At 59.1% G+C, this 56,527-nt stretch carries 51 protein-coding genes and 1 tRNA gene (1 of these 52 cut by a window edge); 25 read left to right on the top strand and 27 right to left on the bottom strand.

The window, feature by feature from the left end; genetic code table 11:
- The 3 genes from ACVWY8_RS12285 to ACVWY8_RS12275 all read right to left on the bottom strand — a co-directional run.
- Positions 1-940, bottom strand: partial view of a CocE/NonD family hydrolase gene (locus ACVWY8_RS12285; protein ID WP_457387378.1) — the 5' portion only. It extends 683 nt beyond the left edge of the window; only the first 940 of its 1,623 coding nucleotides appear in the window; the start codon lies at positions 938-940; the stop codon falls past the left edge of the window.
- Positions 941-1,828: 888 nt separating this feature from the next.
- Positions 1,829-2,293, bottom strand: a complete 465-nt coding sequence (locus ACVWY8_RS12280; protein WP_414331516.1) for a cupin domain-containing protein — start codon at positions 2,291-2,293, stop codon at positions 1,829-1,831.
- Between the two features lie 45 nt (positions 2,294-2,338).
- Complete coding sequence (locus ACVWY8_RS12275; RefSeq protein WP_414331517.1) at positions 2,339-3,118, bottom strand: cysteine hydrolase family protein; 780 nt, start codon at positions 3,116-3,118, stop codon at positions 2,339-2,341.
- A 269-nt stretch (positions 3,119-3,387) separates the two neighbouring features.
- On the opposite strand from ACVWY8_RS12275, the gene ACVWY8_RS12270 reads away from it, so the two are divergent.
- From ACVWY8_RS12270 to ACVWY8_RS12230, 9 genes are all read left to right on the top strand, one after another.
- Positions 3,388-3,546, top strand: a complete 159-nt coding sequence (locus ACVWY8_RS12270; RefSeq protein ID WP_414342473.1) for a hypothetical protein — start codon at positions 3,388-3,390, stop codon at positions 3,544-3,546.
- 2 nt (positions 3,547-3,548) lie between these two features.
- On the top strand, positions 3,549-4,067 hold the full coding sequence (locus tag ACVWY8_RS12265; protein ID WP_457383990.1) for a GNAT family N-acetyltransferase: 519 nt from the start codon (positions 3,549-3,551) through the stop codon (positions 4,065-4,067).
- A 67-nt stretch (positions 4,068-4,134) separates the two neighbouring features.
- Positions 4,135-4,425, top strand: coding sequence for a 4a-hydroxytetrahydrobiopterin dehydratase (locus ACVWY8_RS12260; protein ID WP_457395221.1), 291 nt, complete (start codon positions 4,135-4,137; stop codon positions 4,423-4,425).
- A 140-nt stretch (positions 4,426-4,565) separates the two neighbouring features.
- Positions 4,566-5,522 (top strand): NAD(P)H-binding protein, encoded by a 957-nt coding sequence (locus ACVWY8_RS12255; protein ID WP_011434413.1) that lies wholly within the window; start codon positions 4,566-4,568, stop codon positions 5,520-5,522.
- Positions 5,523-5,927: 405 nt separating this feature from the next.
- The gene (locus ACVWY8_RS12250; protein ID WP_457395224.1) at positions 5,928-7,763 is read left to right on the top strand and encodes an NAD(P)H-quinone oxidoreductase subunit F; all 1,836 of its coding nucleotides are present in this window, start codon (positions 5,928-5,930) and stop codon (positions 7,761-7,763) included.
- 50 nt (positions 7,764-7,813) lie between these two features.
- Complete coding sequence (locus ACVWY8_RS12245; protein WP_457395226.1) at positions 7,814-9,307, top strand: NADH-quinone oxidoreductase subunit M; 1,494 nt, start codon at positions 7,814-7,816, stop codon at positions 9,305-9,307.
- 116 nt (positions 9,308-9,423) lie between these two features.
- On the top strand, positions 9,424-10,734 hold the full coding sequence (locus ACVWY8_RS12240) for a CO2 hydration protein (RefSeq protein ID WP_414351925.1): 1,311 nt from the start codon (positions 9,424-9,426) through the stop codon (positions 10,732-10,734).
- A gap of 81 nt (positions 10,735-10,815) precedes the next feature.
- Positions 10,816-11,274, top strand: a complete 459-nt coding sequence (locus ACVWY8_RS12235; RefSeq protein WP_414351926.1) for a fasciclin domain-containing protein — start codon at positions 10,816-10,818, stop codon at positions 11,272-11,274.
- A gap of 251 nt (positions 11,275-11,525) precedes the next feature.
- On the top strand, positions 11,526-12,092 hold the full coding sequence (locus ACVWY8_RS12230) for a CHRD domain-containing protein (protein ID WP_457395228.1): 567 nt from the start codon (positions 11,526-11,528) through the stop codon (positions 12,090-12,092).
- A gap of 234 nt (positions 12,093-12,326) precedes the next feature.
- Here the strand turns inward: ACVWY8_RS12230 and ACVWY8_RS12225 are convergent, their stop codons facing one another.
- The 3 genes from ACVWY8_RS12225 to ACVWY8_RS12215 form a co-directional block, all read right to left on the bottom strand.
- Positions 12,327-13,718 (bottom strand): TldD/PmbA family protein, encoded by a 1,392-nt coding sequence (locus ACVWY8_RS12225; protein ID WP_457393959.1) that lies wholly within the window; start codon positions 13,716-13,718, stop codon positions 12,327-12,329.
- Positions 13,719-13,850: 132 nt separating this feature from the next.
- Positions 13,851-16,499, bottom strand: a complete 2,649-nt coding sequence (gene leuS / locus ACVWY8_RS12220) for a leucine--tRNA ligase (RefSeq protein ID WP_457395230.1) — start codon at positions 16,497-16,499, stop codon at positions 13,851-13,853.
- 284 nt (positions 16,500-16,783) lie between these two features.
- On the bottom strand, positions 16,784-17,674 hold the full coding sequence (locus ACVWY8_RS12215) for a ferredoxin--NADP(+) reductase (RefSeq protein WP_414357239.1): 891 nt from the start codon (positions 17,672-17,674) through the stop codon (positions 16,784-16,786).
- Positions 17,675-18,025: 351 nt separating this feature from the next.
- On the opposite strand from ACVWY8_RS12215, the gene ACVWY8_RS12210 reads away from it, so the two are divergent.
- Both ACVWY8_RS12210 and pgl read left to right on the top strand, forming a co-directional pair.
- Positions 18,026-19,033: a phosphoribulokinase gene (locus ACVWY8_RS12210; RefSeq protein ID WP_457395234.1), complete on the top strand. Its 1,008-nt coding sequence runs from the start codon at positions 18,026-18,028 to the stop codon at positions 19,031-19,033.
- Between the two features lie 86 nt (positions 19,034-19,119).
- Entirely contained in the window at positions 19,120-19,851 is a 732-nt protein-coding gene (pgl, locus tag ACVWY8_RS12205; protein WP_457395237.1) for a 6-phosphogluconolactonase, read from the top strand.
- Between the two features lie 151 nt (positions 19,852-20,002).
- Here pgl and ACVWY8_RS12200 read toward each other — a convergent pair whose 3' ends face one another.
- The 4 genes from ACVWY8_RS12200 to rplS all read right to left on the bottom strand — a co-directional run bounded on the left by ACVWY8_RS12200 (position 20,003) and on the right by rplS (position 22,238).
- Positions 20,003-20,425, bottom strand: a complete 423-nt coding sequence (locus tag ACVWY8_RS12200; RefSeq protein ID WP_148202781.1) for a hypothetical protein — start codon at positions 20,423-20,425, stop codon at positions 20,003-20,005.
- A gap of 402 nt (positions 20,426-20,827) precedes the next feature.
- On the bottom strand, positions 20,828-21,652 hold the full coding sequence (locus tag ACVWY8_RS12195; RefSeq protein WP_457395240.1) for a tetratricopeptide repeat protein: 825 nt from the start codon (positions 21,650-21,652) through the stop codon (positions 20,828-20,830).
- 69 nt (positions 21,653-21,721) lie between these two features.
- Positions 21,722-21,794 (bottom strand) — tRNA-Trp (locus tag ACVWY8_RS12190).
- A 51-nt stretch (positions 21,795-21,845) separates the two neighbouring features.
- A complete protein-coding gene (gene rplS / locus ACVWY8_RS12185) occupies positions 21,846-22,238 on the bottom strand; it encodes a 50S ribosomal protein L19 (protein ID WP_457384001.1) in 393 nt (130 codons plus the stop codon).
- A gap of 165 nt (positions 22,239-22,403) precedes the next feature.
- Between rplS and ACVWY8_RS12180 the strand changes: the two genes are divergently transcribed.
- Together ACVWY8_RS12180 and ACVWY8_RS12175 are read left to right on the top strand one after the other, a co-directional pair.
- Entirely contained in the window at positions 22,404-23,777 is a 1,374-nt protein-coding gene (locus ACVWY8_RS12180; RefSeq protein WP_457395243.1) for an efflux RND transporter periplasmic adaptor subunit, read from the top strand.
- The gene (locus tag ACVWY8_RS12175; RefSeq protein WP_457395246.1) at positions 23,774-24,985 is read left to right on the top strand and encodes an ABC transporter permease; all 1,212 of its coding nucleotides are present in this window, start codon (positions 23,774-23,776) and stop codon (positions 24,983-24,985) included. The genes ACVWY8_RS12180 and ACVWY8_RS12175 overlap by 4 nt, the downstream gene beginning before the upstream one ends.
- On the opposite strand, the gene ACVWY8_RS12170 is transcribed toward ACVWY8_RS12175, so the two are convergent.
- Positions 24,982-26,490 (bottom strand): UbiD family decarboxylase, encoded by a 1,509-nt coding sequence (locus ACVWY8_RS12170; RefSeq protein ID WP_457395249.1) that lies wholly within the window; start codon positions 26,488-26,490, stop codon positions 24,982-24,984. The genes ACVWY8_RS12175 and ACVWY8_RS12170 overlap by 4 nt on opposite strands.
- 18 nt (positions 26,491-26,508) lie before the next feature.
- On the bottom strand, positions 26,509-27,405 hold the full coding sequence (locus tag ACVWY8_RS12165) for a carbohydrate ABC transporter permease (RefSeq protein ID WP_414351824.1): 897 nt from the start codon (positions 27,403-27,405) through the stop codon (positions 26,509-26,511).
- Positions 27,406-27,627: 222 nt separating this feature from the next.
- Between ACVWY8_RS12165 and ACVWY8_RS12160 the strand changes: the two genes are divergently transcribed.
- Both ACVWY8_RS12160 and recR read left to right on the top strand, forming a co-directional pair.
- Positions 27,628-27,963 carry a YbaB/EbfC family nucleoid-associated protein gene (locus ACVWY8_RS12160; RefSeq protein WP_414344527.1) on the top strand — a complete coding sequence of 112 codons (336 nt, stop codon included), beginning with the start codon at positions 27,628-27,630 and terminating at the stop codon, positions 27,961-27,963.
- Between the two features lie 35 nt (positions 27,964-27,998).
- Complete coding sequence (gene recR, locus ACVWY8_RS12155; RefSeq protein ID WP_414344525.1) at positions 27,999-28,598, top strand: recombination mediator RecR; 600 nt, start codon at positions 27,999-28,001, stop codon at positions 28,596-28,598.
- 13 nt (positions 28,599-28,611) lie between these two features.
- On the opposite strand, the gene ACVWY8_RS12150 is transcribed toward recR, so the two are convergent.
- Positions 28,612-29,190, bottom strand: a complete 579-nt coding sequence (locus ACVWY8_RS12150; protein WP_414344523.1) for a hypothetical protein — start codon at positions 29,188-29,190, stop codon at positions 28,612-28,614.
- A 238-nt stretch (positions 29,191-29,428) separates the two neighbouring features.
- Here ACVWY8_RS12150 and frr point away from each other — a divergent pair, with 238 nt between their 5' ends.
- Both frr and ACVWY8_RS12140 read left to right on the top strand, forming a co-directional pair.
- A complete protein-coding gene (gene frr / locus ACVWY8_RS12145; RefSeq protein ID WP_011429597.1) occupies positions 29,429-29,977 on the top strand; it encodes a ribosome recycling factor in 549 nt (182 codons plus the stop codon).
- A 235-nt stretch (positions 29,978-30,212) separates the two neighbouring features.
- A complete protein-coding gene (locus tag ACVWY8_RS12140; protein WP_457395252.1) occupies positions 30,213-32,927 on the top strand; it encodes a CBS domain-containing protein in 2,715 nt (904 codons plus the stop codon).
- Positions 32,928-32,936: 9 nt separating this feature from the next.
- Here the strand turns inward: ACVWY8_RS12140 and ACVWY8_RS12135 are convergent, their stop codons facing one another.
- The 4 genes from ACVWY8_RS12135 to ACVWY8_RS12120 all read right to left on the bottom strand — a co-directional run bounded on the left by ACVWY8_RS12135 (position 32,937) and on the right by ACVWY8_RS12120 (position 36,189).
- Complete coding sequence (locus tag ACVWY8_RS12135) at positions 32,937-33,443, bottom strand: hypothetical protein (protein WP_011429595.1); 507 nt, start codon at positions 33,441-33,443, stop codon at positions 32,937-32,939.
- 92 nt (positions 33,444-33,535) lie between these two features.
- The gene (locus tag ACVWY8_RS12130; RefSeq protein WP_457395276.1) at positions 33,536-34,477 is read right to left on the bottom strand and encodes a transglutaminase family protein; all 942 of its coding nucleotides are present in this window, start codon (positions 34,475-34,477) and stop codon (positions 33,536-33,538) included.
- 427 nt (positions 34,478-34,904) lie between these two features.
- The gene (gene mazG / locus ACVWY8_RS12125) at positions 34,905-35,705 is read right to left on the bottom strand and encodes a nucleoside triphosphate pyrophosphohydrolase (protein WP_457395279.1); all 801 of its coding nucleotides are present in this window, start codon (positions 35,703-35,705) and stop codon (positions 34,905-34,907) included.
- A gap of 262 nt (positions 35,706-35,967) precedes the next feature.
- Positions 35,968-36,189, bottom strand: a complete 222-nt coding sequence (locus ACVWY8_RS12120; RefSeq protein WP_041438119.1) for a DUF2949 domain-containing protein — start codon at positions 36,187-36,189, stop codon at positions 35,968-35,970.
- 510 nt (positions 36,190-36,699) lie between these two features.
- Between ACVWY8_RS12120 and ACVWY8_RS12115 the strand changes: the two genes are divergently transcribed.
- The 3 genes from ACVWY8_RS12115 to lipA all read left to right on the top strand — a co-directional run bounded on the left by ACVWY8_RS12115 (position 36,700) and on the right by lipA (position 38,719).
- Positions 36,700-36,936, top strand: a complete 237-nt coding sequence (locus ACVWY8_RS12115) for a DUF3148 domain-containing protein (protein ID WP_011429589.1) — start codon at positions 36,700-36,702, stop codon at positions 36,934-36,936.
- A gap of 210 nt (positions 36,937-37,146) precedes the next feature.
- Positions 37,147-37,641 carry a DUF4079 domain-containing protein gene (locus ACVWY8_RS12110; RefSeq protein ID WP_011429588.1) on the top strand — a complete coding sequence of 165 codons (495 nt, stop codon included), beginning with the start codon at positions 37,147-37,149 and terminating at the stop codon, positions 37,639-37,641.
- A gap of 223 nt (positions 37,642-37,864) precedes the next feature.
- Entirely contained in the window at positions 37,865-38,719 is an 855-nt protein-coding gene (lipA, locus tag ACVWY8_RS12105; protein WP_414399863.1) for a lipoyl synthase, read from the top strand.
- Here the strand turns inward: lipA and ACVWY8_RS12100 are convergent.
- Entirely contained in the window at positions 38,716-39,939 is a 1,224-nt protein-coding gene (locus tag ACVWY8_RS12100; RefSeq protein ID WP_457395255.1) for an Era-like GTP-binding protein, read from the bottom strand. The genes lipA and ACVWY8_RS12100 overlap by 4 nt on opposite strands.
- Before the next feature lie 134 nt (positions 39,940-40,073).
- On the opposite strand from ACVWY8_RS12100, the gene ACVWY8_RS12095 reads away from it, so the two are divergent.
- The 4 genes from ACVWY8_RS12095 (at position 40,074) to aroQ (ending at position 43,342) form a co-directional block, all read left to right on the top strand.
- Positions 40,074-40,223, top strand: coding sequence for a hypothetical protein (locus ACVWY8_RS12095; protein WP_011429585.1), 150 nt, complete (start codon positions 40,074-40,076; stop codon positions 40,221-40,223).
- A gap of 376 nt (positions 40,224-40,599) precedes the next feature.
- Positions 40,600-42,549, top strand: a complete 1,950-nt coding sequence (locus ACVWY8_RS12090; RefSeq protein ID WP_457395258.1) for an acetate--CoA ligase family protein — start codon at positions 40,600-40,602, stop codon at positions 42,547-42,549.
- Between the two features lie 186 nt (positions 42,550-42,735).
- A complete protein-coding gene (locus ACVWY8_RS12085; RefSeq protein WP_011434447.1) occupies positions 42,736-42,867 on the top strand; it encodes a hypothetical protein in 132 nt (43 codons plus the stop codon).
- Positions 42,845-43,342, top strand: coding sequence for a type II 3-dehydroquinate dehydratase (gene aroQ, locus ACVWY8_RS12080; protein ID WP_457395261.1), 498 nt, complete (start codon positions 42,845-42,847; stop codon positions 43,340-43,342). Before ACVWY8_RS12085 ends, aroQ begins: the two co-directional genes overlap by 23 nt.
- A gap of 17 nt (positions 43,343-43,359) precedes the next feature.
- On the opposite strand, the gene ACVWY8_RS12075 is transcribed toward aroQ, so the two are convergent.
- From ACVWY8_RS12075 to ACVWY8_RS12065, 3 genes are all read right to left on the bottom strand, one after another.
- On the bottom strand, positions 43,360-44,370 hold the full coding sequence (locus tag ACVWY8_RS12075) for an alpha/beta fold hydrolase (protein WP_011434449.1): 1,011 nt from the start codon (positions 44,368-44,370) through the stop codon (positions 43,360-43,362).
- A complete protein-coding gene (locus ACVWY8_RS12070) occupies positions 44,367-45,293 on the bottom strand; it encodes a fatty acid desaturase family protein (RefSeq protein ID WP_414399867.1) in 927 nt (308 codons plus the stop codon). Before ACVWY8_RS12070 ends, ACVWY8_RS12075 begins: the two co-directional genes overlap by 4 nt.
- Positions 45,294-45,398: 105 nt before the next feature.
- Positions 45,399-45,935, bottom strand: coding sequence for a thioredoxin family protein (locus ACVWY8_RS12065; protein ID WP_414375330.1), 537 nt, complete (start codon positions 45,933-45,935; stop codon positions 45,399-45,401).
- A gap of 191 nt (positions 45,936-46,126) precedes the next feature.
- Between ACVWY8_RS12065 and pheT the strand changes: the two genes are divergently transcribed.
- On the top strand, positions 46,127-48,604 hold the full coding sequence (gene pheT, locus ACVWY8_RS12060) for a phenylalanine--tRNA ligase subunit beta (RefSeq protein WP_457395282.1): 2,478 nt from the start codon (positions 46,127-46,129) through the stop codon (positions 48,602-48,604).
- Positions 48,605-49,922: 1,318 nt separating this feature from the next.
- Here the strand turns inward: pheT and ACVWY8_RS12055 are convergent.
- The 6 genes from ACVWY8_RS12055 to ychF form a co-directional block, all read right to left on the bottom strand.
- On the bottom strand, positions 49,923-51,062 hold the full coding sequence (locus ACVWY8_RS12055; RefSeq protein WP_457395264.1) for a glucose-6-phosphate dehydrogenase assembly protein OpcA: 1,140 nt from the start codon (positions 51,060-51,062) through the stop codon (positions 49,923-49,925).
- Between the two features lie 130 nt (positions 51,063-51,192).
- Positions 51,193-52,791 carry a glucose-6-phosphate isomerase gene (locus ACVWY8_RS12050; RefSeq protein WP_414418660.1) on the bottom strand — a complete coding sequence of 533 codons (1,599 nt, stop codon included), beginning with the start codon at positions 52,789-52,791 and terminating at the stop codon, positions 51,193-51,195.
- A gap of 46 nt (positions 52,792-52,837) precedes the next feature.
- Positions 52,838-53,344, bottom strand: coding sequence for a 2-amino-4-hydroxy-6-hydroxymethyldihydropteridine diphosphokinase (gene folK / locus ACVWY8_RS12045; RefSeq protein WP_457395267.1), 507 nt, complete (start codon positions 53,342-53,344; stop codon positions 52,838-52,840).
- Positions 53,341-53,724, bottom strand: a complete 384-nt coding sequence (gene folB, locus ACVWY8_RS12040) for a dihydroneopterin aldolase (RefSeq protein ID WP_457395270.1) — start codon at positions 53,722-53,724, stop codon at positions 53,341-53,343. Before folB ends, folK begins: the two co-directional genes overlap by 4 nt.
- Positions 53,711-54,580 carry a dihydropteroate synthase gene (folP, locus tag ACVWY8_RS12035; protein ID WP_457395273.1) on the bottom strand — a complete coding sequence of 290 codons (870 nt, stop codon included), beginning with the start codon at positions 54,578-54,580 and terminating at the stop codon, positions 53,711-53,713. Before folP ends, folB begins: the two co-directional genes overlap by 14 nt.
- Positions 54,581-55,129: 549 nt before the next feature.
- A complete protein-coding gene (ychF, locus tag ACVWY8_RS12030; RefSeq protein WP_011434459.1) occupies positions 55,130-56,221 on the bottom strand; it encodes a redox-regulated ATPase YchF in 1,092 nt (363 codons plus the stop codon).
- Positions 56,222-56,527 lie beyond the last annotated feature (306 nt).

Here is a 56,527-nt window from a genome sequence, read left to right as displayed (position 1 = left end):
CTGTATCTTTGCCTTTGAGGAACTGGTCAAACCAGCGCACCTGCAGGCGATCGATGGGGCTGACAGCCTCTGGGCCAAAGTCCAACGCCCCCACTTTGCGCCCCCAAGGGAGATGGATCCAAGGGCCGATGATCAGGTATTGAGGGTTCTGGCTGCGGGCGCTCATTTCCTTGTAGAGGCGCAGGCTACCACTCAGGTAGCTGTCAAACCAGCCGGCAATGTGTAGCATCGGCAGATCCACCACCTCTAGACGGGGAGAGAGCTTGCGCCAGTATTCATCCGGCTCGCTGTGCTCCAGCCAGTCGAAGTAATAGGATTGGGGGGCATACTGCTGCAACACCCCCGGCTTGAGGGGGATAGGGTCGTAGAGGGGGAGATTGCGGGCAGCTTTCAAAAGCGCTTGGTAGGCATTGGCATCCCCCCTGAGACGCGCCCCTTCGGTCTCCAGTTGCAAGGCCCAACTGAGGTTGTTGTAGAAGGCAAAGGCCCCCCCTGGGTAAGCGGCATCGGCATAGAGATCGTAAGGCAGCATCGCCGGGCAGATGGCCTTCAAGGCGCTGGGACGGGTAGAAGCCGCATACAGCTGGGTCATGCCCTGATAAGAGAAGCCGTACATGCCCACTACGCCGTTGCTCCCCGGCAAGGCAGCCGCCCAATTGACGGCGTCAAACCCGTCTTCCACCTCATGGCGGAAAGGGTAGAAGGATCCCTTGGAAGTTCCCCGTCCGCGCACATCCTGGATGACCACAATGTACCCCTGGGCCGCATACCACCTGGGATGGGCATACACCACCGTCGAGGCAATGGCCCGCCCATAGGGCTGCCGCATCAGCAAAACCGGGTAGCTCCCCTCCCCTTGCGGGCGATAGACATCCGCGTCCAGTTGGATCCCGTCGCGGGTGAACATGGAAACAGTTTCGCGGGGACGAACGGGCAGCATGGTCTGGGTTGGGCTAGCAAGTCTTGCCAAAGGGATACCAACCAAGGACAACCTAAGGGATCCCTGGGTGGATTCTTCCTAAGAGTGGATTCTTCCTAAGATAAAACAGAAGCCCTTATGAGAGCATGACTCTAGTCAATAATAAGCTCAACTATACTGAAAATAATGTATAATATGTTCAGTACGGATTACTACCAGTTGATCTTTCTGTTTACTTTCGAGTCTGCCAACATGGTAGCCAAAGCAAAGCAGAAAATTGGTAGTAAGACGACACGGAAACTGCGCTTTGGGTATTCTACTCAAAGCTTTGCGGGATACCGCCATTCTGGTTGGAAACAAACAGAATGCTATCGCTGCATAGTTGAACAGTGATGTTCAGCAGTGTTCAGCGTAAATGTATCAGGGAGAAACTCCCACCAGAGTTTGAGCCCCTTCCCTGGTATTGCCCTTGATCTCCGGCCTGCTGGCGCAAACGCAGCCCCCTCCAGACCCCTCTTTTATGGCTTTTATGGATTTATGGAAACAGAGACCCTGGGAAAAGATTTGTCGGAGCATGCCTCTAACCCCCAAAACCCTGAACTTTGCTGAATTTACTGAGCTTTAGGCGGTTTGGCAAAAGTCATTGAGAGGGATATAGTAGACCAAGTTTCCCCCTGATCCTTGAGTCCACCGCAACGGTTGCCGGGAAGTGAAGGGGGAAAGCGCTCGGGGGGTATTCCTCAGGGCTTTGCGGGATACCGCCTTCCTGCTTGGACTCCGTCCCGCTGACGCGAACAGAGATAGGCAGGATGCGATCGCTTCTTTCCTGAACCATGTTCAGGAGAGTTCAGCGTGAATGTATCAGTACCCCTGACTTCCAACCTCTACAGCTCCCAGAGCCATTGAGGCCTAAGCCTCAGCAAATGCCCTTCTCCAGCCCCCCGACAGCACCTGCAAATCCTCCTCATCCAAGTCCGCAGGAGTGCCGGAGCGGATGAGCTCGGCAAAATCTTCGTTGGGCACCATGAAGCAGAGGGCGTAGAGGCGGCCTGGGCCGGTGTTGCGGATTTCATGCACGCCTGTTGGCGGAACCAAAATGCTATCTCCAGTTTTGATGGGGGCCGCTTTTCCATCGCAAATGGCCAGGCCTTCCCCCTTGAGAACAAAAAACATTTCCACAGCCATTTGATGGCGATTTGGAGGGGTTTTGCCTCCCTCATCGAAGATCTCCACACAAAAGGTTAGAGAAATCTGAGCATGAGAAGGATCGAACACGATGGCCAGGCGATTGGTATCGTGGGGGCTGATGCGAAAAGCCTGATAATCGGCAGGGGTTTTAACAATTGGAATCACGCAGCGGGAAAGCGTTTGCATCCGGATCCTCCGCTCAAGAGATGAGGGGTGAATAGTGGGCAAGTGCTAACAGGGGAGAGCCGCGAGCAAATCTGAGGAGGAGGCGACAAAGCCAAAGCACTGCTTGACGTTGTAGAGGGTAGCTAGCAAACAGTATTCAGGAGAGGTGGTGGCGGCGCAGTCTTCCAGCAAAATGCAGTCGTAGCCGAGGAAATTGGCATCTTGCAGCGTGGTCATGACGCACTGGTCGATGTTCACGCCGGCAAAAAAGAGGGTGGTGCGCCCCAGGTTTCTGAGAATGCTATCGAGAGGGGTATCCCAAAAGCCGCTCATGCGGAACTTGTCCACCCAGATATCCTCGGGTTTGACCTCCAGTTCCTCCACCACAGCAGCGCCCCAACTGCCCCGCGTGAGGACCAAAGACCCGTTCTTAGGCAAGGGATCCCCCAGCCCTACTCCCTCTCCGGTGGGGTTGTACACATGTCGCAAGCCGGCGCTGATGTTGAGCAAGTCAGGGCGATTGCCCCAGTTCACCCACACAATCGGCACTTGAGCTTGTCGCAGGCGGGGCAGCAGGGCTTTTAGAGGGCCGATGGGAGCCCGCGCCGGTGTGACATCGACGCCGATGCTGGCCAGCCAACCGTCGGGATGACAAAAGTCGTTTTGCATGTCGATCACCAACAACGCCGCCTTGGCCAGATCCAAGCGCAGGGTTTTGCTGGAGGTGGGTAGCAGGATGGGCCGGGGATCCAAGGGTGGACGGGTGATGTCGGCCATTTCGGCATTCACAGCCCAGGCATTGGGAGGGATCCCAAGGGTCTTCAAGGGGCGATTGGGAGTGCTCATGGATTCTCCGCTCGCGTCGCGCAGCAGTGGGATCAGGTTGGGCAGTTGAGTGATGACCCACAACTACGCTCGACCTTAATGCACAGCCAACCTCACTTTGGAATCGTAGGCTACACTTTCTCACCTTATTGACGCATGGGATCCCCCAGGGTCAGTCGATAGGGGCTGAGATGGAGATCAGGAGAAGAAAAACCGAGGAGATTTCCGAAAAGCTGCCTAGGGATTCCCCTCTGCACGCTATGCTGTAGAGACCAAGGTTATGTAGAAATATGAACATCTTGCGGCAATATATCTTTCCCGCTCTCATCCTGCTGGTGTTTCTGTTTACCCTGGTGGTGGTGAGCATTCGCTCGTTTCTGCCGGAGGATATGGCCCAGCCTGCCCCTCTAGAAGAAGCGACGCCTGTGGCCCTTTCTGCAAATGCCTGAGGATGGCTGAACAAGGGATCCCTCTGCCTGTGGGTTATCGTTGGCGCATCGGTTCAGCCTGGGATCGGCCCTGGGTGCGACGAGGATTGCAGGCCACGTTGCAGGAATCTTTTCCAGAGCAAAGCAACTGGGATCACCTAGAAGAGACGCTGGATCGCCTCTTCGACCCACCCCGCACCCCCTGCTGGTGGATCTTGAAAGAAGAAACTGCAGAGCCGGTGGGCTGTGTTTGGGCCGGCATCTCCACCGATCAAGCCACCCATCGGCGGGTAGCCTACATTTTTCTGCTCTGGGTGGATCCCGCCCATCGCCGGCAGGGCCTGGGCAGAGCTTTGATGCAACAGGTGGAACGCTGGGGATCCCAGCAGCAGCTGGCGGCCATCACCCTGCAGGTTTATCGCCATAACCAGGCTGCCCTCAATTTCTACAAGCGGGCCCATTTCTCCGTGCAAGGCTACTGGCTGTACAAACCCCTCGGCGCCGCTGGCGTGGCAGAACCAAAAGGTTATGAAGTTTTGTAAATAAGCTGGGATCCGCTCTCAGTTGCTCTTTTGATGAAAGCGGTGGCAAAGACTGGAGGGAAAGCCCATGTCCAGACCTGTCAAACTCAGTGAAGCCGAGATCCAAGCCAAGCTGGAAAATCTGCCGGGCTGGTCTTTGCAGGATGGGAAGCTGCATCGTCAATTTCAGTTTCGCTCCTTTGTCGAAGCCTTTGGCTGGATGAGCAGTGTGGCCTTGGTGGCCGAGAGCATGGGGCACCATCCCGAATGGACCAATGTCTACAACCGCGTGCGGGTGGATCTCACCACCCACGATGCCGGGGGCATTACAGAACTGGACTTTACCCTGGCGCAACGCATGAACGAGCTGGCCAGCTAGACGCTTCAGTACCCAACTTTGGGGATCCCTCAAAGCCGGCTTGGCAGAGGATCCCCATTGGTTTGTTGCTGCCTCTAAGGTTGTGTCGGGAGTTGCGCTGGTCTGATAGACTAAGCCTAAGGTTAAGAAATGATAATTTTATGAACGTGCTGGTTGTGGGGGCGACGGGAACGCTGGGCCGTCAAGTGGTACGCCGAGCCATCGAAGAGGGACACCAAGTTACCTGTCTGGTGCGAAATCCGGCAAAGGCTGCTTTCTTAAGTGAATGGGGCGCTCACCTGAAGGTGGGAAACCTGCTTCAGCCCAGCACCCTCAACTCCGCGATGGAAGACATCGAGGCGGTGCTCGACTGTGCTACGGTGCGGGTGACCGACACCCTCAGCGCCCGTCAGGTGGACTGGGATGGCAAGGTTGCCCTGATCAATGCGGCACGGGCTGCCCAGGTAGGGCATTTTATCTTTTTCTCCATCATGGGCGCCCACCACGAGTATCCCAATGTGCCCCTGATGAATTTCAAGCATCACATTGAGAAGTATTTGATCGGATCCCAGATGCCCTACACCATTTTCCGGCCAGCGGGCTTTATGCAGGGGTTGATTGGCCAGTACGCCATCCCCATCTTGGAAGAACAAATCGTCTGGGTAACCGGCGAGGGCATGCCAACGGCCTACCTAGACACCCTAGATGCAGCCCGGTTTGCGGTGCGAGCTCTCACTGTAGAAGCTGCCAAGCAGCAAATCTTTCCCTTGGTGGGGCCCAAGGCTTGGACGGCTCGAGAAGTCATTGCCTTGTGCGAGCAGCTCTCCGGCAAAAAGGCCAAAGTCAGCACCATGCCGCTGGGACTGCTGAGAGGGGCGCGCAAGGTGGCGCAGTTTTTTCAGTGGAGCTGGAACATTGCCGACCGGCTGGCGTTTGTGGAGGTGATCGCGGCCAAAGAACCCATGCACGCCGATATGACGCCTGTATGCGAAACCCTGGGGATTGAACTGGCCTCTCTGACCTCTCTTGAGGACTACCTGGCGGAGTATTTCCAGAAGATGTTGAAACGGATTCGCGAGCTGAAGGTCAAGCAACCTAAAGTCAAAACGCCCTTCTAGGTCGTTGTTCTCAATCTTCATCTTCTTGGCAATTTCACAGGGACTTACGATGGTAGCCTTGGGATGAAGAGGTGAATGGGATCCTGCTTGCGTTAGCCTATCGAAGACCGGAAGTAGGGCAGCAGAACTTCGGGGATGTCCTAGAGCCATTCACGGTATCTGCGCAGCCGGGGATCCTGAGTTCCCAAGGAGTTTATTCCCATCTACGCTTTAGAGAGTGAGGTGGTGACAACAAGAGAGTAACCTCTGTTGCCCCTTGCTAAGGTATAGACTTTTGTCTATAGATCTCATCGAGAAGTTCAATTTTTATCTATCCTAATTTGCAGCTAAGATGCTGCTTAAGATTTTTTACAGGATCTCAGCAAGTGTTCCAGTTTGGCCAAGATCCCTGGCCGAAGGAGGATTATGAGCTTGAACGGGCTGGTCACAACTGCATGGCTGATTCCCCTCTACGCCTTGGTGGCGTGGGCGGGAGCGCTGATCTGGTCCCCAGGAATCACCCGGCGCACGGGACCACGTCCGGCAGGTTATTTGAATGCCCTGCTGACCTTAGTGGCTTTCCTTCACAGTGTGGGAGCGCTGGTGGCGATTTGGGATCAGCCGGCGCAGGTCATTCGGTTGCCCTGGCTACAGGTGGGGGATCTGATGTTAGAGCTGCCGCTGCAGGTGTCATCGGTAACTCTGGGGGCCTGCGCTGTGGTGACGGGGCTGAACCTGGTGGCCCAGATCTACGGCTTTGGCTACATGGAAATGGACTGGGGCTGGGCGCGGTTTTTCTCCCTGCTGGGCCTGTTTGAGGGGGGGATGTGTGCCTTGGCTTTGTGCGACTCCCTCTTTTTCAGCTACGTGATCCTGGAGATTTTGACCCTGGGCACTTACCTGTTGGTGGGCTTTTGGTTCAACCAATCGCTGGTGGTGACGGGAGCGCGGGATGCTTTTTTAACCAAGCGCATCGGCGACCTGTTGCTCTTGATGGGGGTAATCGCCATCTATCCCCTGACCGGCTCCTGGGAGTTTGAGGATTTGGCGGCCTGGGCAGAGGCGGTGCAGGCAGGATCTGTCACTGTGGATCCCACCCTGCTGGCCCTGGTAGGGCTGGGGTTGCTGGCCGGCCCCGTAGGCAAGTGTGCCCAATTTCCTCTGCACCTGTGGCTGGATGAGGCGATGGAAGGGCCGATCCCCTCGACGATCTTGCGCAATGCGGTGGTGGTGGGCACAGGGGCCTGGGTGTTGATTCGCCTGCAACCCCTCTACGAGCTTTCCCCAACAGTGCTAAGGGTGATGCTAACCATCGGCGGCTTGACAGCGGTGGGGGGATCCCTGGTGGCTTTGGCCCAGATCGACGCCAAGCGAGCTTTGTCTTATCTGGTGAGTGCCTACATGGGCTTGATCTTTGTGGCGGTGGGCACCGGTCATCCCCAGCAAGCCTATGGGTTGCTGCTGACCTATGCTCCGGCCATGGCTCTGTTGGTGATGGCTCCGGGCACGGTGATCTGGAACAGCATTACCCAGGATTTGCGCTACCTGGGCGGGCTGTGGTCGCGGCGCCCTATCTCGGGGCTGTGCTTCTTGACCGGGATGGCTGGAATCATCGCTTTGCCTCCCTTCGGCTCCTTTTGGGTGCTGACGGATCTCTGGCAGCAGTTGGTGCAACCGGGGCAGGGGTTGTGGGCGGCAGTCGTGCTGGTCACCAATGCTGTAACGGCCCTAGGGCTGACACGGGTGTTTGGCCTGATCTGGGGGGGCAAACCGCAGCAGATGAGCGAGCGCTCGCCAGAGGTGCATTGGCCGATGATGTTGCCCAGCACCGCCATGATGGGGGTAACGCTGCACATGCCCATGATCCTAGCGGCACTAGGTCTGATTCCCGCTCTGGAAGGGATCCCTGTTGGGGTAATGACGGGATCCAGCTTGACAGGCATTGCCTTGGGAGCCTGGCTGTATCTGCGTCCGCAGCGGCAGCCGGTGGACTGGGCCTTCTTGGCCGACTGGCAGGATTTGTTGGCCAACGACTTCTACACCCCCAAGCTCTACCGGGCCAGTGTGGTGTTTGCGGTACGCATCATCTCTGAGGTTACAGCCTTGTTCGACCGCTATGTGGTAGACGGCTTGGTAAATTTGACCAGCTTGGCGGTATTGGCGGGTGGACAGGTTTTGAAATACACCACCTCTGGCCAGTTGCAAGCCTACGTGCTGACGATTGTGGTGGGGGTGGCCCTGCTGGGCTGGCTGATTCTCTAGGCTTGGGCAAGGTAGCGGGACGGAGTCCTTAGATAAAGAGGGAAAAGACCATGCTGAGTGCCTTGATTGTGTTGCCGATCTTGGGATCCCTGCTCCTGTTCTTAGGCTTGGGGGGGCGAAAGCTGGCGGTGGCCTTGGCCGGGATCCCGCTGGGGATCTCGCTGCTGCTGTTTGCCAACTTTGACCTGCAAGCGGAAGGGCTGCAGTGGGTGCAGCGGTGGGATTGGATCCCGGCAATTGGGCTGAGCTACTCCCTGGGCCTGGACGGGTTTTCCCTGCTGATGGTGGCTTTGAATGGGCTGCTCACGCTGATTGCGGTGCTGACAGCTGAGCCAGAGGTGAAGCGGCCCAACCTCTTATACGGCTGCATTTTGTTCATGAGCGGGTCGGTCAACGGGGCTTTTGTTGCCCAGAACCTGCTTTTGTTCTTCTTGTTTTACGAGCTGGTGCTGATCCCGATCTACCTGCTCATCTCCATTTGGGGCAGCCCCAAGCGGGATTATGCTGCCATCAAGTTTTTGATTTACACCGCCGTTTCCGCCATCTTTCTGTTGGGGGCCTTTTTGGCCATCTACTGGCTGGGGGATCCCCATAGCTTTGAGCTGCTGGAGATCCGCATCACCTCTCTCAGCCCTGTTGCCCAGACCTTGACGCTGTTGGCCTTGATCGTGGCTTTCGGCATTAAGATGCCGCTGATCCCCTTCCACACCTGGTTGCCTGATGCATACGGGGAGTCGTCGCCGCCAGTGGCTATCCTCCTGGGAGGGATCCTCTCCAAGTTAGGCACGTACGGTCTGTTTCGCTTTGGGCTGCAGTTGTTTCCCCAAGCTTGGGCCGACCTGGGCGGGATCCTAGCCTGGTGGGGAGCCATTGCCGTGTTGGCCGGGGCTTTGGCAGCCATCGCCCAAAAAGACATCAAGCGCATGGTGGCCTACAGCTCCATTGGCCACATGGGCTACATCTTGCTGGGCATGGCGGCAGCCACCCCCATTAGCCTGACCGGGGCGATGGTGCAGATGGTCTCCCATGGTCTCATCTTGGCGCTGCTGTTTGATCTGGTGGGCTTGGTGGAGCGCAAAGTGGGAACGCGGGATCTGAACGTACTCAACGGCCTGCTCAACCCCTTGCGAGGCTTGCCCACAGTGAGCGCCCTGCTCATCTTGGGGGGGATGGCCAGCGCCGGGATCCCTGGCCTGGTGGGCTTTGTGGCGGAGTTTTTGATCTTCCAGGGCAGCTATCAGGATTTTCCTTTGCCGACTTTGATCAGCATCTGTGGCACCGGCTTGACGGCGGTGTACTTCGTGATTTTGCTGAACCGCACCTGCTTTGGCAGGTTGGACAACCGCACCGCCTACTACCCGCGCGTGCATGGCTGGGAGCGGATCCCGGGGCTGATTTTGACGGCCTTGATCGTTTGGTTTGGGATCCAGCCCATGAGCCTGGTGAAATGGCCACAACCCTTGGCGTTTACCCTATCCACCCAGGTGGCTCAAGCGCAAACGCTTATCCTGGCCTCGGCTGGCGATCTTGCCGATTCTCCCTAGGGAGCTGGGCTGCCTTCTCTGGAGCAGATCAAGGCAATCGGGAAACTTCCAGGAATTGAGATCCCAGGGAATGACCTCAAGGAGCCAGAACTTTTGAAGAGTTGGAGACTTCTTCTATGACGACAACCCTCACAGCCCGCAAGCTGCCCCCTTCTACCCATCCTTTTGCGGATATAGTCCACCGCCTGGAGGCAGGGGGATCCATGCTGCCAGATACGCCGGAAAACCTGATGCAAATTATCGGCCTCTACAAAGCCTATGCCGTGCCAATGGATTTCTACTGGCGGGATCTGCTCTACATTGCCGAGCAGGTGTTTGTGGATCCCTTGCCTTTTTTCAAGTTCATCATTCCTGAAGAGTATCTGAAGCTGGCCAACCACTACGCGGGGGATAACGCGGATTTGCGCATTTGGCGAGGCCAGGCTACGGCCCATCCCGAGCTGCTGGAGTTTATGGAAAAGGGGGAGCTGAAGCGCAAGCTGCCCAGGATTTTGCATCACCTCTGGCATGACCGCATCAACATGGAATTTGCCGAAGAATGTATGCGGGCCATGCTCTGGCACCGGGATATGGGGGGCTTGCTGGATCCCTACATGGATTCCGAAGAATACAAGCAAAATGCCGACCGCGCCATCCGCGCCTATTGCCAGGGCAACCCCTTGTTGATGGGGCTATACAAGCTCTTCCCTGATATGTTCTTGGAGCTGTGCCGCCAGGCCACCATGTACTCGGTGTTGGGCCTGTTTTGGGAGGTGATGGCTCCGGTCTTTTTTGAGATGAGCGATCTCTACGATGAAGGCAAAATTACCAGCGTGCCGGAGGCGATGAACTTTCTGGTCAACGGGATCTTCGCCATTGCCGGACGACCCATCTACCACCGCGTGCGTATTCGGGGAGAATGGTACGATATTGTGCCCAAATCCAAAGGATTCACCTGGCTATATGAGGCTGCCTTCCCCTATGTAGAGGCCGTGTTTTATCGCACCTCTCCTTTCCGCGGCACTAAGTCCTACAACGCCCAGGCCAACGAAGTTCCCACCAACCAGTTGGACTTCCACTACGGGATCCTCTACGCCGATAAGTTTCCGGTGGGCACCGCCGGGATCCCGCCCACGCTCTTGCACCAGGATATGTACCACTTTTTGCCCCAGTATTTGGTGGAGTATTATCGCAAGCATTGCCGCGGCGAAGAGGACATGCTGATTCAATTGGGGGTTAGCTTCCAGCGCTCCATGTACAACGTCACCTCAGCCGTGATTCAGGCGGGAAGGGCCGCTTTCTTGTATCCCCTTGATGATCCAAATCCACGGCACTTGATGATGAACCGCCGTTATTTTGAGGGCCAACTCAATCGCTTCACTCGACCGGAATACGGGATCCGAGAAGCCGCCCGTCTCGCCTACATTCAGGATCAGAATTATCGCTAGCCCGTGGCAACTTTAATGATCCCAAAGCCTTTCGAGCAGCAATCCAGTTAGCAACAACTTCACAGCAAAAGGATCCCGGCCATGCCCGATATTGTCGATATTGCCGTCTCTGCTGAGGGCTTTTCCACCTTGGTAACTGCCGTTAAAGCGGCAAACCTGGTAGACACTCTCAAAAGCCCTGGCCCCTTTACCGTTTTTGCCCCCACCGATGGGGCTTTTGCCAAGCTGCCCCCTGGCACCATCACCACTCTGGTGCAAAACATCCCCCAACTGACCCGCATCTTGTGTTACCACGTGGTGCCCGGTCGCCTGAAAAAGGCGGATTTGGCCAAGTACCAAAGTGTGGGCTCGGTAGAGGGATCCCCCATCGATCTCACCATTGAAGGGGATGTGTTCGAGGTGAACAACGCCACCGTTATCCAAGCGGACATCGAAGCCGATAACGGCATCATCCACGTCATTGACACCGTCATCCTGATGCGGCCCCACTGGTTCTGGCCGATCATGAACTCTGCTTTGGCCGCCTCGGCCAGAGGATAAACGGATCCATCCTGAACGGAGGTTGGGGAAAGTGCCTTGGTGAACACTCTCCCCGGCTATGCCTTCCAATGGGTACGGTCAGAGATTTCTGCTCCGCGTGCAGTCTACACCATCCCCCGCCCCCCACAGGGTGGGGATTTTTGTCTCTCGGTAGCAGTGATGTCGCCGTCTTTTAAACCCAGAGATGAATCCGAAGCTTGGCCTGATACGTACCTTATTTAGCCTGTTCTCTGACCGAGGAGCTTTTTTCCATGTTGTTGATCGGTTTTGCCCTTCGGCCTCGTTCAATTTTCGAGGCTTTTTGCGGCTTTTGCCTGGTTGCTGTCTTGTTTCTCAGCGGTTGTGGTGGTGGCAGCGATTCAGTTACCGTTCTCCCTCCTCCTGCTCCGCCGGGAGCCGTGGTGTCCACTGCCGCCTTGACTCTTTCTCCAGGTGCTGAGGTTCCCCCAGTAGCAGTGCCCAGCTCCGCCAGCGGCAGTGCCGTTGTCACTTTGAATCAGACCACCCGTACCTTGTCCGTTCAGGGGAGCTTTACAAATCTCACAACCCCACTTCTACCCATTGCTAACTTTGGCCCTGGACATATTCACATTGCTCAGCCGCAGCCAGGACAATCTTTCGCCCAGGCCACAGGGCCGGTGGTCTTTGTCTTGAACATGTTGCCGAATCCAGGCAATCAGTCGGGGAATTTCCGACTGGAAGCCAACCTCACCCCTGAGCAAGTCTCCAGCTTTTTGGCCGGAGCTTACTACATCAACATTCACACGCAGGCCAACCCGCCGGGCGAGTTGCGAGCCCAGGTGGTTTTCCCTCGCTAAGGTTTGATCCAGTACCCCATCTGGGATCCCCGCAGGTGAGGGGATCCCTAATTTTTGCGGACGGATTGGCTGTTCTGTGAACTCCCCCACGGTCAGTCGTGCCGGCAGGACAGAGTTTCTGTGTAGCTCCTGGCCAGCAGCTTTCGGTAGTCCTGGAGCTGGCCTGCCAGTCCCCTTTACAGAGCGAGCTGTAGGCTTCACCTCTGGGCTAGCTGTGGAGCGCCAAGGGAATAACTACACAGGTTGCTGTCCGCCCACAATGGCCCGACAGCGAATGTAGGGGCCGCCTGCATCCACCTTGGCCGGTTGACCCTTGCCGCAATGGCCGGATCCCAAATCCCACAGGAAGTCCCGCGAGACGGCATCCACCGATTGCAGCACCTCAAAAGCATTGCCGGTGATGGTGACACCGCGCAGCAACTCCGCCAGCTTGCCATCGCGAATGCGGTAGGCCCGCTCCACGCCAAACATAAACTCGCCGGTGGAGTCCGCCTGCCCGTTCCTGGCCCCATCCAGGAAGTAGCCATCGGGAGTGCTGGCGATGATTTCTTCTAGCGTTTGGGATCCGGGCTCGATGAAGGTGTTGCGCATGCGGATCAAAGGCTCATCGGCGTATTCCCAGGCGCGGGCATTGCCGGTGGGCTCCACCCCAAAGTGGGCGGCAGTTTCGCGGTTGTGGAGATAGCTGACCAGAATGCCGTTTTGGATGATGGTGGTGCTTTGGGTAGGAACGCCCTCGTCGTCCACAGGAAGGGTTCCCCCTGCCCCTGGCATAAACTCCGAATGGCCGGAGTCTTTGAGAGTAACCCAGTCGCTGGCCACCCGCTGCCCCAGCTTGCCGGCAGCCACAGAACCCGCCAGGACAAAATCCGCCTCGACCGTGTGGCCAATGGCCTCGTGCACCAACAGCCCCACGATGGAAGGCGACAGAATAACCGTGGCCCATCCCCCTTCTGCGTAGCCTGCGGACAATAAATCAACCGCGGTAGCAGCCGCCTTTTCCGCCATCTGCAAGGGATGCGAGCGGAACAGGCAATCCCATCCCCCTGTTACCCCAATGGCCTCGGAGCCACTGCTGAGCTGGCCGGCAGCTTCGGCCACCGCCTGAACTCGCAGCTCGGGGCGCACCAGACGAAAGGCCACATCCGCCCCATCGGTGGTGACAATGGCTTTTTCCTCGTAGATCTCGTTGTAGGTGCAACTGGCGGAGCTAATTTGGCGAGAGGCCTGCCGGGCCTGTGCCTCGGTTTCCAGAGCCAACTGGATCTTCGCCTCCAGCGGTTTGTTCAACACCTCCTCCACACCGGGCTCGCAGAACTCCCCTTGGGCCAGCCGCACACTGGGCAGGGATCCCAGCTTTTGTTTGCGGTAGTCGGCGCTGGCTTGGGCGGCACGGCGAGCTTCAGCGATGGCCTCCCGAATGGCAGCCGGCGAGGGATCCCCGGTGGCAGCAAAGCCCCAAGTGCCGGCCTCCAACACCCGCACCCCCACTCCGGAACGGCGACGAACCGCGGTGCGCTCAAGGCGGCCCTTCTCGGCAGTGATGCTGCGAAACACCTTGCCGTGGTAGCGCAGTTCCACAAAGCCAGAGCAGTCCCGAAGGATGTCGCGCAGAAGGTCTCGCATAGCAACAGGGAGATGGGTGTAGTCCTCAGTCCAGCATAGCCCGATCCTGGAAAGTCGATGAGCTGCCACGCCGAGTGAAAGCCCCGATCCCGTTCGTGTCAGCAGTGCGGAACATTTTGGCCAGGCCCGCCGTTAGAGGACAAAGTTAACCAGCTTTTTCGGCACCACCACCACTTTTTTGGGTGTTGCCCCCTCCAGGTATTTCTGCGCTGCTTCTGACCGAAGGGCCAACTGTTCCTGCTCCTCCGGCGTTACCTCGGCAGGGGCCTCAAACGAGCCGCGCAATTTGCCGTTCACCTGAATCACAATGGTCACCGTGTCGGCCACCAGCGCTGCCGGGTCATAGCTGGGCCAAGACTGCCGATGCACCGAGTCTGCGCCCCCCAGCGCCTGCCACAGCTCCTCCGCAATATGGGGGGCAAAAGGCGCCATCAGCAACACCAGCGTGCCGATCCCCTCTGCATAGACCGGCGAATCCGGGATCCCGGCCTCCCCCAGAGCATTGCTCAGCTTCATCAGCTCGGCAATGGCGGTGTTGAATTGATAATCGTTTTCCAGATCTTCGCTGACTTCCTTGATGGCGGTGTGGATGGCCCGGCGCAGATCTTTTTCCGCCTTGGTCAGGGATCCCACCTCGACCTTGGCCGGCAACAGCTCTGAGACCCTGCCCCGCCAGGACTCCGTCCCGCCACCGCGAACGACAAACTCGTACACCTGCCGCCAGACGCGGTTGAGAAAGCGAAATTGCCCCTCCACATCGGCATCGTCCCACTCCAGATCCTTCTCCGGCGGGGCCTTGAACAAGATAAACATGCGGGCCGTATCCGCCCCGTAGTGGGCCAGCACCTCCTCGGGATCCACGCCGTTGCCCTTGGACTTGGACATGGTAGCGTAGATAACTTGCAGGGGCTCGCCCGTTTCCGGATCCCGCGGGTCGTTGGGATCCTTCACCAGAGCTGCCGGGATCCAGCGATCCTTGCCGGACTTGTTGGGGTTGTAGTAGGTGCGCCCTTGCACCATCCCCTGGGTGAGCAGACGCGAGAACGGCTCGTCAAAATCCAGCAGCCCCCGATCCCGCAACACCTTGGTAAAAAAGCGGGAGTAGAGCAGGTGCAGGATGGCGTGCTCAATGCCACCCACATACTGATCCACCGGCAGCCAGGCGTTCACCCGGTCTTTGCGGAAGATCTCTCGGTCGTTGCGGGCATCGCTGAAGCGCAGGAAGTACCACGACGAGCAGATGAAGGTGTCCATGGTATCGGTTTCCCGGCGAGCCTCCGCGCCACAGGTGGGGCACTTCACCTTCACCCAGTCCTCCAACTGGGCCAACGGGGATCCCCCTCGCCCCGTCAGCTCCACATCCTCCGGCAAGAGCACCGGCAGATCCTTCTCCGGCACCGGCACAATGCCACAGTGGGGACAATGGATCACCGGGATGGGACAACCCCAGTAGCGCTGCCGCGAGATCAGCCAATCCCGCAGGCGGTAGTTGATCTGCTTTTCCCCCAGCCCCTGGGCTTCCAGCCAGGCGATGGCTCTTTCCACGCTTTGCCCTGGGCCTTTGCCCACCGGGATCCCGTCTAGGGGGCCAGAGTTGATCATCACCCCTTCCCCCGTCCAGGCAGCCTGCAGTTCTGAGGACTCCGTCCCGCTGGCGCGATCCGCTGAGGCCGGAGAACCCTCCGGCGGCTGCACCACCCGCTTGATGGGCAGGCCGAACTTGCGGGCAAACTCGAAATCCCGCTGGTCGTGGGCAGGCACAGCCATGATGGCCCCCGTCCCGTAGCCCATCAACACATAGTCGGCAATCCAGATGGGGATCCGCTCTTGGTTAACGGGGTTGATGGCGTAGGATCCCGTCCAAACCCCTGTCTTTTCCCGGTCTTCGGCGCTGCGCTCGATCTCGCTGCGGGCAGCGGCCTGGGCTTGATAGGCTCTGACGGCCTGCAGTTGCTCGGCGGTGGTGAGCTTGTCCACCAAGGGGTGCTCCGGCGACATCACCATGAAGGTGGCCCCCCAGAGGGTATCGGGCCGGGTGGTGAACACTGCCAGCTCGTCCCCTGCCTCGGTTTTGAAAATCACCTTAGCCCCCACCGATTGGCCGATCCAGTTCTCCTGCATGGTGCGCACCCGCTCCGGCCAGCCGGAGAGCTTTTCCAGATCCGCCAGCAGTTGGTCGGCATAGGCGGTGATTTTGAAAAACCACTGCTTGAGCATGCGCTTTTCCACCAGGGCGCCGGATCTCCAGGAACGCCCCTCCGCATCCACCTGCTCGTTGGCCAACACCGTCTGATCCACCGGATCCCAGTTCACCGCCGCCTCTTTCTGGTAGGCCAAGCCCGCCTGCAAAAATTGCAGGAAGATCCACTGCGTCCACTTGTAGTAGTCCGGCGAACAACTGGTAATCTCCCGCTCCCAGTCGTAGGACAGGCCCAACCGCTGCAACTGATCCCGCATCTGGGCAATGTTTTGGTAGGTCCACTTGGCCGGTGGGATCCCCCGGTCGATGGCGGCATTCTCCGCCGGCAGGCCAAAGGCATCCCAGCCCATCGGGTGCAACACCGCGTATCCCTGCATTCGCTTGTGGCGGGCAATCACATCGGTGATGGTGTAATTGCGCACATGCCCCATGTGCAGGTTGCCGCTGGGATAGGGGAACATGGACAGAGCATAGAATTTGCGGCTCCCGTCCTTCAGCTCTGGGGTGCGATCCAGCCCGATTTCACGCCAGTGGGCTTGCCACTTGCTCTCGATGGCCTGGGGATTGTAGCGCGCGTCCACGGTTCGATGCTCCTGGGAAAAAAGCGCTCACGCTGGGAGATAGAAGCATTTTGACATACTCCCCACGCCAATCGCGCCGGCGGAGCACAGCTCTCGGGCAAGGCTCTGGTCACGAGTTTCACGAAGCACTTCGGGAAAGGAGCTCCTGCACCACATTCTTGTCCCCTAGCTGCCCAGCCTGTGCCACAAACTATTGCCCATCGACCACACGGTACGGATAGCCTCATCCGGCACCTTGCAGAGGAGCGGGATCCCTTTGGCTCTGAAAACCCGACAAGCAGAGATCAGTAGGTTTCTTCGTGCCACCTGTCCGCCTTCTTCAGCTCCTTCTGGAACTTGCTCCAATCCTGACCGGCTTGTTCCGCCAAAGGCCCCATGACGTTGTTGATCCCGTCCTCCATCCCCTTGAGGCCGCAGATGTAGGTGTAGGTGTTAGGCTTCTGGAGCATGTCCCACAGCTCGGCACCGTATTCGGCCATGCGGTTTTGCACGTACATTTTCTTGCCATCGGGGGTCTGTTGCTCGCGGCTGATGGCGTAATCGACGCGGAAGCGATCCCCGTACTGGGCTTTCCAAGCCTCCAGATCCCCGTGGTAGAGCAAGGTGGAGGTGGTGGGCACCCCAAAGAACAGCCAGATCTTGCCCTGATAGTTGGGATCCTCTTCAAACAGGTGCTTGATGAAGGCGCGAAAAGGGGCAATGCCGGTGCCGGTGGCGATCAAGATCAGGTTGGCATTCTCATCTTCAGGCAACAGGAAGGTTTTCCCCGATGGCCCCGTGATCATCACCTCGTCGCCCGCCTTCAAATCGGTGAGGAAGCCGGAGCAGACCCCCACCCCCGGCTGGCCTGTCTCTCTATCGACATATTCAGCCCGCTTCACACTCAAAGAGACGGTGCGCCCCTCGCCATCATCGCCAAAGCGGGTGGAAGCAATCGAGTAGAGGCGGGGCTTGTGGGGCTTGCCCTTGGCATCTTCGCCAGGAGGGATAATGCCAACGCTTTGCCCTTCTAGGTAGCGGTAGTTGGGATCCGGCAAGCTGAGCACAATGTGCTTAGTCAGTCCGGGTGCTCCTTCACCGACAATGGAGTAGGTCTCCACGCAGTGGCCGATCAACGGTGCGTTGGGACGATACAGATTGACGACAACCTCTCGCTTTTCTGCGCTGGCAACCATACCTGCGATCTGCTCCTGGCACTGGGAGGAAATAAGTTTACATATAGCAAAATAGCAAACACCACAGCAGCCCGGCTGCTCAAATGGAACTTGTCAGAGGAGAAGCAGACGACCTTCGCCAGCCCCCCAGGCCGTCCTGAGAGCGGCAACCCCGGAAAAATAATCCCGGCCAAGCTCATCGGCCAAAAATATGGATTTTTTGTTAAATTGTTGCTTAGGGTGCCCACCTCTCTGGCCTGCCAGCGGCTTGTGATGTAACGGCTTTATTTGGTATCATGCAAGACCGTAACAGTTGGTAACTTTCTAGAGCCTTTTTCTCAGTTTTGCCCTGCCCGTCCCCAAGGAGTTCCCATGGCAAGCAGTCCTGATCGTGTTGTGATGATTGGTGTCGCCGGAGATTCTGGCTGTGGCAAGTCCACCTTTTTACGCCGGCTGGGGGATCTATTTGGCCGGGATCTGATTACCACCATCTGTCTGGATGACTATCACTCCTTGGATCGCTACCAGCGCAAAGAGAAGGGCATCACGGCGCTGGATCCCCGCGCCAACAACTTCGACCTGATGTACGAGCAGGCCAAGGCGCTTAAGAACGGCCAAAGTGTGATGAAGCCCATCTACAACCACGAGACGGGGCTGATTGACCCACCGGAGCTGGTGGAGCCCAACCGCATCATCGTCCTGGAGGGGCTGCATCCCATGTATGACGAGCGGGTGCGCGAGCTGCTGGACTTTAAGGTGTACTTGGATCTGGCGCCGGAGATCAAGATTGCTTGGAAAGTGAAGCGGGACATGGCGGAGCGGGGCCACACCTACGAAGATGTGTTGCGCTCAATCGAGGCTCGCCGCCCGGACTTTGAAGCCTATGTCGATGTGCAGAAGCAGTACGCCGATGCCGTCATTGAGGTTTTGCCTACCCAGTTGTTGCCGGAGCTGGATCCAGAGCACAAAGTACTGCGGGTGCGGCTGATCCAGCGGGAAGGGGTGAAGTACTTCGACCATGTTTATCTCTTTGACGAAGGCTCCACCATTGATTGGATCCCCTGCGGCAAAAAGCTGACTTGTTCCTATCCAGGGATCCGCCTCCACTATGGCCCTTCCACCTACTTCGAGCACCCGGTTTCGATTCTGGAGATCGACGGCACCTTCGACAAGCTGGAAGAGGTCATCTACATCGAGAACCACCTGAGCAACTTGTCCACCCGCTACTATGGCGAGCTGACGGAACTGTTGCGCAAGCACCCGGAATACCCGGGATCCCGCAATGGCTCTGGTCTGATTCAGATCATCGTGGGCCTGAAGCTGCGCGCCCTCTACGAGCAAATTCGGGCAGAAGCCAAAGAGCTGGCGGTGGCTTCCTAGTGTTTGCCCCGCTTAGGGGATCCCTTCGGTAAAGTGTTGGTGCAGGTCGGCTGACCCAGCATAGGTCGGCAGTAGGGCTTCGGTGTATGCAGGGATTCCAGTTGGAGATCTTTCCAGAGGGATCCGTCCTGATCCAACGGGCCATCGAGATTTGGCAAGCTCGGTCAGCCGCTGCCATTCGCGAGCGGGGACGCTTTACGGTGGTCTTGGCCGGGGGAAGCACCCCCAAGAAGCTGTATGCTGCCCTGGCCCAAACCCCAGGGATCCCTTGGCAACAAACCTGGCTGTTCTGGGGGGATGAGCGCTATGTTCCCCCGGATCACCCTGAGAGCAACTACCGTATGGTGCGGGAAACCTTGCTGGAGCAGATCGGGATCCCGGCGGCTCAAGTTTTCCCTATGCCCACCCAAGCGGGGGATCCCCTTCGCGATGCTGCCGAATACGAGGCGACCCTGCGGCAGATTTTCGGTACAGAGTGCCCTTCTCTCGACCTGGTATGGCTGGGAGTGGGGGAAGATGGCCACACAGCTTCCTTGTTTCCCGACACAGCCGCTCTGCAGGTGCAGCACCGCTGGGTGACAGTGGGGCAAAAAGGGCAGGAGCCGCGTCTAACCTTGACCTATCCTGTTCTGAACCAAGCAGCCCAGGTGGTGTTCCTGGTAACTGGAGCAAACAAAGCCCCCATCGTGAAAGAGGCGCTGACCACCGAGGCCCACCTACCCTGCCAGCGCGTAAACCCCAGAGGACGGCTGCTGTGGTTGCTGGATGCGGCGGCAGCGGCCCAACTGCCCCTGCCCTGTGTCCCGCTGCTCAGCTAAACAACGGGCGGGCTAACTGCCGATGGGATAGGATCCCCAGGCCCACCGCCCCCAAAATCATCCCAGCCCATTCCAGTGGCCACAGGTTTGATAGCCCCAGCGGCCAACGCACCAGGTTTCATGGGTCGAGAACCGGCGGGGCAGGGATCCCTCAGGGGGTACCGGGCAAATTCTTCAGTACTGGAATCACCAGCTCTTGGACGGGCAGCGCTACGGGCTGGGCGGAGTCACTGCTCAGGGAGCTGGATGGCGCAGAAGGAGAAGAGCTGGGGATCTCGCCCATGGGCCGCAGTTGCCAGCGGATGATCTGCTCGCCGCGGTAAAAGGTGACCAACAACTGATCCCCTTGCGATTGAATTTGCCAGGTGCCATCACCGCTGGTTACCGAAATATGGCCGCCGGAAAAGGGTGCATCCAAAGCCGGCCCCGATTGGCTCCAGATACGCCCGCCACCCGTTTCCAAGATCAATTGCACCGTCGCCCCCTGCCCCTGGCCGCTCAAAATTTGGCCGGTTCCGCTCCAAACTCGGGTTTCCGTCTGAGCGACGGCAGGTTGCCCAATCTGCAGAACCATGAGCAACAGCCCTGCCCAGCTCCAGTGATTTCGCAGCCTCCCTCTCCCATCAGGGAAGAAGGAAGAAGAGCGAGAGAAACAAGCCATTGCACTCACGTTGATACCACGCGCCGCGATAGGACTGAAACAGACGAAGAAGAAGGCGAAAAGGTGTCGCAGGAAGCAATCCTTTACACAGTTTTTTTCACAGCTCGCTGAAAGCCTTTGGGATCCCTCTGCGCTCTCTTGGCTCTGGGTTAAGCCTGCTGCCGGAATCCGCCCTCGGCTTGATCCCAATCTAGCAATCTCCATCCCCCCAGCCAGGATGTAACCTGAGGCTCTAGCTGCGGGGATCCCCAGCAACCGTTTCGTCAATGCGCAGAGTCAAGACCCAGAGTGCCTCCGCCGCAATCGTAAGCCTCACTACTTGAGAGAAAGGAAACGCTCCAGAGCTGCCACCATTGCCGGTGGCCAACGGCGGACGGTTTTCACCCATTCCAGGTCGGCGTAGCGGGGATCCAGCCCTTGCACAGCCACCCAATGACTTTCGGCCTCTCCTTGCCGACCCTGCACCCAAAGGATGGCGCTGAGAGCAGCCCGCATATCCGGAAACTTCGGGTACTTGCGCACCAGAGCCCGCATCAAGCGCAGAGCAGCTTCTGTTTCACCCACCTGGTAGAGGCTCAAAGCATAGTTGGCCTGAGCGAAGGCGTAGTCGGGAGCCAATTCTGTGGCGCGGCGGTAGTCAGCCAAGGCCTGTTGCCATTGGCCCAGCCCTGCTTCCGCATTGCCGCGGTTGTTGTAGGCTGCCGCATCGTTGGGATCCAACTGCAACACTCGTTCGTAGTCTGCAATCGCCTCCTGCCACCGCCCCAACCCCTCCAAAGCAGCCCCTCGGTTGAGATAGGGATCCGGCGCCTCAGGGGCCAAACGAATGGCCTCAGCGTAATCCTCCAGAGCTGCCTGCAGTTGGTGCTGGCTGACACGGGCATTGCCCCGGTTGCTCCACAGGGCCGGGTTGTCCGGCTGGATCTGCAACAGTTGAGTCCACAGGGCTTCCGCCTGGGCAAAATCTCCCCTCTGAGTAGCCGCAAAGGCTTCCTCAAACAGTCGATCGATCTGGCGATCCACCTTGTGGCTCGCCGCCGTTGCCACCACACCCGATCCAGGCCAGATAGGGATCCCTAGCCAAAACAGCAGCCCCAGCAGCAGCGCAGGGAGTAGGTTGGGTACACTGACGGACTTCATGGCTGCAAAAACCACCTTGGATGGGGTGTCCCCACCTGAAGCCATCGCCGCAGGGGGTCTGATGGTTAGCGCGCCCTGGAGGACTCGAACCCCCGACATCCGGTTTTGGAGACCGACGTTCTACCAACTGAACTAAGGACGCATTGGCCAAAGGTTACACCCGCTTACCCAGTGTAGCAGGTACACCTAATTTTCAAAGAAGCTGTTCCTTGCTATCCGCACTCTCTGTCTTGGCCTTGATACGAGTGGCTTTGCCCACCCGATCCCGCAAATAGAACAGCTTGGCCCGACGCACTTTACCCCGCCGCAGCACCTGAATCGACTCGATGCGCGGGGAGTGAATGAGGAAAACCCGCTCCACACCGATCCCTTGGAAAACCTTGCGCACCGTAATGGTGCGGTTGATACCGGAGTGGCGCATGGCAATGACCGTGCCCTCAAAGGCTTGCACCCGCTCTTTGCCCCCCTCTTGGATGCGAACTCCCACCCGTACCTGATCGCCAACCCGAATCTCCGGCAGATCCGACTTCATCTGGGCAGCTTCAATGGAGCGGATGATCTCCTCAGCGTTGATGCGAACGTTCATGGCTTTCCCGCGCTACCGGCAGTCAATCATCGTAGCAATCGTCCCTGTTTTTTGTACAGAGCTGGCCAAATAGACCTCAAGAGGCGGGAAACCGTGTTTACGCTTCCCCCATTTTTCCAATAGGCTAGACAAAGATAAAGCTTTTGTTACAAACGGGAGACTTTTGTGATCCTGCACACCGATGAGCCCAAGACGGGATCCCTGTCTACTCCCAGGCCTGCAGATCAGCCTCTGCCCCAGAGCAAACCCCGCCCCAAGAGATTTCCCTTCGGTTGGATGCTCTTGGGCTTGCTGTTGGCCGGCCTAGGGGGCAGCGGTCTCCTGATCCAGCGTCAGCTGCAGCAGCAGAGGGCAGAACGGCTGGAAAGATTGACGGTACCGGTTCAAGTGGTGGATCTGACCCAACGCCTGCGGGTGAGCGGCCAGGTGCAGCCGCTCCGCCAGGTGAATGTCAGCCCTCGCGAGTCGGGTCGCCTGGCGGAACTGTTGGTGGATCAGGGAGATGAAGTGGTGGCAGGGCAGTTATTGGCCCGGATGGACTACGGCGATCTCGCCAGTGGCATTCGCCAAGCCCAAGCCCGCATTCAAGAGCTGCAAGCCCGTCTAGCGGAGCAACAGGCCGGAGAGCGCCCCCAGGTGATCGCGGCGGCCCAGGCCAGGGTGGATGCTGCCCGGTCGCAGGTGGACTTGGCTCAGAGGGAGTTAGAGCGCATCCAGGCCCTGGTGCAGGCGGGGGTGGTAGCCCGCAGCGAGCTGGATCAACGCTCGGCCCGCCTGGAACAAGCGCAAGCGGATTTGCGAGCTGCTCAACAGGAGTTGGAGCGATTGCAACTGGGGAGCCGCCCGGAAACCCTACAGCAAATTCAAGCCCAAATTGCCCAGGCACAAGCCGAGCTGGCCCAACGGCAATCCCGGTTGGCTGACACCGAAGTCCGCGCCCCCTTTTCCGGTGTGGTGGTGCAGCGCTTTGCCGAGGTGGGATCCTTTGTAGCTCCCACAACAGCAGCTTCCGATGCCACCGCAGCTTCTTCCAGTTCCATTTTGGCGCTGGCTCAGGGAATTGAGGTGCGGGCAGAAGTGCCAGAAGCCCAAATTGCCCAGGTGCGGGTGGGCCAGCCGGTGGAGATCCGCTCCCTGGCCTACCCCGACCGCCTGGTGCAGGGGCGGGTGAAGCGGATTGCACCCGCTACGGTGGTGGTGCGAGAGGTAACCGTCTTTCGGGTCTTCGTTGAACCGGAGCCTGGGGCCGACTTTTTGCGCACCGGCATGAATGTTTCGGTGGATTTCATCGGGGATCCCCAGCCTCAGGCTCTGACGGTGCCCTCAGTGGCTATCCTCCGGGAGGAAAGCCAGGAAGGCGTGCTCCTGCTGGATCCCCAAAGCCGGCAACCTGTCTATCGCCGCGTGGAAACGGGCATCACTCAGGGTGGAGTTACCCAAATCCTCTCTGGTCTGCAGGCAGGGGATCGGGTCTTTACTGCCCTGCCTCCTGGGGTGAACCTAGAGACTTTGATTAAAAGAGCGGAGCAACAGCCATGAGCCTGGCAACGGCGGCCAAAATGGCCTGGCAAATGGTGCGACGGCATCGCCTGCGCACCGGGCTGAGCATGCTCGGGATCCTCATCGGCAATGCGGCGGTGGTGGCCATTGCCGGATTTGGCTATGCTGCCCAAGAGATGGCGGTGGATCAATTTCGCTCTCTGGGCACCAACTTGCTGATCGTCTTTTCGGCCAACTTGGGCCTGGTCGATGCCGGCAACATCCGCCCCCTCACTTTGGAGGATGTGCGAGCCATTGCTGCGGAAGTGCCTGCCGTGTCAGCAGCTGTCCCCAGCCTGGGCACCAATGTGCGCGCGGTGCGAGGTGGAGTGGATCGCCGCTACGAGGCCACCGGCACTTGGCCGGAGTATTTGTCGGTGTTGAACTTAGAGATCGAGGCAGGCCGCTTCCTCTTGCCCTCGGATATCGAGGAACAGCGCCCGGTGGTGGTGCTGGGCAGCGATGCCGCCAGCCAGTTGTTCGGCCTGGATCCCGCCGCTGCCATTGGGGAGACCGTCCTGCTGAACAACTTGCCCTTCGAGGTAATCGGCACTTTGCGCTCGAAGCCGACGGTGTTTGGCAACAGCGATGCCGGAGTGTTTCTGCCGGTGGATGTGGTGGCCAATCGGTTGGTCGGGCGGCGTTCCCCCTACGGCACAGAGCTGACGGCGATTTTCGTCTCGGCCCGCTCTGAAGCCGATCTGTCTGCTGCCGAGTTCCAAATCCGCAACCTGCTGCGCCAGCGGCACCAATTGGTGGGAGAAGATGACTTCATCATCCGCAACCAAAAGGTGCTCCTGGATGGGTCGGCCAGGATTTTGAGCCTGCTGCGGGTGCTGCTGACGGGCACGGCGGCCCTCTCCCTGCTGGTGGGAGGGGTGGGGATCATGAATGTGATGCTTATCTCGGTTGCGGAACGCACCCATGAAATCGGGCTGCGCAAGGCGATTGGGGCGGATAGCCGGCAGATTTTGCAGCAGTTTGCCGCCGAAGCGATTTTCATTGCCGTGACCGGGGGGGTGCTCGGGATCCTCCTCAGCAGCGGCCTGCTGGTGGCGGTGCAGGTGTTCACCCCCTTGGCCACCCAAGTCGATGGGGTGGCAGTGGGAGTGGCGTTCTCCCTGTCCACTGGGATTGGGCTAGTCTTCGGCATTTTCCCGGCCCGCAAAGCGGCGCAACTGGATCCCATTGAGGCCCTGCGGGCCTAGAGCTCGTATCCAAACAGGCGGGGATCCGCCGGCTGCCCATCGAGATCCGCCAGGCCATATTCTGCCCAGCGGCGATCCACCAAGCGGGCCACCTCCGGATCTGGAGCAAGGGGCTCCCGCCAGGGAGCATCGGTTTCCGGGGGGATCTTGGTGGTGGCATCAATGCCCATCTTGCCCCCCAGACCCCGTCTTTCGGTGGCAAAGTCCAAGGTGTCAAAGGGATTGTCCGGCAGAATAAACACATCCCGCTGCGGATCCACCCGCGAACACAGACACCACAGCACCTGCCGTGGATCCCGGACGTTGATGTCTTTGTCCACCACGATCACAAACTTGGTGTAGCTGAATTGGGGCAAAGCGCTCCAGAAGGCCAGGGCTGCCCGCCGCGCTTGGCCGGGGTAGGCTTTGTCGATGGAAAGAATAGCGGCCTTGTAGCCCAGCGCCTCCATCGGCAAGAAGAAATCCACGATCTCCGGCACCTGCTGCCTGAGGATGGGGGTGTAGATGCGGTTCAGGGCCAGCGCCATCATGTCGTTCTCTTTGGGGGGCTTGCCGCTGAAGGTGGTGAGATAGATGGGATCCCGGCGGTGGGTCAGGCAGTGGAAGCGAATCAGAGGAGCCTGCTCGTTGCGGGGGCCATAGTAGCCGATGTGATCTCCGGCAGGCCCGTCGGGGGCCACTTCCCCAGGGGTGATGGTGCCCTCCAAAACGATCTCAGCATGGGCCGGCACCTGCAGATCCACCGTTTTGCACTGGGCCAGGTGCAACCCTTCTCCGGCATAGAGACCGGCAAACAGCCACTCCGACAGATCCACCGGCAGAGGTGTGGCCGCCGCCAAAATCACCACCGGATCCACCCCCACCGCCACTGCCACCTCCAGCTTTTGGCCCAGGGCCGCCGCCTTGCGCAGATGCCGAGTTGCCCCCCGCACCGACAGCCATTGCACCGTCATGGTGGTGCGGCTTTGCAACTGCAGGCGGTACACCCCCACGTTGGGGATCCCGTTTTCCGGGTCTTTGGTGACCATCAGGCCCAAGGTCAGCACCCGTCCGGCATCGCCGGGATAGACCCGCAACAGGGGCAACTGGGTGAGATCGACTTCCTCTCCCCGCAGCACCACCTGCTGACAGGGAGGAAGCAGATCCCGGCTGGGTTTAGCTTTGAGTACGCTAAACAGAGCTTGTCCCAACTCCACCGCCTGGGCAAAGCTCCGCGGTGGCCGCGGCTGGTAAAGCAGGGCCAGCTTTTTCCCCAGTTCCTCCAGATCCTGAGGCTGCTCCATTCCCAAAGCCCAGCAAATGCGCTCCACCGTGCCCAGGGTGTTGATGAGCAGCGGCATTGAGGATCCCTTCACCCGCTCGAACAGCAGCGCCGGCCCCCCGCAGGCCAAGAGGCGATCGGCAATCTCGGCAATTTCCAGATCCGGATCCACTTCTGCCGAAATGCGGCGGAGCTGACCACGGGATTCCAGCAGAGCAATAAAACGGCGTAGATCTCTGGGCATGAAAGGGAACCTAAGGGCTTACTTGTCGCGATTGAGGGCTAACCCGCTCATGAAGGGCTTCTGCAGCGCAATAAACACCAGCAGCGGCGGGATACTGGCGATGATCGCTCCCAGCATCATGGGGCCATAGGAGGCCGAGCTATCCAGATTGAGCAGGGATTGCAGCCCCACCTGCACCACTTGTCGCTCTCGGCCTTGCACGATCAAGCGGGGCCACAGGTACATATTCCAAGCGTAAACGAAGTGAATCACCGCCTGCGCCCCGATGGCGTTCCAGCTCAAGGGGATCAGCACCTGGGTGAGAAATTGCAGCGGGTTGGCCCCGTCCAGTTGGGCCGCCTCCGCCAGCTCGCGGGGAATGTTGGAAAAATGCTGGCGGAACAAAAACGTGGCCGTGGCGCTGGCCAGAAAGGGCACGATTAAAGCGTAGTAGGTGGATCCCCAGCCCAAGTTGGTGACCAACCGCAGCAGGGCAATGATCAAGATTTCTGTGGGCATCATCAGCGTGATCAGCACAAAGCCGAAGGCCAGCCCTTTGCCCGGAAAGCGGAAGTACACAAAGGCCAGCCCGGCCAGCAGCGACAAAACCGTCTTGCCCACCGTGATTGCCACCGCCACGATGGTGCTGTTGACCATGTAGTGGCCCAGGTGCCGCGCCACCATCACCTGATGCCAGTTGAAGGCAAAAGAGGAGCCAAAGGTCAATTGATAGCGGAACACCTCGGCATTGTTCTGGGTGCTCACGATCAGGGCATACAACACCGGAAATCCCAGAACCAAGCAGGCCAGCACCAGGCCCAAATGCACATACCAACGCTCCGGGATCCAGCGCCGCCAACGCCAGGGAGAAGGCTCCACCCGAGTTGAACTGGGCTGGGCTACTTGAGATCGGGGATCCTGCAACAGTTGGGCCATGGCACCTCCGGACAGCAAACGCTGATGAGCAGATGGAGTTTCTGGGTCGATCTTCGGCTTCTCTTGTGAGGATAATCTGCCAGAGTTAAGGGCAACCTAAGGAAGGCCGGTCGCCTTAGCGGTGCGGAGCACTTCTGGCCTGAACTTTCGAGTGCTTTCACCGGCGATGGGGAAACGGGTAGAGTAGAACAGCAGTATCTGGATAACCCAAGAGAGGATCCCATGACTCGAGGCTTTGGCCCCTTCGGCAAAATCCAAGAAGCGCTCAAGAAAGCCCAAGAGGTGCGCGATGGCGCTCAAAGGCTGCAAAAAGAGCTAGAGGAGATGGAGATCGTCGGCGAAGCCGGCAATGGGCTGGTGAAAGTGACGGTAAACGGCAACCAAGAACCTCTCAAAGTCTCTCTGGATCCCCAGATTCTCCAGGAGTCGGTGGATGTGGTAGAGGACTTGCTCCTGACGGCGATGGTGAACGCCTACACCCAATCTGCCGAGACGATGCGCAAACGCATGGAAGAGCTGACCGGAAACATCAGTCTGCCGGGGTTGGGACTGGGTTGAGCCCCACTTGCTTAACCCCGCTTGCTTAACTCTGTATGTACACTCGCCCCTTGGCTCGCCTCATCGAAGAGCTGCAACGGCTGCCCGGCATTGGCTCCAAAACCGCTCAGCGCCTAGCTCTCCACTTGATCAACCGGCCTGCCGGCGAGATCGAGGCCCTGGCCAAAGCCCTGCTGGAAGCCAAGCAGACGGTTCGGCACTGTTCCATCTGCTTCAACTGGTCAGCGGAGGATCCCTGTGAGATTTGCCGTTCGCCACAGCGGGATCCCTTGCTGTGGTGCGTGGTGGCCGACGTCAAAGACTTGATTGCGATGGAGCGCACCCGCGAGTTCAAGGGGCTTTACCACGTTTTGGGTGGCCTCATCTCCCCCATGAACGGGATCGGGGCCGACCAACTGCACATCCGCGAGCTGGTGGCCCGGGTGGCACGGGAAAAACCGCAGGAGCTGATCTTCGCCCTCAGCCCCAGTGTAGAGGGAGAGGTGACCATGCACGTGGTCAAGGATTACCTGAAGCCAGTTGCCCCCACCTTGCGCATGACCCGCCTGGCCTTCGGCCTGCCCATGGGATCCGAGCTGGAATACGCCGACGAGGTCACCCTGGCCCGTGCCCTGGAAGCCCGGCAGGAGTTGTGAGCCGCCCAGCCCATCAATCGCAGCCGGTTACCCCCTCCGCGCAGTAGGTGCTCCACCAGGGGTTGAAGTTGGCAGGATCCTCCGGCAGAGTGCTGATGTTCAGAAGTTCCTGGAAGCTGCTGTTGCGGCCTCCGTAGCGCAGGTGCATGTGCACCGGATCCCCGTGGGGTGCCCGCAGAATCACATAGGTGAAGGTCTCGCAACTGGCGTCTGCTCCAGGCTGCAACTGAAACAAATCCCAGATGGAACTTAAGGAGCGCTCAGGGTAGTAGAAGGGATCCGGCGCAGCCCCCCGATAGGCGTAGCGACAATTTTCCGCCAGGGGCTTTTTCCCCTCCAGATCGGCGTAGAAGGAGAAGAACTCCATCTTCTCGAACTTCACCCGCTTTGGATTGCGCGGATCGTTGGCCGATTGTTCCAGGGACGTATCCAGAGTGAAAACACCATCAATTCCCAGGTAGGGCACTTTATAAGCATTGGGGGAGACAATCTGCAACTCCAAGGCTGCCGCAGCCGCTCCAAAACCCAGGAGACTCAAGCTGCCGATCAGCCAGGCTAGGGCCGTTGAAGAACCAATTTGGCGAGAGAGCATAAAACTTTGTTGTGCCTGTGTTGTGCAGTAAACTGCAGAGCAGTTTAGGGGAAGCTTTGAGCTCGTACCATCCCACTGGGGGGCATCTGGCGAGAAATTCGCCGACTGCAGGTGCAGCTTTGGGGAACGGGATCCTAAGACAAGGCGGTAGAATTGAGGTCAGGCTCACCGTAGAGGGGCCAGGTTGGCTGCCCAAGCCTGACTGTCTGGAAACTGTTTTGAAAGCGAGGAAAACCCCGTGGAGCTAGCTGAGATTGAGGAGTTGATGAACAAAGCTGTGCAAGCCACACAGCGCTCCTTTAATACGGTACGCACCGGGCGGGCCAATTCCAGCCTGCTGGATCGCATTCAGGTGGAGTACTACGGCGTGCCCACTCCCCTGAAGGCCCTGGCCAGCCTCACCACGCCAGACTCCAGCACTCTCTTGATCCAGCCCTTTGATCCCTCGACCCTGGCGGCCATTGAGCGGGCCATTGTCGCCTCTGACCTGGGTCTAACCCCCAGCAACGACGGCAAGGTGGTGCGGCTCACCATTCCCCCCCTGACGGAAGAGCGCCGCAAAGAGCTGAGCAAACAGGTGGCCAAGCTAGCCGAAGAGGGGCGAGTCTCGATCCGCAACATCCGGCGGGATGGCATCGACTCGGTGCGCAAGCGGGAGAAAAACGGCGAGCTGTCTGAAGATGAGTCCAAAAGCTTGCAGGATGCCATCCAGAAACTAACTGACCGCTACATTAAGAAGATCGATGAGCTGCTGGCAGAAAAAGAAAAGGAGCTGACGACCCTGTGAAGGCTCCTTGCTGGCATCCTCCCCACTCTACTGGATTGCTTCTGCGCAGCGGTAGGACGGGGTTATGACCCAATTTTTTGATAAAAACCCGGACACCCGTCCTGAAACTTAGCTTCGAGGTTTTCACTTGCCCCTCGGAGTTGAGCAGCCCTTCATTTCTTCTTGTCCGACTCCAACAAGAGGGATCCTGGCTTGGGCCAGGATGGAAGAGCGGAATACGACAAACCTTGCCGCAATGGATCTGATCCTGTGCCATCAATCGGCGGATTTCGACACCCTAGGGGCGGCGGTGGGAGCGGCGCGCCTGTATCCGGGTGCCCGCATTGCCTTGACCGGGGGATCCCTGCCGGGGGTGCAGGAGTTTTTGGCCCTGTACCGAGATGAATTTCCCCTCATTGAGTTGCGCTCTGTGGATCCGGGACAGGTGCAGCGGTGGATTGTGGTGGACTGTCACGATCCGGATCGCTTGGGCAAAGCTGCCGCTTGGTTAAGCGTCCCCGGCGCGCAGATTGAGATTTTCGACCATCACCCCAGTCCACTGGATAACTTTTGGCCGCAGCAGCAGGTCAACAGCCATATCGAGGCCGTGGGGGCCACCTGTACCTTGCTGGTGGAGCGGCTGCAGGCTGCTGGGATCCCTCTCAGCCCTTTTGAGCGGCTGGCGCTGGCTTTGGGCATTCACATGGATACGGGATCCCTGACCTTCCCGGAGACCACCGCCCGCGATGCTGCTGCCCTGAGCTGGCTGTTGGATCAGGGGGTGAACCTGGTCTTGTTGCGGCGCTTTTTGGGGGATGGCCTCACCCCAGAGATGCGCGAGCTGCTCAGCCAGGGGTTGGCCCAGATGCAGGTGCAGCAGGTGGGGGAGTATCGCCTGGGAGAGTGGCTGCTGGAGCTGCCGGAGTTTGTGCCCGGCTTGGCTGGCCTGGTGATGCGGCTGATGGATCTGACGGGAGTGGATGTGCTGCTCTTGGTGGCGCGGCAGGGGGAGCGGCTCAGCCTGATCGGGCGGGCGCGGCAGGAGTTTGCCCAGTTGGGCAGGGTGATGGCCCTCTACGGCGGCGGTGGACACGATTGTGCTGCAGCAGCCACGTTAAAAGCCAGCCCAGAGCAGCCTTTGCCCGACCCGGCCCAAGTCATGGCGGCCCTCAGGCAGGCTGTCCAAGAGCGGATCCCGCCCCCGGTGACGGCCAAAGATTTGATGTCGGCTCCGGTGCGCACCATCCGACCGGAGATCACCATCGACGAGGCCCAGCGGGTGCTGCTGCGCTACGGCCATTCCGGCCTGGTGGTGGTGGACGCTCAAGGTCGCCTGGTGGGGGTGATCTCGCGGCGGGATATCGATATCGCCCTGCATCACGGGTTTGGCCATGCCCCCGTCAAGGGCTACATGACCACCGACGTGAAAACCCTTTCCCCCGACACCCCCTTGGCGGAGATTCAGCGGTTGATGGTGCAGTGGGATATTGGCCGCCTGCCGGTTCTCCAGGATGGACAGTTGGTGGGCATTGTAACTCGCACCGATGTGTTGCGGCACCTACACGAGTTGCCGGCCCTCTCACCGCAGTTGGCTTTGCCCACCCTTTCCTGCCCTTTGGATCTCACCTTCGCGGCCCTGTCGGAGCGGCATCGACAGTTGCTGGAGCAGGCCGCCCACATCGCCGATGAGAAGGGCCTGAGGTTGTATCTGGTGGGGGGAACGGTGCGGGATCTGCTGCTGCACCGGTGGGGACGGCAGCCCTCGCCCAACCTGGAGCGGCTGGATCTGGACTTGGTGGTGGATGGGCCCTACTCTTCGGCCCCGGATGGGATCGATCCCCCGGGCTGGGGCTTGATTTTGGGACAAGCGCTCAAACAACGCTTCCCGGAAGCGCGGCTGGAGATCCACGGCAAATTCCAAACGGCGGCCTTGATCTGGCCAGGAGGCTTTTGTGTGGATATCGCCAGCGCCCGCACGGAGTTTTATCCCTACCCGGCCTCTCCCCCCGAAGTGGCCATGGGATCCATTCAGCAAGACCTCTATCGGCGGGATTTTTCCATCAACGCCTTGGCCTTGCGCCTCAACGGCCCCCAGCGAGGACAGGTGCTGGATTTTTTCGGCGGACAAGCAGATCTGCAACAGGGGATCATCCGGGCATTACACCCCAATAGCTTCATCGAGGATCCCACCCGCATTTATCGAGCGGTGCGCTTTGCGGTGCGCCTGGGCTTCGCCCTGGACTCGACCACAGAAAAATGGATCCGCGCTGCTGTGGCTAGTGGTCTGCACGATGCCGTCGGCGGGGATCGCCTCAAGCAGGAGCTGGCCTACATTCTCGGATCCCGCGATTGGCCCCAAGCCTTTGAGCGGCTGGCAGAATGGGGGGCTTTGCGCTGTATTCACCCCGACCTGGAGTGGGATCCCTCCCTGTGTCAGCGGTTGCAACGGGTGGGCCGCTGGGCCTATCACTTTCGCCGCCGCTATCCTGAGCTGGGATCCCAGGAGATCTGGCAACTGCGCCTAGAGGCTCTCCTCCTCACGCTGCCCCAAGCCCCCCAGGTGGCCAGCCAACTCCACCTTACCCAAGCAGGCATCGAACGCCTCAGCCATTCCTCCTATTACCAAACCCTGTTGGCCCAATTGGATCCCGGCACCCTCTCTCCGGCCCAGGTGGTGCAACTGCTGCAGGGGCTGCGGATCCCGGCGGTGATTTTGTTGGCCGGGATCGCCCCCAAGCCGGCCCGGCGGTTGATCTGGCGCTATTTGCAGGAGTGGTACTGGGTGAAGCCGCTGCTCAACGGCCACGATCTGCGTCGTCTGGGTTATAAGCCAGGTCGCCCCTTCCAAGCCATTTTGGAGCAACTGCGTTGCCTCACCCTGAACGGCGAACTCACCACCCCGGCAGAAGCTGAAGCCTGGCTACAAGAACACTTCCCCCTGCCGCAAGCTCAATACCGAGGAAGAAAGTAGAAGGGCAAATCAGTCGAAATAGAAGAGAGTGACCAACTTGTGTTGTTCCTCAGCATGCTTGCAGGCATCCAGCAGCGTGACGCTGTCGTGGAAGACAAAGCAGATCAACTGCTGGCACTTGCCGATGATCTCCAGGTTGCACAGGCGGCTGGCCTCCGCCAGGGGAAGATGGTCGTTTTCGGGATGTTCCACCAGATGCAGCACCTGCTCCAGGCTGGCCCGCGACTCTGCCGGCTGTCGCTCCAAACTCTGCGGCAAGATCACCGTCAAGGACTTCATGTCCGCCCGCATTGCCCCCCGAATGACGGCCAAGTTGGTGCCAATGGCCCCAGAGGTGAGGATCTGATTGCCCGTGAGGGCCAAAGCATAGCTGAGGGTCTCGATCAAATACTGGTGGGTAATGGGCACATGACGGCTGCCCAGGATGGCCACTCGCTTCGGCCCAACTTGCTGAATGGCGGCCAACTCCTGCAAAAACGTATCAACGCTGGTGGGGACATCAATAGACTGGGTCAACGGGATCCCTCGGCAGATTCTCTAGATCTTGGCTAGGCTATGCTATCTCAAATTTTCGCTTTGGGATCCGGCCAAGTTGAAGCTCTACGGCTTCAGCCCCAAACTTTTGGTGAAGTGCTAAGGCTGTCTGCAGCAAGCTGGGCTTGGCTTTGCGCAGAAGATCCCGCCTGGATGTGGATGGTGTAGCTCATGCTGCTGTGAACGCCCTTGCCCAGCCAATGGCCGTAAATGGGAGCGGCATCTCTGGGGTAAGCGCTGGCCGCCAAAGCCACATGACCGTCGGCCACGGCCAACCCTTGGGTGGGATCAAAGCCCCGCCAACCGGCCCCCGGCAAGTACACCTCCGCCCAAGCGTGCAAATGACGGCGCACAGGCTCTGGGGGTTCTCCACCCCTGCTCTCCCCTGAAGGCTGCGAGGGGCTGACCTGGTAGCCACTGACAAAGCGCGCGGCCAAGCCTACCGTACGGCAGACCTCCATGAACACCAGGGCCAAATCGCGGCAGGCTCCGGTTTTGCGATGCCAGGTCAAGCCGGCAGGCCAGGGATCCCCCTTTTCCCGCAAGATGTGGCGGCATTCTGAATAGATGCGCTGGTTCAGCGCCGGCAGAAAAGCTGTCGTTTCCCCCTGCACGTGATCCCATAGCTCCCAGGCCAAGGCCTGGATGCCGGGATCCGCCTGAGCCGTCAGATAAGGCTGTAATTGGGCTGCCAGCGTGCTGGGATAGTCGATGGGGAGATGGGTGGCCCAATCGCAGAGCAGGTAGTCGAAGGGATTCTGCCGCAGGGTGAGCACCGTGGCCTGAGTTTGGATGCGCAAGTGCTCGGTGGGATCCCCAAACCAGAGCCGAACCGCCGCGTTGCCCTCCAGGTCCACCAGCGCCGATTGGCCCACCGGCTGCGGATCCACCTGCAACTCAAAAGCCAGGAGAGTTTGGATCCCGTCGCAGCGCGGTCGCAATCGCACCGTGTGGGGCTCCAGTTGGACTGGACGACTGTAGCGATATTCGATGAGATGGCGGATCTGAATTTGCACAGGCCAAATGACGGGCAAGAGGTTTCACCACAGGCAGCCGAGCCTTGAGATCAGGTAACCCAAACTGCTCTCGAATCAAAGCCAGGAGGTAGCTGTATCCTCTGCCGGGGAGCTTTGAAACTTTAGAGATTCTGAGTTTGAGATCTCCGAGAGCTCTGCCCTACCTCCCCAATCATCGAAACCTTCAGCTTAGAGCGAATATACTCCCCGGCCCGTACAGGAGCATAGCGAGGGGGGTTTGCTGCATTCTGGCATGTGGGCAGGCATTCAATCCAAGCCCCAGCCTGCTCAAGGAAAGAAACTGGAGACATAGCCGACATAGAGACAGGTGCTCAGAACAGCTCCTACCCTACAAAGAGAACTTGCCCCAAGACTGTGTGGGCGGATACCCCCTCAAAGCCAGCGCCAGCTCAACCCCATATCCAAACTAGGGATATTCTTGCTTGGCCTGTTGCCAGAGGACTTCCAGCTCCTGGAAACTGCGTCCTTTCAGAAGGGAGCTTATGCCATCGCCGGGCAGGGATCCCGCTGGTTCCTGAGCCAGCTCTTCCATGCGCAAAAAACGGCGAGCAAAGCGCAGGTTGGTTTGGGTTAGAGCTTGGGCAGCATCCAAACCATACCAACGGCCCAAGTTGACCAGGGCAAAAAGCAGATCCCCCAGTTCGGCTTCCTGCCGAGTTGGATCGGGGGGATCCCTCTCCAATTCTCGACGCAGCTCGGCTTCTTCCTCGCGGATCTTGGCCCAGATCCCCTCCACCGTTGGCCACTCAAACCCTGCCCCCACCACTTTGCAGGAGATTTTCAGGGCAGCCATTAGGGGAGGCAAACTTTGGGCATAGTGCAGCAGTTTTTGGCCAAGGCTTTGATCCGGTCGCTCCCCTTGCTTGATCTGTTCCCAAGAGCGGTGCAACTCCGGAAGATCTGCCATCACAGCATCCCCAAACACATGGGGGTGACGGCGGATGAGCTTATCGGCAATTCCCGCAGCCACAGCTTCCAGATCAAAGTGGTTCTGCTCGGCAAAGATCTGAGACTGCAACACCACCTGCAACAACAAATCCCCCAGCTCTTCGGCAATTGCTGCCGGATCCCCGGCTCGAATGGCAGCTACCGTCTCATACGCTTCTTCAAGAATGTAGGGGGTAAGAGACTCTGGAGTTTGGGCCCGATCCCAAGGACACCCGTCGGGAGCGCGCAACCGAGCAACAACAGCCGCCAAACGACTCATGTGTGAGCTAGAGGCGGAACGCTCCAGATAAAGGTGGGCAAAATGGCCCGTCGCTTGAGGATCCCAGCTTTGCAGCGTCAGTGGGCCGGCCACCACCTCTAAGCCCTCCGTTAACAACGTAACAGGCTGGACAGGAGCACAGACCTGTTGCAAAACACTGCGCAGCTCCGCCGGATCCTTTCCCCCACAGCTTTTCAGCAGTAGGGATCCCTGCTCCGCAGCGAACCACCGAGCCAGAGCTTGTTGCCAGTCGGGCTGAAGACTATCCAGCGTTTGCAGCATGGTCAAAAGGGTAGGTGCGGCCCAAATCCAAAAGGCGGCTGAGCTGCTCCAGATCGATGAAACTCAACTCCAAAAGGATCATCAGCAACGGCCCTTGCTGGCGATGCTGCAGCTTCTTGGCCAGGCTCAGTTGAGAACGGTCGATAATGCCCGTTTCCAATAGATATTCCTCAAGGGCTGGGGGGGGAATGGGATCTAGCATGGTCGTTTCGCAGCGCTGAAGTAAGGACGAGTATGAAAACTGAGAAGATAGCAAACCAATGTAACTATTCTTAACACTTCTACAGAATTTCGGCAAAGATCTGGCTGGTGCGTAGGCCGAAGGCGAGCTTGCTAAGCCCTGCGCCCACAGCTCCAGGACAAGAGAACCCCTAAATTGCCTCGGCAAATGAGGTTTCCGTATCCAAGGACACAAAAAATGGGTACCAAGAGTTCATGGTATGGTAGCAAACTGGCGATCAGTTGGCAGCACCCCGAAAGGCCGACTGCTTTTTCTTTGTGGGAAAAACCAACTCACCTTGCAAGATGTTACCTTTTTATCTCGTTGAGTCCTCGTGCTTGATAAAAATCTTACAACAATTCTTCGGGGATCCAATCTGTTCGGCTCCTCTGGGATCTGCCCTAATGCTGTCATCCTGCTCGGGTTCGGTTTTGGGCATACATCGTCCTACGTTCAGCTAAGCTAGAGACACTTGCCACATGGACTCCCGTTATGTCTGAAGCCCAGGGTTTACTGCCAGTGGGGGCAACGGTTCAAGTGGTGGAGATGCCTCCTTACCTAAAAACGGCTGACCCAATGCCGATGTTGCGCCCGGCCCATTTGATCCGCTTGCACGAACAAGGGGTGATCCTGCAGCGGCGGCTGTTGGGCACCTACAGTGTGCAGTTTGCCAATGGCATCTTTCTCATAGACGGAAAATATCTCGCGCCGGTGGGATCCCTGTCCTGACACGCCCATCTCTCCTCCGAGCCAGCTGGATGGGTTTGCCGGCCTTTAGAACCTTTGGGAGCTGGCAGCTTTCTGCAGAAGCGAGCCTTCAACTGGCCGGCGGACTTTCGCGATAGCCTGAACCGCGGCTAGCCGCTTCTGACGCTTCAGCGAGCTCAGGTTAACTCATGTTAATTTGGGGGCGTCTTCCTCTTCCATCCTGCGATCTCTATGAGCATTCAACTTCCTCGCTGGCTAGAACTGGCCTTGCCTTTCTTTCATCCTGTGCTGATGATTTTGGCATTTGCGCTGGCCCTGTATGCCCTTTACCTGGGTCTGCAAGCGCGACGGGTGCGCACTGCCTCAGCAGAAGAACGCAAGGAGCTGATCAAAGGGAAGTTTGGTCAGCGGCATTTCCTCGCCGGATCCCTGTTCTTGGTGTTGATGGTGTTCGGGGCGCTGGGCGGCATGGGGGTTACCTACCTGAACAATGGCAAGCTGTTTGTTGGGCCTCACCTGCTGGCTGGGTTGGGCATTGTGGCCTTGGTGGCCAGCTCTGCAGCTCTAGCACCGCTGATGAAAGACGGGCAAAAGGTCTGGGCGCGTAATGTGCATGTCCTATTAAACGTGGTGATCCTGGCGATCTTGGGTTGGCAGGCGGTGACCGGCTTTCAGATTGTGCAGCGCATCGTCAACCAAATGCTGACCACACCCCAGGTGGCTTAATCTCCCCGAAAGACCCATGCAACCCTGAACAGGGCTGAGCTTTGGGAGGACTTTGTCCCGCTGGTGCGAGCCGAGAAGTCCGTCGACCCAAAGACTTCGGCCTCCCCTTTTTGGAACCCAGAGCTTCATCATGTCAGAATGGCAGAGCAGGCGCTGCATCCTTCGGCTGTAGAGGGGCGCTATCTTGCTGCTGCTACCCAGCTTCAACGCAATGGTTCTTCCCATGTCGGTTAGCCCTCTTCCCAATTGGGTCAAGCGTTCCATCGGCAAAGCCAGCGAGACTTCAGCGGTGCAGCAGGTGATCAAGCAGCGGGGCCTGCACACCATTTGCGAAGAGGGGCGCTGTCCAAATCGAGCCGAGTGCTACAGCCAAAAAACCGCTACATTTCTGTTGATGGGAGGGATCTGCACCCGCGCCTGCTCTTTTTGCCAGGTGGCCAGTGGACGGCCCGCACCATTGGATCCCGCAGAACCGGAGAAAGTGGCCGAGGCGGTTGAGCTGCTGGGGCTCCGCTATGTGGTGCTGACCTCGGTGGCCCGCGACGATCTGCCCGACCAGGGATCCGGTCGCTTTGTGGAGGTCATGGAGGCAATTCGGCGGCGCTGCCCCGGCACCCAGATCGAGGTGCTTACCCCCGACTTTCGCGGGGATCGCGAGTGCATTGCCCGTGTGGTGGCCGCTCAGCCTGTCTGCTACAACCACAACATCGAAACGGTGCGACGCCTCTCCCAGGCAGTACGGCGCAGCTCCGGCTACGACTTGTCCTTGCGGGTTTTGCGAACGGTCAAGGAGCTGAATCCTGGATTACCCACCAAGTCTGGGCTGATGCTGGGGCATGGGGAGACCCGCACAGAAGTGCTGGAAACTTTCCGGGATCTGCTGGCGGTGGGATGCGATCGTCTGACTCTGGGGCAATACCTACAACCTTCCTTGGCCCATCGCCCTGTGGAACGCTACTGGACTCCGGAAGAGTTTGCCGAGCTGGGCCAGATAGCCCGCCAGATGGGGTTTCGCCAGGTGCGCTCAGGGCCATTGGTGCGCAGCTCCTACCACGCTGCCGAAATGGTTGAGAACTAGGCCAGGGAGCTTGGCAGAGAGGCTGTGCAGTCTGTCATAGCCAACCTTTCCCGTCCGATCAAGGCACGAAGGCCCGCTTCCAGGCCGAACGCTCGGGCTGCAAACCGGCTGAGCACCTGTGGCGCCAGGGATCCCAGGCGGTACAAGCTGATCCCCGCCACCAGACCCGGCAAAAGGCCGTTGCCCCAGTCTCCCCACAGCCAGGAACTCACCCCTTCCGCCAGCAGCAGCAGAGCCCCATTGAGCAGCAGCGGTCGCCACAGCCCCTTCCACAAGACCCTCCGGGGCAGGTGCAGCCGGATCTCCAAGCCCAACAGCCAAAGGCCATCCAGCAGTGGGGCCAACAGCAAATCCAACCCCAGCGGAGCCAAGCCCACCACAATCCCCTTGCCGAGGGCGACAGCTTGGACCCATTGCTCCACAAAGCGGGCATGATGCTGCCACTGTTTTTCCAGAATCTGGGCCTGAACCCGGTCCAGCCGCTTCAACACATTCAAAGCCAGGAGGGATCCCGCCTCGGTTTGCAAAATCTGCAGAATTCGCCCCCGCAAGGCTTCAATTTGGGGTGCAGGCCGTTCCCATTCCAAAGTAATGCGGCCATCCGGCCAGTGGGTGCGGACTTTCAGAGGTTTTGGGCAAGCGGCCACGGTCAAAATCTCCTGCGGCGATACCCAGCCTAGGTGGCGGCTGATCTGGGCACAAATGGCCTGCAACTCCGCTTCGGAGTAGAGATCGCATTTGTTCAACACCAGCAGGATGGGCTTGTATAGAGTGCGCAGCTCCGAGAGAGCTTGGTATTCCAACTGGGTCAGGTCGGTGGCGATGACAAACACGATCAAATCCGCCGAGCGGGCCACATCCCAGGCCAACTGTTCGCGGGCTTCTCCTTCCACTTCGTTCAAACCCGGAGTATCCACCAGCTTCACTCGCCAAGGGATCCCTGGCTCCGGCTGCCACAGCAGGGATTGGGGCTGCTGAGTGACCCCATTGAGGGGGCCCACCTTCAATCGCTCCTCGCCGGTTAGGGCGTTCAGGACGGCCGACTTGCCACGGTTGACCAGCCCAAACACCGCAATGGAAAACAGCCGCGCGGTGAGGCGCTTGCGCAAAGTGGATAGAGCCCTGAACTCCGGTTGTAAATCCCGACGGCTGGCCAGAGATTGCCAATGATCCCAGCACCTTTGCAAAACGGTTTCGGCTTGGGTCAAGGGAGTGGTCATAGACAGGGGCAATGGACTAACCCTCACTCTAGAGGGAATTGCCCCTCAGGGCTAGCCGTTTCTCCCCCCCAGCGTGGGGAATCCAAACCCCACAAAATAGGGCATGATCACCCTAGGGTTCCGCCGAATCTCCTATGCTGTACCGCCTTCCCCAATCTCTGAAATGGCTTCGTGTGGGTGGATCCCATCGTTCTAAGCAAGAGCGCCAGATCGTGCGCAGCCTGCTGGCCTTTGCTGGGGCGCTGCTGGTTATGGATGTTGTGCTTCTGAGCGCCCTTCGCTAGTCCAACTTGGCAAGCCCATCGTTAGGTGATTCCGAACAAGTCTAAGTCTGAGGCATTCCTCTAGCACTGCTACAGGCAAGCACTCCCAGCCCCTTGCCCATTATGAGGAGAGGGGATCCCAGAATTGGCAAACAGTTGCACTGCAACTCGAAATAACCCCAACCCGATCAGAGGGTGGGAAGGGTTTTCCAAGTTACCAAGTTGCCTGTCAGGCAACTGTTAATTGACCAGCAAAAGGCTGGCCGGGATCCCTTGTGCTGCGAGGGCAAGCCGCCGGGGATGGGGGCCGGATCGGGAATAATGGAAGCGGCCCCAGCCAGGAGAGCTGGGTTTTCTCCGAGCTGAGGTCGTTGTCTTCCTTCTCTTGAGGCCGGCTATGGTTTTGCAGGAGGCAGCGGGCGTGCCCCGCATCAACGCGCGCGAGTCGGATGTTTTCGACATTTTCAACCTGAAGCATTATCTCGGCCCTAACCCCTATCTCAATACAGCCGCTTTCACCTTCGACTTTGCCCTCACCCAGTGCCCACAGCCGCTGCCCATTGATGTCTACCTGTCCAAGGTCTGCTTCCATTTCCCCCAGTTGCAGGAGGGATCCTATCCTTCCTACGCCCACTTGTTTGCCCGGCTGGTGACGGAGGTGAACCGGTTGCAGATGGATCTCCACTTGCAGAAGTGGAGCTGTCACCTGTTTCCAGAGTATGTGCGCATCGCGGTGCAGACCTTACATGGCCGTACCACTCGTGCTGCGGTCTATTTTGCTTGGGATTGGCTGGAAGCCATCACCCAAGGACAGCCCTTCGATTTTGAAGGGGAGATGCGCCGCCTGCAGCAATTGTTTCGCGACTCGGTGTACGGCGGGCCGACGGTCTATGCCCTCTTGCGGGCTGCTCACGAACGCGGGATCCCGACCTACTACCTGTGGGATGAGGGGGTGATGCAGTATGGCTATGGTCGCAACCAGGTGCGAGGGGTGGCCACCACCTTTCACTGCGACAGCCATCTCGACTCTGACTTCACCACCCGCAAAGACGATTGCAAAGCCTTTCTGGCGGCGCAAGGGTTCCCCGTGCCCCAGGGAGAGGTGGTCGCCTCTTTGGCAGAAGCTTTGCAGTTGGCGCAGGAAATCGGCTATCCGGTGGTGCTCAAGCCGGTGGCCGGCCATAAGGGGATGGGGGTGACGGCTGGCATTCAAACCCCAGAAGAGCTGGCCTTTGCCTACGAGGTGGCGGTGGCAGCCCTTTCCCCTGAGGAGCCCATCCGGCTGATCTTGGAAAAGCATCTGCAGGGCACCGATTTTCGCCTGTTGTGTGTGGGAGGCCGCTTTGTGGCGGCTACAGAACGACGCCCCGCCTCGGTGACGGGAGATGGCCGAAGCACCATCGGGCAGCTCATCGAGCAGGCCAACCGGGATCCCGCCCGTTGGGATACCCCCACTTCTCCTCTAGGGCCGATCCAATGGGATGAGACAATGGAGCGCTTTCTGGCGGAGCAGGGCTTGACGGTGGACAGTGTGCTGGAACCGGGGCGGACGGTCTATCTGCGCAAGGTATCCAATCTCTCGGCGGGAGGAGTGAGCCGCGATGTCACGGCCACCGTCCATCCCGACAACGTGGTTTTGGCCCAAACCATTGCCCAGCAGTTCTCACTGGTGTGCTTGGGCATCGATGTCATTGCCCCCAGCCTGGAGCGCTCCTGGAAGGAGGGATCCCTGGGGATCATCGAGATCAATGCTGCGCCAGGTGTGCTCATGCACCAAAAACCTGCCATTGGCGCGGGAGTGGATGTGCCGGGGGCAATCCTCGACCATCTGTTTCCCAAGACGGCCCGCATCCCGATTTTGACCTTTAACCGCCTCACCTTGGCGGAGGCGCACACCTTGGTGGAGCATATTTTGTCCCACCGCCCCAACGCATGTGTGGGATCCGTCTGTCGGGAGGGCGTGCTGCTAAACCACAGCTCTAGACCCCTGCAGGGCAGCCTCTTTCGCCAGGTGAAAACCCTGCTGCGCCATCCCCAACTGGATCTGCTTTTGGCGGAAGCCGACGAAGAGACCCTGGAGCGGGAGGGCTTGGCCTACGAAGGCAGCGATCTGGTGGTGCTGCGGGATCCCTCCGATCAAGAGCTGAAAACCCTGAAACGGGATCTCAACCCCGGCGGTGCCCTCTTCCTGCAGCGGGGATCCACCCTGACTTTGACGGTGGCGGGCCAGGCGGAGCGATTTGAATTGCCGGGGACAGACCTTCAGATGGGGATCCTGCTGCGCTCCATGACCCTGCGGATCATCTGCAGAACCATTAGCCAGATGCTGAAGAACTGGTCTGGCTGAGGGGTTTTGGATTTTCTTCAGATTCTTGTAAAAGGGTAGGCAAAACAAGGGATCCCTGCTGGGGAAAAAGGCCGGCCAGCCAGTCAGCTCTACACCCCTCGGAAAGAAGCGCTATCATAGAAGTCCGTCGAATAAACTCCCTTCGTAAAACAAACTCCCTTCGTAAAACCTCGCGAGGCAGATCGGATGGATTGGGTAGAAAAGGTGCTGGAAAAGATCCGGGAATGGGTGGAACGTGTGATCGACACCCTGCTGGGGAACCCCCAGCCTCAACCTGCTCCCATTCCGGTAGAAGATGGATCCCATCGTCGTCGTTAATCCGACTGCCATTGCCCCCGGCGGCGAGCCTCTCAGCCTCTTGGTACTGCATGGCCCCAACCTCAACCTGCTGGGGGTGCGAGAGGTGGGCATCTACGGCTCAGTATCCCTAGAGCAGATCGATCAGGCTCTGCATCGGCAGGCAGAAATGCTAGGGGCGAAGCTGGAGATTCTCCAGTCCAACCATGAGGGGGTGCTCATCGATGCCATTCACCGTGCCCGCCAGCAGCATGTCGGCATTCTGATCAACCCCGGCGCCTATACCCACACCAGCATTGCTCTCCGAGATGCCATTGCAGCCGTAGGATTGCCCACCGTGGAAGTCCACCTGAGCAACATCTATCGCCGCGAGCCCTTCCGCCAGCACTCTTACATCGCCGCCGTAGCGATTGGGCAAATCAGTGGTTTTGGGGCGCAAAGCTACCTGTTGGGGCTACAGGCTCTGGTGCAACACCTGCGCCTGCAATCTGTGTAGGATCTGTGTAGGTGCCCTCAGCTCTCCAGGAACTCCTGCACGGCTGTGCGAATAAAAGCTTCATCCTCGGGGTTTTGATGAGGATTACCGGCCCGGTGCCCCCAAATGGAGGGGATGATCTTGTAAACCGCGTTCGGGATCCATTCTGCCTCAGCCCGACAATCTTCTGGGGTGAAATACAAATCCGTCTGGGCGGGCATCACCAATGTTTGGGCCTGAATTGCCCTCAAAGCAGCCCGATAATCTCCCCGGTGAATGGGGTTGTCGCTGATATCGCAGCGGATCCAAGTTTCGATCATCGATAGCAAATTCTGCGGATCCCGGCGGCGGTAATTGGCCTCCCAGCCTCGCTCTAGATAATCTTCGAGAGAGGCATACCCCAAGGATTCATAGCATTTTTGGTTGAAAAAAGGTTGGGAAACAGCCCAACTGGCGTAGATGTGGGCAAAAGCTCGCAGACCCCGCTCTGGGACACCCGTAAATCGACGACCGTTCCAGGCGGGATCGGCAGTCAGGGCTGAGCGCAAACTCTCCAGAAAAACCCGATTGTGAACTGTGGTCTTGGCGGTGCCACAGAGGGCTACGATCCGTTCCACCCGCTCAGGAAACAGGGATCCCCAGTGATAGGCTTGCTGAGCCCCCATCGACCAGCCGTAGATCAGGCGGATGCGTTCGATCCCAAAGTGTTGGCGAATCAGGCTCTCCTGCAGGCGCACATTGTCCCAGTGGCTAAACCAGAAGCCATCTTCCCGCAAGCCACAGGCTGGATCGTTGCTGGGGGAAGTGGAAAGGCCATTGCCCAGCATATTGGGAATGAGGATAAACCACCGCTGCGGGTTGAGGATGCCGTCGGGACGAATCAGCCACTCCAGGTCGGGATGCTGAGCCCCATAGGAGGTGGGGTAGAGGATCAGGTTGTCTTTTCGGGGGGAAAGAGTCCCGTAGGTGGCGTAGGCGAGCGTGATTTGGGGCAGTTGGATCCCGCACTGTAGCTGAAAATCGTTCAGGCTCCAGGTGTAGTGAGTCATGCCTGAAATTGTTCAATCACCTGACGATGAACCCGCACATACCCCTGCCCTAGATGAGCCAGATGGGGCTTGAGGTATTGATGGGCATCGGCCAAAGCATGAAATGGAATGGAGGGGTAAAGGTGATGCTCAGCATGGTAAGGCATATTCCACATCAAAAAGCGGATTGGCCAAAGGGTAAGGGTGGTACGGGTATTGGAGAAGGGATCCTCGGTTTGGCTACAGCCTGTGTGCTCTGCCAGCAAAATGAAGCGCAAGATCGGCTGCCCTACCGCCAAAGGCAACAGCCACAGCCACACTATCCAGGGATCCCCCAGCAGAAGGGAGAGCAAGCTCCCAAGGCCGTAGACCCCTAGCTGCAACCGCACCGAACGAATGACCTCTTGGCGGGCCGATTCAGGAATGTAGGGATAGCCTTGCAACTGGCCGCTGGCTATGCGGATGTAGGTCTTCACCTTGCCGATCCACCAAGTCAAGCCGCTCAGCTCGAGCAAATACTCCGGCCAGCTCTGGGGTTTGGGATCCTCCAGCTCCGGATCCTTGCCCGGAATCTGGGTATAGCGGTGGTGCCATTTGTGGTATCGGCGATAAAAAGTGCTGTTGTAAAACGAGAGCAAGCCCGCCACCCAGGCTACCCCGTCATTCAGTTTTGGGCTGGCAAAAGCGGTGCGGTGTACACATTCGTGCAAAGCAGCAAACATCGTCGCCAAACTGGCCCCGTAAACCACCAGCGCCGGCAGGGCAATCCAGCCATTGACACCTTTCTGGGTCACCCACAGGCTGCCGCTCACCGCCATCACCGCCAAATGTCCCAAAAGCTGCCGGAGCCCGGCTGAATTGGAGCGGACATTCAGTTGTCTGAGGCGCTCGCTCGGGATCAACCGTTGCGGATCCGGCAAAATCGGTGTTGTCTCGACAGCCATGGCCTGTTCTTGTGAGCTACGAGAATGGATAGAAGTTATCCAATATCAAACCGAGGTCAGACCTTTTCGCCTGTGTCCAAGACAACAAAACCCTGGACCAAACTCCTAGCCATGACTGCGGGGATCCGGCTGACTGGGGAGGGCGCGCCTGCCCCGCTCCAGCTCAGACACCGGCCCGATGTTGGTCAACTGCAGGGGCTGTCCAGTTGCCAGAGCCAACACATTGGCCCGCAAAATCGACGGCGGCTGTTCGCCAATCGCCGATCCCAGCACTTCTCCCTGCCGATCCAAAAACAGAAAATGGGGGATGCCGTTCACCCGGTAGCGGCTCAGTTCTGGCAGCCACTTCGGATTGTCCACATTCAACATGACGAAGTTGACTTGATCGGCAAATTCCTGTTTCAGGCTGGCCAGGAGGGGTGCCATGGCACGACAGGTGCTGCACCAATCGGCGTAGAACTCCACCAAAGAAGGTTTGCCATTGGCCTGAGCTTGCTCCCAAGGTATGGCCTCTTGGGCTAGAGCCTCTAAGTTGCTGCCCGCCTGACGCCCTTGGTTAGCCAAAAACAGTCCTGCTGCCAAGAGCACAGCTACTGCGGCAATCAACCCGTTGCGCAACCGTTTTGCCCAGTCTTTCTTCATCCTTCCTCACCTTGCTAGGCGCTGGATCTGACCTCAGCCCTCGCCTTCACTGTTTTAGCATCCCACCCTGTCCCACCGGTTCCGGCCAGAACCGGGTCTATGCCATCCCACGATCTTGGGCCGGGATCCCGGCTGGAGAAGAGGGCCAGGTGAGCGATAATGGGTGCGGCGTTTGCACCGATGGCTCAGCGATGCGCATCTCCTTGAAGTGGCTGCGAGAACTGGTGGATTTCCAACTTTCACCCGAAGAACTGGGAGAGGCCCTCACCCTGGCGGGGTTTGAAGTGGAAGAGATCGAAGACCGCCGCACCTGGGCAGATGGGGTGGTTTTGGGCAGGATCCTGGCTGCCGAGCCTCACCCCAACGCCGACAAGCTGCAGGTTTGCCAGGTGGATTTGGGATCCAATCGGCCTGCCACCATTGTCTGTGGAGCTGCCAACGCCCGCCCTGGGATCCTGGTAGCAGTGGCCACGCCCGGCACCCATTTGCCCGCCCTCTCCCTCACCATTGCCAAAGCCGACAAGCGGGGGGTGATCTCGGAGGGCATGATCTGCTCTCTGGCCGAGCTGGGGCTGGAGAAATCTTCCGAAGGGATCCATGAATTCCCGCCCGACTTGGATCTGGAGGTTCATCCGCTTGGCTCTGATGTGCGTCCTCTTTTGGGCTTGGACGATGTGGTGCTGGATCTCACTTCCACCGCCAACCGGGCCGATGCCCTGAGCATGGTGGGGATCGCCCGCGAAGTGGCTGCCCTCACCCGCAACCCGCTGCGCCTGCCCCCCGTCAAGCCTCTTCAGGCCAAGCCCATCCCCAACTTTCAGTTGCGCATTGCCGACGCCAAAGCCTGCCCCGCCTACAGTGGCGTGTTGATCGAAGGGGTGAAAGTCGGCCCTTCCCCCGACTGGCTAAAACACCGACTGGCCGCTGCCGGCATGCGATCCATCAACAATGTAGTGGATATTACCAATCTGATCCTGCTGGAATGGGGCCAGCCTTTGCACGCCTTCGACTGGGATCGCCTGCTCCAGGTCATGGGCAAGAAAAAAACCACCATCGAGGTGCGCTTGGCCCAGCCGGGAGAAACCTTAAAGACCTTGGACGGCCAAACCCGCACCTTGCAAGCCGACAGTCATCTCATTGTGGCCGGCAGCCAACCGGTAGCTCTGGCCGGGGTCATGGGAGGGGAAGAAACCGAGGTCGGCTCGACCACCACTCGCATTTTCTTGGAAGCAGCCCTATTCGATCCAGCGGTGACGCGGCGCTCGGCCCGGTCTCAAGGTCTGCGCACCGAGGCTTCCACCCGCTATGAGCGAGGGGTTAACTTTGCCACCCTCGATCAGGCCCGGGATCGGGCGGTGCAGTTGATCCTGGAACTGGCAGGGGGAGCAGTGGCCGGCCTCACCACCTTTGACCAGCGGCCCCCCCTGGAACGCACCCTGAAATTGCGGCTGTCGCGGCTGATCGATGTGTTGGGGGACGAGGTGCAGGCGGCGGATGTGGAGGAGATCCTATCTGCCTTGGGCTTTCAGCTCTCCCGTTGCGAAGGGGCCAATTCCCAGAGTGCCCTCTCCCCCGCTACCGAGACGGCAACCGTGGCCAGCTGCGTTTGGCAGGTCGTCGTTCCCCCCTATCGCCTGCGGGACATTGAGCGGGAGATCGACCTCATCGAGGAGTTTGCCCGTCTCTACGGCTATGACCGCTTCTCAGAAACCCTACCCACCGAGCCGCAGGTGGGATCCCTTTCGGCGCGGGAAACGTTCACCCGCCAGATCCGAGAAGTGCTGCGCGGCATTGGCCTGACAGAGGTATATCACATCTCCCTCTGCCCAGCGGAGGAGGATGGATCTTTGGTGAGGATTGCCAATCCACTTTCGCCTGAATATTCAGCCGTGCGCAATGCGCTACTTCCCGGCCTAGTGGAGGCCTTCCGCTTCAACTGGGATCAAGGCAACGGCCCGCTCCAAGCCTTTGAAATCGGTCGTGTTTTTGCCCATGCCCTTCCCCCCAACCCCCACCCTTACCGGGAAGCTGAGCATATCGGCGGTATCTTGGGCGGGGATCCCAATCCCCACGATTGGCAGCACCGCAACCGACCCATGGACTGGTTCGAGGCCAAGGGGCTGCTGGTCTCCGCTCTGGAGCGGCTGGGATTTGGCCCGGAGTTTCGTCTGGATCCCCCTGAAGAGCAATCGTCCCTGCTTCACCCCGGTCGCCAGGCCAGTTTGTGGATTGAGGGATCCCGCATCGGTTTGTTCGGGCAACTGCACCCCCGCCTCTGTCAGGAAAAGGGGCTGCCAGATCAGGTCTATGGGTTTGAGCTGCAGTTGGATCCCTTGCTGGAAAGCCTGGAGAGACGGGGCATTGTGCAATTTGTCCCCTTTTCGCCCTTTCCTGCTGCCGATCGGGATATCGCCTTCTTTGCGCCACTCGACCTTGCCGTTGGTGAGATCGAGAAGGTTATCCGTCGAGCGGGCGGAGAACTTCTCCAATCGGTGCAGCTTTTCGACGAGTACCGGGGCCAAGGAGTACCTGCAGGGCAGCGCAGCCTTGCCTTCCGCCTAGTGTACCGCGCTCCCGATCGCACCCTCACGGATGCGGAGGTAGAAGCTCTGCAAAACCAGGTGAGGGCGCAGTTGACAACACAATTTCCGGTGACCTTGCGCAGCTAGCCGACCCCTCTGTAGCTACTATAACATCCTCCCGGCGCTCGTCCTGTGGACAGGGCGCGGGCTACCCTTCCCGTCAGCAGGACGGAGTCCTTACCTCGCAGTTGGGCATTCCTGCCCCACGCCACTTGCCTGGGTCTACAACCCCCGACAAAACAACTGGACAGGCGGTTCTCCTTCCCCAGCCTCCCTGGCTACTGCCAGCTCGCAAAACAACCTCTAATCCACCCAGCACAGTTCCCAAGGCTGAGGCTGAGTCCCGATGCACCCGGTACCGGCATTCAGGGCACTGAGGCCCCCCGACAGCCCAGCTGTTGCTAACCGTCCCTCAGCACTTGCAACCGACTCGACGCACTCCTTGGGCAACATCCCCCTTGCCCAGCCCTTGGCCTTGAGGTCTTCCACAAAGAGATAAAGAGGGTCTGCCCTCGGTCCTAACGCCAATGGGCCCTCTGGAAATGGAACTCTTGGCAACCATTGGCAATGCCCTGCTGCATCCTGGCAACCTGCAGTGGTGCTCTCTTCCAGTGGCAAGACCCCTGCTGTTTTCTCGCCCCCCTGGGTTGCAGCCTTCTCAGCTGGCCTTGCAGGGCTTTGAAACCCTTGGGCCGTTCCCGGCAGACGCTGTCTGGCAAGGGGTTCTGCTGACGGTAATCAGAAGGGAAGGGTGCATCGGCAGGCAGGATGGACTCCTGCAGCAAGGAACCCCTGTCCAGTGGCCAAGAGCAAGATTCTACCCACTCCTTAGATTTCTGGCAAAGCGTAGTTGTATACGCGCCGGCCAATCTCCAGCCACGTCAACAGCGAGGACTCTGTCCCGCTAACGCGAGCGGCTTGCTGGGAGGCATCTGGATCAATCCGGTGCTTGTAGGGTACGCCAGCACAGGTACGTTTTACTACAGATTTTGCTCAGGGGTATGGCGGGGATCCATGTATCCCGGTGCTCACCCTGCGGGCAGGGCGCGGGACTGATTGCCCCCGCACCCCGTTAGCTACACCGCCGGGAAGCCCTGCCCTCTATTAGGGGCTAGTGACTAGTGACTAGTGGCTAGCCACTATCCAGGGTGAGAGTCGGGATGAAAGGCGGGGACATGATGTTTTGTCCTTGACTGGTGCCATAAACATAAAAAGTAGCGGGGTTTTATACACTGCCGCTATAAACATCAAGTACAGGGTGGTGGGGCATCCCGTCCTTTTCGCGCTAGCAGCGCGGAGCGCTAACCGGAGTCACTGGGAAGCCCGCACTCTCTCGCTTTAGCGGCGCGGAGCGCTTTGCATCAGCATGAGTGCGGGAGTATGTCACTTAAACCAGAAGCAGATCTCAGCTTTTGCCCAGCTTCAGCATCTGATCCACCACCCCTAGGGTTTCTTCGTAGAGGTAGTCGGGGCCAAGCCGCTGCAACTCGGCAGCCAGCAGGGTGTCGAGGGAATCCTGCTCCAGGGGAGCCACCTGGCGAACCACACATCTCTGAGCGCCCCCCATGGCTTCCATGCGCATACACCCTGTGATTTCGGAGCACAGCACAGTACAGGCGTCGGCTTCTTGGTTGCTGGAGGTGAGGCGCAGCCCGATGAGATCCCCCGGCTGGCTGATTTCCGAGGCCAAGGGCACAGCGGCCAGTTCTGCCATCACCTCGCCGCCCCTTTGGGTTTGAAAGCGGATGCGGTCAATCTTGTAATCGTGTTCTTGAGCCTGAACCCGCTCTGTGGGAGTCCATCCCAGGCGACCGGCCAGCCAGCCCAGGAAAAGGAACGCCTGGCAGGGATTGCCGGCTTTGTAGTCGAGGTTCACGCGATCTACGAGGTATAGGGACTCCCGCCGGTCGGGAGGGTCAAAGGCTTGGGCGGTGAGTTCCTGCCAAGGCAGCAGCCGCCGCCAGTTGAGATCCCCACAGTGGCGCCCCTCACCCACCAAGAGGTGGATTTCCTGCAGATCTTCTTCTGGATTGACAAAGCCCCGTGAATCGACGATGACCCGGTTGCTCAGAGCCACCAATTTTTGAAACAGCAAGCTGTTCAAATCCAGATCCCCTTGCCACCACAAAAAGGTGGGCAAGTTGGGGATCAGCAGCGAGGCAACGGTGCTGCAGGCCCGCACAAAGGCCGATTCGGGCGCTTTCAGGGTGATGTATTCGCAACAGACCAACGAGCTGCGCTGCTCACGGGTCACCGGACAGTAGGCGGCCACCTGGGCCTCGATGGCGTCGTCTGCAGATCCCTCCCGTTTGGCTCGCAGGTCAATGACGCGACAGGGGTTTTGGGTGGCGATGGCCTCGACGGTGGGAGAAGGTAGCAACAGCGCATCGTCCAGAGATTCGTACACCACCAGGGTAAAGGTGGCAGCGCGGGCGGCAACGCTCTCTCCTTTGGAAGACCAGATCTTGTTCAGCTCCTGCTCAATATCTTCGATGGAGACATCTTTCGGGGTTTGTAGGGGCAGGACGGCAGCAGATTGATCCATAGTCTCCTCCTGGAGTGGACTCTTGCTCGATTCTAGGCAGGCGGGCCGGCTGGCTGGGAAGGGCTTAAGGCCAGGTACAGATTGACCAACTCAAGCCTGCTCTCCGCACTTGCTCCAGGAAACTCGAGGCTCAAGCAGGCCGAGGCTGGATGTTCAGCTCCAAGGGGCAGGCGGGATCCCCTGTCAACAGGACTCCGCGGCCATTGGCGTGTAGGTGCCGCACAATCCAGTACAGGGTTTCTATGCGCTCCGGGCAGCCCAGTTTCTCTGCCAGTTGGGGCAAAGTCAGGGATCCCTGGTGCTCCTGCACCGTCTCTAGCAATCGCCGTTGCAGCTCCAAGACAGCGCTGGCGGCTTTCTTGCCTGCTTCCACCCCCGGTTGATGGTAAGCGTTGATCTGGATTAGGGAGGCGTAGAGGCCCACGGCTCGCTCGTAGAGGGCAATCAAGGCCCCCACCGAGCGGGCATCCACCCGTGGCAGCGTTACGGTAATGGAGTCGCGACCGTTTTCGTAGAGGGCCTGGCGGGTGCCCTGCAGCAGGCCGTTCAGGTAGTCGCCACTGGTCACCTGCGGCTCCACGAAGGGGGAAGGGATCCCGGGCTCCCGATCCTGAAGCACCTCGATGAAGGTGACAAAGAAGTTGTTCAAGCCATCCCGCAACTGCTGGACGTAGGCATGTTGGTCGGTGGTGCCCTTGTTGCCGTAAACGGCGATGCCCTGCTCCACGCGGTTGCCGTTTAGATCGTGGGATTTGCCCAGGGATTCCATCACCAACTGTTGTAAGTAACGGCTAAACAGCAGCAGGCGATCCTTGTAGGGCAAAACCACCATGTCCTTGCGCCCTTGCCCTTGACCGACGATGTACCAGGCCATGGCCAGCAGAGCGGCGGGATTGCGCTCCAGGTGGGGCAGGCGGGTGGCCTCATCCATGGTGGCTGCCCCGGCCAGCAAAGCCCGGATATCAATGCCCTGCAACGCTGCCGGCAACAGGCCCACCGGGGACGTTTCGGAGGTGCGCCCCCCCACCCAGTCGAAGATGGGGAAGACCTCCAACCACCCCTCCTGCCGCGCCTGCTGCTCCAATTGGCTGCCGGGGCCGGTGATGGCCACCGCATGGGCAGAAAAAGGGATCCCGGCTTTTTGGTAGGCCAGCTTCACCTCCACCAAGCCATTGCGGGGCTCTGGGGTGCCGCCGGATTTGGAGGTGGTGATCACCAGGGTTTGCCCCAGTTGGTCTGCCAGCCGCCCCAGCACCCGGTCAAACCCGTCGGGATCCGTGTTGTCGATGAAGTGGATGTTCAGGGGGGGGTGCAGCGGAGCCAGGGCCTCCGCCACAAATTGCGGCCCCAGAGCTGAGCCGCCAATGCCGATGCAGAGCAGCTCGGTGAACCGTCCCCCCCCGCTGGCCGGGATGGTTCCGCGATGGATCTTTTCGGCAAAGGTTTCCACTCGCTCAATGGAATCCTGAATGGCCTGCCGGATTTCAGGGGTGGGAGCCAGCTCGGGCGCCCGCAGCCAATAGTGGCCCACCTGGCGGCCTTCGTCGGGGTTGGCAATGGCTCCTGCCTCCAAAGCCTGCATATCGGCAAAAGCCTGGGCAAAGCGAGGCCGTAGCGCTTCCACCTGAGGGGGAGTGAAACGGATGCGGCTGATATCGACGAAAATCTCCAGGCCGGGATGGTAGTAAAGCCAATCGCAGTAGCGCTGCCAGAGTTGGAGGCTGTCCATGGGATCCCTTTTGCCGAAATCCCTAACCAGCTTACCAAACTCTTTCTTACTCCCAGCCGAGGGTTGTGCGCTCCAGCCAGGACTGATCCAAACTGATGAGTGCCTCTTTGACCCCCACACCGGTCTCAGGGTGACGCCAATCGGGAGCGATCTCCCCCAAGGGAGCTAAGACAAAAGCACGTTCCATCATGCGGGGGTGGGGCAACGTCAGCTCAGGGCTGTTCAGGATGCGGCTGCCCATGGCCAGCAGATCCAAATCCAGGGTTCTGGCCTCCCAGCGGATGCGCCGCACCCGTCCTGCCTCCTGCTCGATGGCCAGCAGCGCCCTTAGTAACTCCAGGGGAGACCGGTAGGGGGGAAAGGGATCCAAGGCCACCACTGCATTGAGGTAATCAGGCTGTCCGGGTGGCCCCCCTTGGGCTGGGCTGCGGTAGAGACTGGAACAGGCCACCACCTCTCCCAACCGGCGCAACTTCTGCACAGCCAAGCGCAACTGCTGCAGCGGATCCCCCAGGTTGCTTCCCAGGGCAACATAGGCCAGGTCACGATTCATGAGGCTTCCGACCTGCTTACGGCTCGCCGGCGGTCGACCTCGACGTAAACATCCTCGAACAGCCCCGGCAGGGGAGCTTGGGGCTTGTGAACCCGCACAGTTAGGGCCTCCAGCTGGGGATAGCTCTGCCACAGCCGCTCTGCAATCTGGTCTGCCAAGGTCTCGATCAAGCGGCGGCGCTGGCCGGTCACCTCTTGCCGCACCATCTCATACACTTGGGCATAGTCCACTGTGCCAGAGAGGTCATCCTGGATCTGGGCCAGGGAAAGCTGCATCTCCACATCCACCACAAAGCGCCCGCCCAAAACTGCTTCCTCCGGGCAGTGGCCGTGGTAAGCATGAAAGACAAGGCCCTGGAGCACCAGCCTACCCTGCATCATGGTGCAGAGCTTCCCAAGTGGCGAGGGCGGAAACATGAGCTGGCACGTTATGAACCCGTACCAGGGCAGCTCCCCGGCTGGCCGCAAACAGGTGGACGGCCACGCTGGCGCTGTCTCGCTCGCTGGGCACGGCAATGCCGGAAAGCTTGCCCACAAAACTTTTGCGGGAGGCCCCCACCAAAACTGGGTAGCCGTAGGCCACCAGCCGCGGTAGGGCTTTGAGCAGGGTTACATTCTGCTCAGCAGTTTTGGCAAAGCCTAAGCCCGGATCCAAAACAACGCTGGGCACGCCCGCCGCCAGAGCCCGCTCCGCCTGTTCCCTGAGGAAACCGAAAACCTCCCCCTCCAGGTCAGCATAGTCGGTCTGCTGCTGCATGGTGCGCGGCTCTCCCCGCATGTGCATGATCACCGCCGGCACCCCCTTTTCGGCACAGACCTGTATCATTTGGGGATCCCGCAGCCCGCTGACATCGTTGATGATGTGCGCCCCGGCAGCCAAAGCCGCAGCCGCCACCTCCGTTCTGCGCGTATCGACGCTGATGGGGATCCCGGATCCCTGCAAAGCTCGAATTACCGGCAAAACCCGGTCGCATTCCACTTCTACCGGCACCGGATCTGCCCCTGGGCGGGTGGACTCGCCGCCAACATCCACCATCAAGGCCCCTGCCGCCGCCATGGCCTCGGCTGCCTGCACGGCTGCTTCTGGGGATCCCCACTGGCCGCCATCGCTGAAGCTGTCGGGTGTTACGTTGAGCACCCCCATCACCCCAACGCCCCGCCAAGAAAGACGGTAGCCCTCTGGCGTCTGTTCTGCCCCAGGCAGAGGACGTCGGGAGATCAAGCTGGTAACACCCATAACCGCTGCAGGCTGCCGTGTTGCAAAAGCAGGGGGAAAAGTCTCCCACTGCCTAGGATGGTATTGCCGTCAATCCCAAGGCTGGCGCAAGCCCAACAGGATTCTACAAAATTTTTTACAACGTCCTTACAGAGCCACGATTGGTGAAAGGCTGCCCCTGCCGGCTCAAGCGCAAGGAATGGCCCCCGCCGACAGAGGAAGCTCTCCCGCTCTGGCTAGAACATGATGTCGTCTTCGGAACGACCCCAGATGCACCAAATGATAGAGGCAAAGATTGCCATGTAAACCCAGGCCATCGGGCCGTATTGCAGCAGATCCATCAATACATCCCTAAAACATTTGTTTATCTAGTCCAATTATTGTGATGTTTCGTTACAGCGTCAACAGTTCTCTCAGGAAAGGGCTGCTTCTCAGACCCAACTGGAGCTAAGGCGCCAAGCTGGGATCCCTTGTCCAGGGCGGGTTAAGTCTTTTTGCCTAAAGACAGGGAGCAAGTCTTCAGTTTCTGAGAAAACCCAGCTTGCCTGAGAGATGCAGGAGGATAGGGAACTAGACATTGAAGCGGAAGTGCATCACGTCCCCTTCCTGGACGACGTAGTCTTTGCCTTCGCTGCGCAGCAGGCCCTTTTCTTTGGCGGCATTCAGGGATCCCGCCGCCACCAGATCGGCATAGGCCACCGTCTCGGCCCGGATGAAGCCCCGCTCAAAATCGGAGTGGATCACCCCGGCTGCCTGAGGGGCTGTGGCGCCGACTGGAATCGTCCAAGCGCGGGTTTCTTTGGGGCCAGAGGTAAAGTAGGTGCGCAAGCCCAACAGCTCGTAGGTGGCTCGGATGAGAGATTTCAGCCCGCCCTCTTTTACCCCTAACGAATCCAGATAGGCCTGTCGCTCGTCGGGGGGCAGCTCCACCAGTTCCGCCTCCACCTGGGCTGAGACCACCACCACACCTGCCCCTTCCGCCTCGGCAAATTGCCGCACCTGCTCCACCCAGGCATTGCCGCTGGCCAGATCCGTTTCCGCCACATTGGCGGCGTAGATGACTTTTTTACGGGTGAGCAGCCCCAACCCTTTGATCAACTGCTCTTCTTCTGGGCTGAGGGGTACCAGGCGAGCCGGCTTGCCCTCGTCCAAGGCAGCCTGTAATTGTTCCAGAGCCTGCAACTCCAGTTGGGCGGTTTTGTCGGACTTGGCCTGCTTGCGCACCCGCTCTATGCGCCGCTCGATCTGGGCCAAATCCGCCAAGGCTAGCTCCAAGTTGATCACCCCGATATCCCGCAAGGGATCCACCGAACCCGCCACATGCACAATGTTCTCGTCTTGGAAGCAGCGCACCACGTGCACCACGGCGTCCACCTGGCGAATGTGGGAGAGAAACTGGTTGCCCAGACCCTCCCCCTTGCTGGCTCCAGCCACCAGCCCGGCAATATCCACAAACTCGATTTGGCTGGGGATGATCTCGGCAGAACCGCTGATCTTGGCCAGCACCTGCAAGCGCTCGTCGGGCACCGCCACCCGCCCCACATTCGGCTCAATGGTGCAGAAGGGAAAGTTGGCCGCCTCGGCTTTGGCATTTTCACAGAGGGCGTTGAACAAGGTAGATTTGCCTACGTTGGGCAGGCCGACAATTCCAGCTCTCAACATCCAGATCTTGGGGAAAAAGCCAAAAACCAGGGTAACGGGATCCCTTGCCCAGCGGAAAGATCCCTACTCTGACGTTAGCATTTGCCGCCCCTTTCCCAACCGGTGGATCCGCTCCCAAGCGCTCCGCGCCGCCAACGCCACCACCCTCGGCTCCTCTCCCAAGAGAACTGTATTTTTTGTCAGCTGCACAGTGTTGGGCAGCTGAGGTCTTTTGACATCCTCCCCGGCCTGAAGGCCGGAGATTCCTACCACGCTACGCATGGATGGCTCCTTGCGCAGTCGTCTCGGCGGGTTCCTGCTTCCGAC

The organism is Thermostichus sp. OS-CIW-32 (genome assembly GCF_054060415.1).
This window is presented reverse-complemented; position numbering and strand designations above follow the sequence as displayed.

Bases quoted from the DNA above. Each gene is read 5' to 3' on its own strand.
- ACVWY8_RS12245 (WP_457395226.1), top strand. From the start codon at position 7,814: ATGCTGAGTGCCTTGATTGTGTTGCCGATCTTGGGATCCCTGCTCCTG.
- ACVWY8_RS12095 (WP_011429585.1), top strand. From the start codon at position 40,074: ATGCTGTACCGCCTTCCCCAATCTCTGAAATGGCTTCGTGTGGGTGGA.
- ACVWY8_RS12055 (WP_457395264.1), bottom strand. From the start codon at position 51,062: ATGGATCAATCTGCTGCCGTCCTGCCCCTACAAACCCCGAAAGATGTC.
- ACVWY8_RS12250 (WP_457395224.1), top strand. From the start codon at position 5,928: ATGAGCTTGAACGGGCTGGTCACAACTGCATGGCTGATTCCCCTCTAC.
- folK (WP_457395267.1), bottom strand. From the start codon at position 53,344: ATGAATCGTGACCTGGCCTATGTTGCCCTGGGAAGCAACCTGGGGGAT.
- ACVWY8_RS12115 (WP_011429589.1), top strand. From the start codon at position 36,700: ATGTCTGAAGCCCAGGGTTTACTGCCAGTGGGGGCAACGGTTCAAGTG.
- ACVWY8_RS12065 (WP_414375330.1), bottom strand. From the start codon at position 45,935: ATGAAGAAAGACTGGGCAAAACGGTTGCGCAACGGGTTGATTGCCGCA.
- ACVWY8_RS12275 (WP_414331517.1), bottom strand. From the start codon at position 3,118: ATGAGCACTCCCAATCGCCCCTTGAAGACCCTTGGGATCCCTCCCAAT.
- ACVWY8_RS12240 (WP_414351925.1), top strand. From the start codon at position 9,424: ATGACGACAACCCTCACAGCCCGCAAGCTGCCCCCTTCTACCCATCCT.
- ACVWY8_RS12140 (WP_457395252.1), top strand. From the start codon at position 30,213: ATGGATCTGATCCTGTGCCATCAATCGGCGGATTTCGACACCCTAGGG.
- ACVWY8_RS12260 (WP_457395221.1), top strand. From the start codon at position 4,135: ATGTCCAGACCTGTCAAACTCAGTGAAGCCGAGATCCAAGCCAAGCTG.
- ACVWY8_RS12090 (WP_457395258.1), top strand. From the start codon at position 40,600: ATGGTTTTGCAGGAGGCAGCGGGCGTGCCCCGCATCAACGCGCGCGAG.
- ACVWY8_RS12280 (WP_414331516.1), bottom strand. From the start codon at position 2,293: ATGCAAACGCTTTCCCGCTGCGTGATTCCAATTGTTAAAACCCCTGCC.
- ACVWY8_RS12235 (WP_414351926.1), top strand. From the start codon at position 10,816: ATGCCCGATATTGTCGATATTGCCGTCTCTGCTGAGGGCTTTTCCACC.
- pheT (WP_457395282.1), top strand. From the start codon at position 46,127: ATGCGCATCTCCTTGAAGTGGCTGCGAGAACTGGTGGATTTCCAACTT.
- ACVWY8_RS12075 (WP_011434449.1), bottom strand. From the start codon at position 44,370: ATGACTCACTACACCTGGAGCCTGAACGATTTTCAGCTACAGTGCGGG.
- ACVWY8_RS12265 (WP_457383990.1), top strand. From the start codon at position 3,549: ATGGCTGAACAAGGGATCCCTCTGCCTGTGGGTTATCGTTGGCGCATC.
- ACVWY8_RS12050 (WP_414418660.1), bottom strand. From the start codon at position 52,791: ATGGACAGCCTCCAACTCTGGCAGCGCTACTGCGATTGGCTTTACTAC.
- aroQ (WP_457395261.1), top strand. From the start codon at position 42,845: ATGGATCCCATCGTCGTCGTTAATCCGACTGCCATTGCCCCCGGCGGC.
- pgl (WP_457395237.1), top strand. From the start codon at position 19,120: ATGCAGGGATTCCAGTTGGAGATCTTTCCAGAGGGATCCGTCCTGATC.
- ACVWY8_RS12230 (WP_457395228.1), top strand. From the start codon at position 11,526: ATGTTGTTGATCGGTTTTGCCCTTCGGCCTCGTTCAATTTTCGAGGCT.
- lipA (WP_414399863.1), top strand. From the start codon at position 37,865: ATGTCGGTTAGCCCTCTTCCCAATTGGGTCAAGCGTTCCATCGGCAAA.
- ACVWY8_RS12110 (WP_011429588.1), top strand. From the start codon at position 37,147: ATGAGCATTCAACTTCCTCGCTGGCTAGAACTGGCCTTGCCTTTCTTT.
- rplS (WP_457384001.1), bottom strand. From the start codon at position 22,238: ATGAACGTTCGCATCAACGCTGAGGAGATCATCCGCTCCATTGAAGCT.
- ACVWY8_RS12070 (WP_414399867.1), bottom strand. From the start codon at position 45,293: ATGGCTGTCGAGACAACACCGATTTTGCCGGATCCGCAACGGTTGATC.
- ychF (WP_011434459.1), bottom strand. From the start codon at position 56,221: ATGTTGAGAGCTGGAATTGTCGGCCTGCCCAACGTAGGCAAATCTACC.
- ACVWY8_RS12215 (WP_414357239.1), bottom strand. From the start codon at position 17,674: ATGGTTGCCAGCGCAGAAAAGCGAGAGGTTGTCGTCAATCTGTATCGT.
- ACVWY8_RS12100 (WP_457395255.1), bottom strand. From the start codon at position 39,939: ATGACCACTCCCTTGACCCAAGCCGAAACCGTTTTGCAAAGGTGCTGG.
- ACVWY8_RS12200 (WP_148202781.1), bottom strand. From the start codon at position 20,425: ATGGTTCTGCAGATTGGGCAACCTGCCGTCGCTCAGACGGAAACCCGA.
- ACVWY8_RS12210 (WP_457395234.1), top strand. From the start codon at position 18,026: ATGGCAAGCAGTCCTGATCGTGTTGTGATGATTGGTGTCGCCGGAGAT.
- folP (WP_457395273.1), bottom strand. From the start codon at position 54,580: ATGGGTGTTACCAGCTTGATCTCCCGACGTCCTCTGCCTGGGGCAGAA.
- ACVWY8_RS12160 (WP_414344527.1), top strand. From the start codon at position 27,628: ATGACTCGAGGCTTTGGCCCCTTCGGCAAAATCCAAGAAGCGCTCAAG.
- recR (WP_414344525.1), top strand. From the start codon at position 27,999: ATGTACACTCGCCCCTTGGCTCGCCTCATCGAAGAGCTGCAACGGCTG.
- ACVWY8_RS12085 (WP_011434447.1), top strand. From the start codon at position 42,736: ATGGATTGGGTAGAAAAGGTGCTGGAAAAGATCCGGGAATGGGTGGAA.
- ACVWY8_RS12225 (WP_457393959.1), bottom strand. From the start codon at position 13,718: ATGCGAGACCTTCTGCGCGACATCCTTCGGGACTGCTCTGGCTTTGTG.
- ACVWY8_RS12120 (WP_041438119.1), bottom strand. From the start codon at position 36,189: ATGCTAGATCCCATTCCCCCCCCAGCCCTTGAGGAATATCTATTGGAA.
- ACVWY8_RS12165 (WP_414351824.1), bottom strand. From the start codon at position 27,405: ATGGCCCAACTGTTGCAGGATCCCCGATCTCAAGTAGCCCAGCCCAGT.
- ACVWY8_RS12270 (WP_414342473.1), top strand. From the start codon at position 3,388: ATGAACATCTTGCGGCAATATATCTTTCCCGCTCTCATCCTGCTGGTG.
- ACVWY8_RS12170 (WP_457395249.1), bottom strand. From the start codon at position 26,490: ATGCCCAGAGATCTACGCCGTTTTATTGCTCTGCTGGAATCCCGTGGT.
- folB (WP_457395270.1), bottom strand. From the start codon at position 53,724: ATGATGCAGGGTAGGCTGGTGCTCCAGGGCCTTGTCTTTCATGCTTAC.
- ACVWY8_RS12195 (WP_457395240.1), bottom strand. From the start codon at position 21,652: ATGAAGTCCGTCAGTGTACCCAACCTACTCCCTGCGCTGCTGCTGGGG.
- ACVWY8_RS12255 (WP_011434413.1), top strand. From the start codon at position 4,566: ATGAACGTGCTGGTTGTGGGGGCGACGGGAACGCTGGGCCGTCAAGTG.
- ACVWY8_RS12150 (WP_414344523.1), bottom strand. From the start codon at position 29,190: ATGCTCTCTCGCCAAATTGGTTCTTCAACGGCCCTAGCCTGGCTGATC.
- mazG (WP_457395279.1), bottom strand. From the start codon at position 35,705: ATGAGTCGTTTGGCGGCTGTTGTTGCTCGGTTGCGCGCTCCCGACGGG.
- ACVWY8_RS12175 (WP_457395246.1), top strand. From the start codon at position 23,774: ATGAGCCTGGCAACGGCGGCCAAAATGGCCTGGCAAATGGTGCGACGG.